The 55,360-nt window shown below is 59.8% G+C and carries 59 protein-coding genes (2 of these 59 only partly in view); 30 read left to right on the top strand and 29 right to left on the bottom strand.

Annotated elements, in window-relative coordinates:
- Together QMK54_RS00565 and QMK54_RS00560 are read right to left on the bottom strand one after the other, a co-directional pair.
- On the bottom strand, positions 1 to 247 hold the 5' end (the start) of the coding sequence (locus QMK54_RS00565) for a CaiB/BaiF CoA transferase family protein (protein ID WP_110659818.1). Its footprint begins 974 nt before the window's first position; only the first 247 of its 1,221 coding nucleotides appear in the window; it begins with the start codon at positions 245 to 247; its stop codon lies beyond the left edge, outside the window.
- Positions 248 to 260: 13 nt separating this feature from the next.
- The gene (locus QMK54_RS00560; protein WP_110659817.1) at positions 261 to 1,442 is read right to left on the bottom strand and encodes an acyl-CoA dehydrogenase; all 1,182 of its coding nucleotides are present in this window, start codon (positions 1,440 to 1,442) and stop codon (positions 261 to 263) included.
- A 157-nt stretch (positions 1,443 to 1,599) separates the two neighbouring features.
- Between QMK54_RS00560 and QMK54_RS00555 the strand changes: the two genes are divergently transcribed.
- The 11 genes from QMK54_RS00555 (at position 1,600) to QMK54_RS00505 (ending at position 11,755) form a co-directional block, all read left to right on the top strand.
- Positions 1,600 to 2,499 carry a LysR family transcriptional regulator gene (locus QMK54_RS00555; protein ID WP_110659816.1) on the top strand — a complete coding sequence of 300 codons (900 nt, stop codon included), beginning with the start codon at positions 1,600 to 1,602 and terminating at the stop codon, positions 2,497 to 2,499.
- Between the two features lie 435 nt (positions 2,500 to 2,934).
- Positions 2,935 to 4,056: a Re/Si-specific NAD(P)(+) transhydrogenase subunit alpha gene (locus QMK54_RS00550; protein ID WP_110659815.1), complete on the top strand. Its 1,122-nt coding sequence runs from the start codon at positions 2,935 to 2,937 to the stop codon at positions 4,054 to 4,056.
- 11 nt (positions 4,057 to 4,067) lie between these two features.
- Entirely contained in the window at positions 4,068 to 4,418 is a 351-nt protein-coding gene (locus tag QMK54_RS00545; RefSeq protein WP_053152987.1) for an NAD(P) transhydrogenase subunit alpha, read from the top strand.
- Positions 4,415 to 5,848 (top strand): NAD(P)(+) transhydrogenase (Re/Si-specific) subunit beta, encoded by a 1,434-nt coding sequence (locus tag QMK54_RS00540; protein WP_110659814.1) that lies wholly within the window; start codon positions 4,415 to 4,417, stop codon positions 5,846 to 5,848. Before QMK54_RS00545 ends, QMK54_RS00540 begins: the two co-directional genes overlap by 4 nt.
- 213 nt (positions 5,849 to 6,061) lie before the next feature.
- The gene (locus tag QMK54_RS00535; RefSeq protein WP_110659813.1) at positions 6,062 to 7,555 is read left to right on the top strand and encodes an acetyl-CoA hydrolase/transferase family protein; all 1,494 of its coding nucleotides are present in this window, start codon (positions 6,062 to 6,064) and stop codon (positions 7,553 to 7,555) included.
- Positions 7,556 to 7,875: 320 nt separating this feature from the next.
- Complete coding sequence (locus QMK54_RS00530; RefSeq protein WP_007969750.1) at positions 7,876 to 8,091, top strand: DUF1127 domain-containing protein; 216 nt, start codon at positions 7,876 to 7,878, stop codon at positions 8,089 to 8,091.
- Between the two features lie 257 nt (positions 8,092 to 8,348).
- Complete coding sequence (locus QMK54_RS00525) at positions 8,349 to 8,558, top strand: DUF1127 domain-containing protein (protein ID WP_110659812.1); 210 nt, start codon at positions 8,349 to 8,351, stop codon at positions 8,556 to 8,558.
- A gap of 145 nt (positions 8,559 to 8,703) precedes the next feature.
- Entirely contained in the window at positions 8,704 to 9,024 is a 321-nt protein-coding gene (locus QMK54_RS00520; protein ID WP_103397967.1) for a DUF2388 domain-containing protein, read from the top strand.
- 107 nt (positions 9,025 to 9,131) lie between these two features.
- Positions 9,132 to 9,449 (top strand): DUF2388 domain-containing protein, encoded by a 318-nt coding sequence (locus QMK54_RS00515; RefSeq protein WP_223594107.1) that lies wholly within the window; start codon positions 9,132 to 9,134, stop codon positions 9,447 to 9,449.
- A 27-nt stretch (positions 9,450 to 9,476) separates the two neighbouring features.
- The gene (locus QMK54_RS00510; protein WP_103397965.1) at positions 9,477 to 9,797 is read left to right on the top strand and encodes a DUF2388 domain-containing protein; all 321 of its coding nucleotides are present in this window, start codon (positions 9,477 to 9,479) and stop codon (positions 9,795 to 9,797) included.
- Positions 9,794 to 11,755: a DUF4105 domain-containing protein gene (locus tag QMK54_RS00505; RefSeq protein WP_110659809.1), complete on the top strand. Its 1,962-nt coding sequence runs from the start codon at positions 9,794 to 9,796 to the stop codon at positions 11,753 to 11,755. Before QMK54_RS00510 ends, QMK54_RS00505 begins: the two co-directional genes overlap by 4 nt.
- 125 nt (positions 11,756 to 11,880) lie before the next feature.
- Here QMK54_RS00505 and QMK54_RS00500 read toward each other — a convergent pair whose 3' ends face one another.
- The 3 genes from QMK54_RS00500 to trpB all read right to left on the bottom strand — a co-directional run bounded on the left by QMK54_RS00500 (position 11,881) and on the right by trpB (position 14,481).
- Complete coding sequence (locus tag QMK54_RS00500) at positions 11,881 to 12,312, bottom strand: anti-virulence regulator CigR family protein (RefSeq protein WP_110660976.1); 432 nt, start codon at positions 12,310 to 12,312, stop codon at positions 11,881 to 11,883.
- 121 nt (positions 12,313 to 12,433) lie between these two features.
- A complete protein-coding gene (gene trpA / locus QMK54_RS00495; RefSeq protein WP_090452353.1) occupies positions 12,434 to 13,246 on the bottom strand; it encodes a tryptophan synthase subunit alpha in 813 nt (270 codons plus the stop codon).
- Positions 13,246 to 14,481, bottom strand: a complete 1,236-nt coding sequence (gene trpB, locus QMK54_RS00490) for a tryptophan synthase subunit beta (RefSeq protein ID WP_110660975.1) — start codon at positions 14,479 to 14,481, stop codon at positions 13,246 to 13,248. Before trpB ends, trpA begins: the two co-directional genes overlap by 1 nt.
- Positions 14,482 to 14,605: 124 nt before the next feature.
- On the opposite strand from trpB, the gene QMK54_RS00485 reads away from it, so the two are divergent.
- Positions 14,606 to 15,499, top strand: a complete 894-nt coding sequence (locus QMK54_RS00485; protein ID WP_110660974.1) for a LysR family transcriptional regulator — start codon at positions 14,606 to 14,608, stop codon at positions 15,497 to 15,499.
- Here the strand turns inward: QMK54_RS00485 and QMK54_RS00480 are convergent.
- On the bottom strand, positions 15,496 to 15,819 hold the full coding sequence (locus tag QMK54_RS00480) for a DUF883 family protein (protein WP_104450433.1): 324 nt from the start codon (positions 15,817 to 15,819) through the stop codon (positions 15,496 to 15,498). The two genes, QMK54_RS00485 and QMK54_RS00480, sit on opposite strands and share 4 nt — an antisense overlap.
- Before the next feature lie 157 nt (positions 15,820 to 15,976).
- Between QMK54_RS00480 and QMK54_RS00475 the strand changes: the two genes are divergently transcribed.
- A complete protein-coding gene (locus QMK54_RS00475) occupies positions 15,977 to 16,192 on the top strand; it encodes a dodecin (protein ID WP_110660973.1) in 216 nt (71 codons plus the stop codon).
- Between the two features lie 121 nt (positions 16,193 to 16,313).
- Entirely contained in the window at positions 16,314 to 16,535 is a 222-nt protein-coding gene (locus QMK54_RS00470) for a DUF1161 domain-containing protein (protein ID WP_110660972.1), read from the top strand.
- 218 nt (positions 16,536 to 16,753) lie between these two features.
- On the opposite strand, the gene QMK54_RS00465 is transcribed toward QMK54_RS00470, so the two are convergent.
- Positions 16,754 to 17,755 (bottom strand): LLM class flavin-dependent oxidoreductase, encoded by a 1,002-nt coding sequence (locus QMK54_RS00465; RefSeq protein ID WP_320401849.1) that lies wholly within the window; start codon positions 17,753 to 17,755, stop codon positions 16,754 to 16,756.
- A 239-nt stretch (positions 17,756 to 17,994) separates the two neighbouring features.
- On the opposite strand from QMK54_RS00465, the gene QMK54_RS00460 reads away from it, so the two are divergent.
- Both QMK54_RS00460 and QMK54_RS00455 read left to right on the top strand, forming a co-directional pair.
- On the top strand, positions 17,995 to 18,426 hold the full coding sequence (locus QMK54_RS00460) for an OsmC family protein (RefSeq protein ID WP_223594101.1): 432 nt from the start codon (positions 17,995 to 17,997) through the stop codon (positions 18,424 to 18,426).
- A 179-nt stretch (positions 18,427 to 18,605) separates the two neighbouring features.
- Positions 18,606 to 18,839, top strand: a complete 234-nt coding sequence (locus tag QMK54_RS00455; RefSeq protein ID WP_110660969.1) for a DUF1161 domain-containing protein — start codon at positions 18,606 to 18,608, stop codon at positions 18,837 to 18,839.
- A 4-nt stretch (positions 18,840 to 18,843) separates the two neighbouring features.
- Here QMK54_RS00455 and QMK54_RS00450 read toward each other — a convergent pair whose 3' ends face one another.
- Positions 18,844 to 19,263 (bottom strand): hypothetical protein, encoded by a 420-nt coding sequence (locus QMK54_RS00450; RefSeq protein ID WP_110660968.1) that lies wholly within the window; start codon positions 19,261 to 19,263, stop codon positions 18,844 to 18,846.
- A 40-nt stretch (positions 19,264 to 19,303) separates the two neighbouring features.
- Positions 19,304 to 19,726 carry a hypothetical protein gene (locus QMK54_RS00445; RefSeq protein ID WP_320401848.1) on the bottom strand — a complete coding sequence of 141 codons (423 nt, stop codon included), beginning with the start codon at positions 19,724 to 19,726 and terminating at the stop codon, positions 19,304 to 19,306.
- A gap of 59 nt (positions 19,727 to 19,785) precedes the next feature.
- On the opposite strand from QMK54_RS00445, the gene QMK54_RS00440 reads away from it, so the two are divergent.
- Positions 19,786 to 20,883: an aminopeptidase gene (locus tag QMK54_RS00440; protein WP_223594097.1), complete on the top strand. Its 1,098-nt coding sequence runs from the start codon at positions 19,786 to 19,788 to the stop codon at positions 20,881 to 20,883.
- Here QMK54_RS00440 and QMK54_RS00435 read toward each other — a convergent pair.
- The 4 genes from QMK54_RS00435 to QMK54_RS00420 form a co-directional block, all read right to left on the bottom strand.
- Entirely contained in the window at positions 20,865 to 22,094 is a 1,230-nt protein-coding gene (locus tag QMK54_RS00435; RefSeq protein ID WP_223594096.1) for a nucleoside recognition domain-containing protein, read from the bottom strand. The genes QMK54_RS00440 and QMK54_RS00435 overlap by 19 nt on opposite strands.
- A gap of 204 nt (positions 22,095 to 22,298) precedes the next feature.
- Complete coding sequence (gene gltP, locus QMK54_RS00430; protein WP_110662245.1) at positions 22,299 to 23,630, bottom strand: glutamate/aspartate:proton symporter GltP; 1,332 nt, start codon at positions 23,628 to 23,630, stop codon at positions 22,299 to 22,301.
- Positions 23,631 to 24,469: 839 nt separating this feature from the next.
- The gene (locus QMK54_RS00425) at positions 24,470 to 24,634 is read right to left on the bottom strand and encodes a DUF1328 domain-containing protein (RefSeq protein WP_003177151.1); all 165 of its coding nucleotides are present in this window, start codon (positions 24,632 to 24,634) and stop codon (positions 24,470 to 24,472) included.
- Positions 24,635 to 24,705: 71 nt separating this feature from the next.
- Positions 24,706 to 24,993: a hypothetical protein gene (locus QMK54_RS00420; protein WP_110662244.1), complete on the bottom strand. Its 288-nt coding sequence runs from the start codon at positions 24,991 to 24,993 to the stop codon at positions 24,706 to 24,708.
- Positions 24,994 to 25,431: 438 nt separating this feature from the next.
- On the opposite strand from QMK54_RS00420, the gene algB reads away from it, so the two are divergent.
- Together algB and QMK54_RS00410 are read left to right on the top strand one after the other, a co-directional pair.
- On the top strand, positions 25,432 to 26,778 hold the full coding sequence (gene algB, locus QMK54_RS00415; RefSeq protein WP_223594094.1) for a sigma-54-dependent response regulator transcription factor AlgB: 1,347 nt from the start codon (positions 25,432 to 25,434) through the stop codon (positions 26,776 to 26,778).
- Between the two features lie 10 nt (positions 26,779 to 26,788).
- Positions 26,789 to 28,579 (top strand): KinB sensor domain-containing domain, encoded by a 1,791-nt coding sequence (locus tag QMK54_RS00410; protein WP_320401847.1) that lies wholly within the window; start codon positions 26,789 to 26,791, stop codon positions 28,577 to 28,579.
- Positions 28,580 to 28,586: 7 nt separating this feature from the next.
- On the opposite strand, the gene QMK54_RS00405 is transcribed toward QMK54_RS00410, so the two are convergent.
- From QMK54_RS00405 to QMK54_RS00375, 7 genes are all read right to left on the bottom strand, one after another.
- Positions 28,587 to 30,200, bottom strand: a complete 1,614-nt coding sequence (locus tag QMK54_RS00405; RefSeq protein ID WP_223594090.1) for an EAL domain-containing protein — start codon at positions 30,198 to 30,200, stop codon at positions 28,587 to 28,589.
- A gap of 76 nt (positions 30,201 to 30,276) precedes the next feature.
- Complete coding sequence (locus QMK54_RS00400; protein WP_223594089.1) at positions 30,277 to 31,056, bottom strand: N-acetylmuramoyl-L-alanine amidase; 780 nt, start codon at positions 31,054 to 31,056, stop codon at positions 30,277 to 30,279.
- Between the two features lie 92 nt (positions 31,057 to 31,148).
- Positions 31,149 to 33,152, bottom strand: coding sequence for a GGDEF domain-containing protein (locus QMK54_RS00395; RefSeq protein WP_223594088.1), 2,004 nt, complete (start codon positions 33,150 to 33,152; stop codon positions 31,149 to 31,151).
- On the bottom strand, positions 33,149 to 34,027 hold the full coding sequence (locus QMK54_RS00390; protein WP_103397944.1) for an endonuclease/exonuclease/phosphatase family protein: 879 nt from the start codon (positions 34,025 to 34,027) through the stop codon (positions 33,149 to 33,151). Before QMK54_RS00390 ends, QMK54_RS00395 begins: the two co-directional genes overlap by 4 nt.
- Before the next feature lie 14 nt (positions 34,028 to 34,041).
- Positions 34,042 to 34,683, bottom strand: a complete 642-nt coding sequence (locus tag QMK54_RS00385; protein ID WP_046042669.1) for a thiol:disulfide interchange protein DsbA/DsbL — start codon at positions 34,681 to 34,683, stop codon at positions 34,042 to 34,044.
- Positions 34,684 to 34,883: 200 nt separating this feature from the next.
- Positions 34,884 to 35,513: a c-type cytochrome gene (locus QMK54_RS00380; RefSeq protein WP_218431438.1), complete on the bottom strand. Its 630-nt coding sequence runs from the start codon at positions 35,511 to 35,513 to the stop codon at positions 34,884 to 34,886.
- A 45-nt stretch (positions 35,514 to 35,558) separates the two neighbouring features.
- On the bottom strand, positions 35,559 to 35,849 hold the full coding sequence (locus QMK54_RS00375) for a c-type cytochrome (protein WP_110658225.1): 291 nt from the start codon (positions 35,847 to 35,849) through the stop codon (positions 35,559 to 35,561).
- A gap of 191 nt (positions 35,850 to 36,040) precedes the next feature.
- Between QMK54_RS00375 and yihA the strand changes: the two genes are divergently transcribed.
- Positions 36,041 to 36,685: a ribosome biogenesis GTP-binding protein YihA/YsxC gene (gene yihA, locus QMK54_RS00370; RefSeq protein ID WP_110658223.1), complete on the top strand. Its 645-nt coding sequence runs from the start codon at positions 36,041 to 36,043 to the stop codon at positions 36,683 to 36,685.
- 404 nt (positions 36,686 to 37,089) lie between these two features.
- On the opposite strand, the gene polA is transcribed toward yihA, so the two are convergent.
- Complete coding sequence (gene polA, locus QMK54_RS00365; protein ID WP_320401846.1) at positions 37,090 to 39,894, bottom strand: DNA polymerase I; 2,805 nt, start codon at positions 39,892 to 39,894, stop codon at positions 37,090 to 37,092.
- A 74-nt stretch (positions 39,895 to 39,968) separates the two neighbouring features.
- Between polA and QMK54_RS00360 the strand changes: the two genes are divergently transcribed.
- Positions 39,969 to 40,256, top strand: a complete 288-nt coding sequence (locus QMK54_RS00360) for a DUF2782 domain-containing protein (RefSeq protein ID WP_223594082.1) — start codon at positions 39,969 to 39,971, stop codon at positions 40,254 to 40,256.
- Positions 40,257 to 40,316: 60 nt separating this feature from the next.
- Complete coding sequence (locus QMK54_RS00355) at positions 40,317 to 41,267, top strand: homoserine kinase (protein WP_110658217.1); 951 nt, start codon at positions 40,317 to 40,319, stop codon at positions 41,265 to 41,267.
- A 104-nt stretch (positions 41,268 to 41,371) separates the two neighbouring features.
- On the opposite strand, the gene znuA is transcribed toward QMK54_RS00355, so the two are convergent.
- Complete coding sequence (gene znuA / locus QMK54_RS00350) at positions 41,372 to 42,292, bottom strand: zinc ABC transporter substrate-binding protein ZnuA (RefSeq protein WP_181431997.1); 921 nt, start codon at positions 42,290 to 42,292, stop codon at positions 41,372 to 41,374.
- Positions 42,293 to 42,358: 66 nt separating this feature from the next.
- Between znuA and zur the strand changes: the two genes are divergently transcribed.
- Genes zur through QMK54_RS00330 form a run of 4 tightly spaced genes read left to right on the top strand, consistent with a single transcriptional unit; the run spans position 42,359 to position 45,161 of the window.
- Positions 42,359 to 42,841, top strand: coding sequence for a zinc uptake transcriptional repressor Zur (zur, locus tag QMK54_RS00345; RefSeq protein ID WP_008045818.1), 483 nt, complete (start codon positions 42,359 to 42,361; stop codon positions 42,839 to 42,841).
- Positions 42,841 to 43,626, top strand: a complete 786-nt coding sequence (gene znuC, locus QMK54_RS00340; protein WP_110658213.1) for a zinc ABC transporter ATP-binding protein ZnuC — start codon at positions 42,841 to 42,843, stop codon at positions 43,624 to 43,626. The genes zur and znuC overlap by 1 nt, the downstream gene beginning before the upstream one ends.
- Entirely contained in the window at positions 43,619 to 44,407 is a 789-nt protein-coding gene (gene znuB / locus QMK54_RS00335; protein WP_110658211.1) for a zinc ABC transporter permease subunit ZnuB, read from the top strand. The genes znuC and znuB overlap by 8 nt, the downstream gene beginning before the upstream one ends.
- Positions 44,408 to 44,444: 37 nt before the next feature.
- Positions 44,445 to 45,161 (top strand): PA5502 family lipoprotein, encoded by a 717-nt coding sequence (locus tag QMK54_RS00330; protein ID WP_110658209.1) that lies wholly within the window; start codon positions 44,445 to 44,447, stop codon positions 45,159 to 45,161.
- 107 nt (positions 45,162 to 45,268) lie between these two features.
- On the opposite strand, the gene katE is transcribed toward QMK54_RS00330, so the two are convergent.
- Positions 45,269 to 47,407, bottom strand: coding sequence for a catalase HPII (katE, locus tag QMK54_RS00325; RefSeq protein WP_320401845.1), 2,139 nt, complete (start codon positions 47,405 to 47,407; stop codon positions 45,269 to 45,271).
- 209 nt (positions 47,408 to 47,616) lie between these two features.
- Here katE and QMK54_RS00320 point away from each other — a divergent pair, with 209 nt between their 5' ends.
- Genes QMK54_RS00320 through QMK54_RS00310 form a run of 3 tightly spaced genes read left to right on the top strand, consistent with a single transcriptional unit; the run spans position 47,617 to position 50,132 of the window.
- Positions 47,617 to 48,624, top strand: a complete 1,008-nt coding sequence (locus QMK54_RS00320) for a methionine ABC transporter ATP-binding protein (protein ID WP_007969809.1) — start codon at positions 47,617 to 47,619, stop codon at positions 48,622 to 48,624.
- A complete protein-coding gene (locus QMK54_RS00315) occupies positions 48,624 to 49,298 on the top strand; it encodes a methionine ABC transporter permease (RefSeq protein ID WP_008002212.1) in 675 nt (224 codons plus the stop codon). The genes QMK54_RS00320 and QMK54_RS00315 overlap by 1 nt, the downstream gene beginning before the upstream one ends.
- A 60-nt stretch (positions 49,299 to 49,358) precedes the next feature.
- Positions 49,359 to 50,132 (top strand): MetQ/NlpA family ABC transporter substrate-binding protein, encoded by a 774-nt coding sequence (locus tag QMK54_RS00310; protein WP_110663143.1) that lies wholly within the window; start codon positions 49,359 to 49,361, stop codon positions 50,130 to 50,132.
- A 172-nt stretch (positions 50,133 to 50,304) separates the two neighbouring features.
- Here QMK54_RS00310 and QMK54_RS00305 read toward each other — a convergent pair whose 3' ends face one another.
- The 5 genes from QMK54_RS00305 to QMK54_RS00285 are packed head-to-tail and all read right to left on the bottom strand — an operon-like array spanning position 50,305 to position 54,207.
- Positions 50,305 to 50,940, bottom strand: a complete 636-nt coding sequence (locus tag QMK54_RS00305; protein ID WP_223596164.1) for an SCO family protein — start codon at positions 50,938 to 50,940, stop codon at positions 50,305 to 50,307.
- Entirely contained in the window at positions 50,937 to 51,836 is a 900-nt protein-coding gene (cyoE, locus tag QMK54_RS00300) for a heme o synthase (protein WP_110662261.1), read from the bottom strand. The genes QMK54_RS00305 and cyoE overlap by 4 nt, the downstream gene beginning before the upstream one ends.
- Positions 51,824 to 52,897, bottom strand: a complete 1,074-nt coding sequence (locus QMK54_RS00295; protein ID WP_320401844.1) for a COX15/CtaA family protein — start codon at positions 52,895 to 52,897, stop codon at positions 51,824 to 51,826. The genes cyoE and QMK54_RS00295 overlap by 13 nt, the downstream gene beginning before the upstream one ends.
- Positions 52,898 to 52,907: 10 nt before the next feature.
- Entirely contained in the window at positions 52,908 to 53,501 is a 594-nt protein-coding gene (locus tag QMK54_RS00290) for a hypothetical protein (protein ID WP_110662263.1), read from the bottom strand.
- The gene (locus QMK54_RS00285; protein WP_110662259.1) at positions 53,467 to 54,207 is read right to left on the bottom strand and encodes an SURF1 family protein; all 741 of its coding nucleotides are present in this window, start codon (positions 54,205 to 54,207) and stop codon (positions 53,467 to 53,469) included. The genes QMK54_RS00290 and QMK54_RS00285 overlap by 35 nt, the downstream gene beginning before the upstream one ends.
- Positions 54,208 to 54,278: 71 nt before the next feature.
- Between QMK54_RS00285 and QMK54_RS00280 the strand changes: the two genes are divergently transcribed.
- A complete protein-coding gene (locus QMK54_RS00280) occupies positions 54,279 to 54,482 on the top strand; it encodes a twin transmembrane helix small protein (protein ID WP_110662258.1) in 204 nt (67 codons plus the stop codon).
- A 66-nt stretch (positions 54,483 to 54,548) separates the two neighbouring features.
- Here QMK54_RS00280 and QMK54_RS00275 read toward each other — a convergent pair whose 3' ends face one another.
- Positions 54,549 to 55,360: the 3' portion of a cytochrome c oxidase subunit 3 gene (locus QMK54_RS00275; RefSeq protein ID WP_223596160.1), read on the bottom strand. The gene runs 76 nt beyond the window's last position; only the last 812 of its 888 coding nucleotides appear in the window; the start codon falls outside the window, past its right edge; the stop codon is at positions 54,549 to 54,551.

Raw genomic sequence — 55,360 nt, 5'->3', positions numbered from 1 at the left:
GGCGAGTGAAGTCGATGGTGACTGACTGCTTGTTGCGATTGGCCGACAAGTAGTAGGCGGCCTCGCTGGTGTTCTCGCCATAAGCGTCTTTAAGGAACGGCGGCCCCCAGGCGCGCGTGTCATCGCCGTTACCGGGGCGCTCGACCTTGATCACTTCGGCCCCAAGATCGGCCAGGATCTGCCCGGCCCAAGGCCCGGCCAGTACCCGCGATAAATCCAGTACCCGCAGATGCGAAAGCGCGCCCATGGACGTTCTCCTATTAATAGAACGCCTGGATGCCGGTTTGCGCGCGACCGAGGATCAGTGCGTGGACGTCGTGTGTACCTTCATAGGTATTCACCACTTCGAGGTTCACCAGGTGGCGAGCGACACCGAACTCATCGGAGATGCCGTTGCCGCCCAACATATCGCGAGCCATGCGCGCGATGTCCAGGGACTTGCCGCACGAGTTGCGCTTCATCATCGAAGTGATTTCGACCGCCGCAGTACCTTCATCCTTCATACGACCCAGACGCAGGCAACCTTGCAGCGCCATGGTAATTTCGGTCTGCATGTCGGCCAGCTTCTTCTGGATCAACTGAGTGGCGGCCAATGGACGACCGAACTGTTGACGATCCAGGGTGTACTGGCGAGCGGTGTGCCAGCAGAACTCGGCTGCACCCAGCGCCCCCCAGGAGATGCCGTAACGCGCCGAGTTGAGGCAAGTGAAAGGACCTTTGAGGCCGCGCACATCCGGGAAGATGTTCTCTTCCGGCACGAACACGTTGTCCATGACGACTTCACCGGTGATCGATGCCCGCAGGCCAACCTTGCCGTGAATCGCCGGAGCGCTCAGGCCTTTCCAGCCTTTCTCCAGAACGAAGCCGCGGATGTCGCCGGCATCGTCCTTGGCCCAGACCACGAACACATCGGCGATGGGGCTGTTGGTGATCCACATCTTGCTGCCAGTGAGGCTGTAGCCGCCTTCGACTTTGCGCGCACGACTGATCATCGCGCCCGGGTCGGAACCGTGGTTAGGCTCGGTCAGACCGAAGCAACCGATCCACTCGCCCGAGGCCAGTTTCGGCAGGTACTTCTGCTTCTGCGCTTCGGTGCCGAATTCATTGATTGGCACCATTACCAGCGAGGACTGCACGCTCATCATCGAGCGATAGCCGGAGTCGATACGTTCGACTTCACGGGCAATCAGGCCGTAGCTGACGTAGTTCAGGCCACTGCCACCGTACTGCTCGGGGATGGTTGCACCCAACAGACCCACTTCGCCCATTTCGCGGAAGATCGCCGGATCGGTCTTCTCATGGCGGAAAGCTTCAAGAATGCGCGGCGCAAGGCTCTGCTGAGCGAACTGCGCAGCCGTGTCGCGAATCATGCGCTCTTCTTCAGTGAGCTGTTGATCCAGCAGCAGGGGATCGATCCAGTTGAAGCTAGCTTTACCGCCCATGAGTGTGTCCTCTCGAATCGGGTCAAATAACGTGGACTGATCCTAGGCCCGGTTCGGCGTTACGGCAAACGAGGATTTCGCATACTGTTGTGCTATTTTCTCACTCCGAAACGTCGCAGAAGAGCTTTTATGCGATGTATTAGTGAGGTTGACGTACATGCGCAGGAAGATACCCAGTACCACCGCCCTGATCAGCTTCGAGGCAGCGGCGCGCCACGAGAGCTTTACCAAGGCCGCCCAGGAACTGTCGCTGACCCAAGGGGCGATATGCCGACAGATCGCCAGCCTTGAAGAGTTCCTCGGCATAGAACTGTTCCGACGCTCGCGGCGCGGAGTGAAGCTGACGGAGGCCGGGCTTTCCTACAGCCGTCGGGTCGCCACTCAGCTCGACGCGGTCGAGCGAGACACCTTGTCGGTCATGGGCCAGCAGGGCGCCAACGTGATCGAGTTGGCCGTAGTTCCGACCTTCGGCACCCAATGGCTGCTGCCGCGACTCAAGGACTTCCAGCAAAAGCATCCGGAAGTGACGGTCAACCTGACCAACCGCACGCGCCCGTTCCTGTTCGCCGACACTGATTTTGATGCCGCCATCTACTTCGGTGATGCGGATTGGTCGGGCACAGAGTCCCACAGGCTGATGGGTGAAAATCCGATGCCCGTTTGCAGCCCCAACCTGCTCGGAAACAAGACCAGTCTGACGCCCGGTGAAATCGCCGATTTACCTCTCCTGCAACAAACCACTCGCCCTTATGCCTGGCGCCAATGGTTCGACTCCCAACACCTGAACGTACCCAGAGACATGACAGGCCCACGCTACGAGCTATTCTCAATGCTCGCCCAAGCAGCCATGCACGACATGGGCATTGCCCTGATACCGCCGTTCCTGATTCAAAGGGAGCTCAAAGAAAAACGTCTGGTGATCGCCAACCCGCAAGCACTGTCCAGCATCAAGGCTTATTACCTGATGATTCCCGAGCGAAAGGTTGAATCCGCGTCTTTAAGGGCATTTCGTGACTGGCTGGTAAATCAGGCGCACAGCTACAGCCTAGAGGGATAAAGGCTCAACGCCATTACTTGACCTCGTAGTCAGCAAAAAATAAGCCCTACAGATATAAGTATTTGTCGCATAGCGACAAACTGTATCGAGAAGCCGTACAAACGTACCACAAGCGCCTGACCACGCGGCTTTGCGCCACTATTTCGAAGCGATGCCGCATCATTCATACGGCCGATGTGTAAATTCTTCAATTTCGGCCAGAATCCTTGTAAAGCACGGTCTGCAAGGGATTGAACCGGTTGGTTGCGACATTCGGTCACGGGGTGACTTGTAGTTAATTTTCCGTCACCCGTCATAATCCCTTGAAGGGCACAAAGTTCGCCTGCAAAATGCCGCGCCCCGCCCTGATTTGGCGGGATCGTGCTGATCGGCCGCCCCAGCCGCACCATCCGTAGTGCATGGGTTTACTCAATAAGATCACGCAGGAGATTTGACGTGCACATTGGTGTTCCTCTCGAAACCCAGACCGGTGAAACACGGGTTGCTGCAACCCCGGAAACCATCAAGAAGCTGATCGGCCAGGGCCATAAGGTCACTGTACAAAGCGGCGCCGGCATTAATGCCAGCGTTGTCGACAGTGCCTATGAAGCGGCAGGCGCAACCATTGGCAGCGCCAATGACGCGTTTGGCGCAGAGCTGGTTTTGAAGGTGGTCGCCCCCAGCGACAGCGAGCTGGCGCTGATTAAAAGCGGCACCGTTGTGGTGGGGATGCTCAACCCGTTCAGCAATGAAACCATCGCCAAAATGGCCGAGTGCGGCATTACCGCCTTCGCCCTGGAAGCCGCCCCCCGCACTTCCCGTGCGCAGAGCCTGGACGTGCTGTCGTCGCAAGCCAACATCGCCGGCTATAAAGCCGTGTTGCTGGCCGCGCACTACTACCCGCGCTTCATGCCGATGCTGATGACCGCTGCCGGTACCGTAAAGGCCGCTCGCGTGCTGATTCTCGGCGCTGGCGTGGCCGGTTTGCAGGCCATCGCTACGGCGAAACGCCTGGGTGCGGTGATCGAAGCGTCTGACGTGCGTCCTGCGGTAAAAGAGCAGATCGAATCCCTCGGCGCCAAGTTTGTCGACGTGCCTTACGAGACAGATGAAGAGCGTGAATGCGCCGTCGGTGTCGGCGGTTACGCCCGCCCGATGCCGGCCAGTTGGATGCAGCGTCAGGCCCTGGCCGTGCACGAGCGCGCCAAACAGGCTGACATCGTCATCACCACCGCGCTGATTCCCGGCCGCAAGGCACCGACGCTGCTCAGCGCGGAAACCGTGGCCCAGATGAAGCCGGGCTCGGTGGTCATCGACCTCGCGGCCGCCCAGGGCGGCAACTGCCCGCTGACCGTGGCCGATCAGGTGGTCGTCGAAAATGGCGTTACCATCGTTGGCCCGACCAACCTGGCCGGCGCCGTGGCGGCTGACGCTTCGGCGCTGTATGCCCGCAACCTGCTGGACTTCATGAAACTGTTGTTCGATAAAGAAGGACAACTGGTGATCAACCTTGAAGACGACATCGTCGCCGCGTGCCTGATGTGCCGCGACGGCCAGATCGTGCGCAAGAACGGCTGAGGATAAAAACAATGGAAGACATGCTGATCTCTCACGGTATCTACAACCTGATCATCTTCGTGCTGGCCATCTATGTTGGCTACCACGTGGTCTGGAACGTGACACCTGCACTGCACACGCCACTGATGGCGGTGACCAACGCCATTTCCGCCATTGTGATCGTCGGCGCCATGCTCGCCGCCGCCCTCACCGTGACCCCGTTGGGCAAGACCATGGGCACCCTGGCCGTGGCCCTGGCCGCCGTCAACGTGTTTGGTGGCTTCCTGGTGACCCGGCGCATGCTGGAAATGTTCAAGAAGAAAGCTGCCAAGGCTCCGGCTGCCAAGGCCGAAGCAGTCAAGGCTGAGGTGCAGCAAGCATGAGCATGAACCTGGTTACTTCCCTGTATTTGATCGCCTCGGTCTGCTTCATCCAGGCGCTAAAGGGCCTTTCGCACCCCACCACGTCGCGTCGCGGCAACCTGTTCGGCATGCTCGGCATGGGCCTGGCGATTCTCACCACGGTCGGCCTGATCTACAAGTTGGGTGCCGAACTTGCCCACGACGGTATCGTCTACGTGATCGTCGGCCTGCTGATCGGCGGCACCGCCGGTTCGATCATGGCCAAACGCGTTGAAATGACCAAGATGCCCGAACTGGTCGCCTTCATGCACAGCATGATCGGCCTGGCCGCGGTGTTCATCGCCATCGCGGCGGTCGTCGAGCCGCAGTCGCTGGGTATCGTTGCGCAACTGGGTGATGCGATCCCGGCCGGTAACCGCCTGGAACTGTTCCTCGGTGCCGCCATTGGTGCGATCACCTTCTCCGGTTCGGTCATCGCCTTCGGCAAGCTGTCGGGCAAGTACAAGTTCCGCCTGTTCCAGGGCGCACCGGTACAGTTCACCGGCCAACACAAACTGAACCTGTTGCTGGGCGTGGCCACACTGGCGCTGGGCATCACCTTCATGCTGACCGGCGACCTCAACGCCTTCGCCTTGATGCTGGCCCTGGCCTTCATCATGGGTGTGCTGATCATCATCCCGATCGGTGGCGCGGACATGCCAGTGGTCGTGTCGATGCTCAACAGCTACTCCGGCTGGGCCGCAGCGGGTATCGGCTTCTCGCTGAACAACTCGATGCTGATCATCGCCGGTTCGCTGGTAGGCTCAAGCGGTGCGATCCTCTCGTACATCATGTGCAAGGCGATGAACCGCTCCTTCTTTAATGTACTGCTCGGCGGTTTCGGCAATACAGCCGACGCAGGCCCTGCAGGCGCCAAGGAAGCCCGCCCGGTGAAATCCGGTTCGGCTGACGATGCGACCTTCCTGCTGACCAACGCCGACACCGTGATCATCGTTCCGGGCTATGGCCTGGCGGTCGCACGGGCGCAGCATGCGCTGAAGGAACTGACCGAGAAGCTGACCCATCGCGGCGTCACCGTGAAGTACGCGATCCACCCGGTGGCCGGTCGTATGCCGGGCCATATGAACGTATTGCTGGCCGAGGCCGAAGTGCCTTACGACCAGGTGTTCGAGATGGAAGACATCAACTCCGAGTTCGGCCAGGCCGACGTGGTGCTGGTGTTGGGTGCCAACGACGTGGTCAACCCGGCCGCGAAGAACGATCCGAAATCGCCGATTGCCGGCATGCCGATCCTCGAAGCGTTCAAGGCCAAGACCATCATCGTCAACAAGCGCTCGATGGCCAGCGGCTATGCCGGGCTGGACAACGAACTGTTCTACCTGGACAAAACCATGATGGTGTTCGGTGACGCTAAAAAGGTCATCGAGGACATGGTCAAAGCCGTCGACTAACCCTCTGCGGCACACAGAACGCCCCGACTCGTCGGGGCGTTTTTGTTTGCGAAAATCGTCGGACAAACTATTCTTTTGTTACCGATCCGGTAACGGTGTTTTGCTTGAAAGGCCCGGAATAGACGCCTCGATTGCGACCTTGGTAGCGGGACAGAAGCCGGCGCAATTCACTAGACTGCACGTCCTGCTACCTGTTGCCCGAGATAACAATCCATGTACCGTGACCGTATTCGCCTGCCTTCGTTGTTGGACAAAGTGATGAGCGCTGCCGACGCCGCCGCCATGATTGAAGACGGCATGACCGTCGGCATGAGTGGTTTTACTCGCGCTGGCGAAGCCAAGGCCGTTCCCCAGGCGCTGGCCGAACGCGCCAAGGTCACGCCGCTGAAGATCAGCCTGATGACTGGCGCAAGCCTGGGCAACGACCTCGACAAGCAGCTGACCGAAGCTGGCGTGCTGTCGCGACGCATGCCGTTTCAGGTCGACAGCACCCTGCGCAAGGCGATCAACGCCGGTGAAGTCATGTTCATCGACCAGCACTTGTCGGAAACCGTGGAGCAATTGCGCAACCAGCAATTGAAACTGCCGGACATTGCCGTGATTGAAGCCGTCGCGATCACCGAGCAAGGGCATATCGTGCCAACCACCTCGGTAGGCAACTCGGCCAGCTTCGCGATTTTCGCCAAGCACGTGATCGTCGAGATCAACATGGCGCACAACCCGAACCTCGAAGGTTTGCACGACATCTACATTCCGACCTATCGTCCAACCCGAACCCCGATTCCATTGGTCAAGGTGGATGACCGCATCGGCAGCACCGCCATCCCGATTCCAGCGGAAAAAATCGTCGCCATCGTGGTCACCAACCAGGCTGACTCCCCCTCCACGGTGCTGGCACCGGACGCCGAGACCCAGGCCATTGCCGACCACCTGATCGACTTCTTCAAGCAGGAAGTGGCAGCCGGGCGCATGACCAACAAGCTCGGCCCGCTGCAAGCCGGTATCGGTACCATCGCCAACTCGGTGATGTGTGGCCTGATCGACTCGCCGTTCGAAGACCTGACGATGTATTCCGAGGTGCTGCAAGACTCGACCTTCGACCTGATCGACGCTGGCAAGCTGAGCTTTGCTTCCGGCAGCTCGATCACCCTGTCGAGCCGGCGTAATGCCGATGTGTTCGGCAATCTGGAGCGCTACAAGGACAAGCTGGTTCTGCGCCCGCAGGAGATTTCCAACCACCCTGAAGTCGTGCGTCGCCTGGGCATCATCGGCATCAACACCGCCCTGGAGTTCGACATCTATGGCAACGTCAACTCCACTCACGTCTGCGGCACGCGGATGATGAACGGCATCGGTGGCTCGGGCGACTTCGCGCGCAACGCGCACCTGTCCGTGTTCGTGACCAAGTCGATCGCCAAGGGCGGTGCGATCTCCAGCGTGGTGCCGATGGTCAGCCATGTTGACCACACCGAACATGACGTCGACATCCTCGTGACCGAAGTGGGCCTGGCAGACTTGCGAGGCCTGGCGCCGCGGGAGCGCGCCCGGATCATCATCGACAAGTGCGTGCACCCGGATTACCGCCAGGCGCTGAATGATTACTTCACTGCCGCATGCGCCATCGGCGGACACACCCCACACATCCTGCGTGACGCCCTCAGCTGGCACATAAACCTGGAAGAAACCGGGCAAATGCTGAAGAAGTAATTGGTACAGAAAGCAGCTGGCGCAAACACAGTTTCGTCAGCTTGCTCTTGCCCTTCTCGCGATATGAAAAAAACTGTACTGCTGTACTGGTCATTTCCTACGGGAAACTCCCACCAAATCGAGCCAAAACTGCATTTTTGCACTTAAATAGTGCAGACAAGTACAGTTGCCTCAATTTCGACCAGTACACCCCCTATAAACAGTTAACTGAGCTCTCACAATACAGATGAACTGTATCTACAGAGGCTAGGCAAACAAGAGGATCATGGGCACCAGTTAAACCACTACCTAATCCCGCCACAAGCGGAAGGATGACCACCATGGAACGTACACTCAGTTCCGATCTGTTCTTCGAAGACACTGCTGCAAAAACCCAGGCTTCCCTGCCTCTGCGCGTTATCGCCAACCTGATGCTGTGGCAGCGCCGCATCACCAGCCGCCATCAATTGGCTCGCTTGGATTCGCGTCTGCTGGCTGACGCCGGGATTAGCGAAGCACAACGCTACGAAGAGCTGAGCAAGCCGTTCTGGCGCTAAGTTAGCGTCGCTGGCTCTGACCTTAAGGTCCACCGCCAGCAACCCGAATTGAAAAAACAAAACCCGTCGTGGGAAACCACGACGGGTTTTGTCGTTTTGGCCTGTCGATTCTGCACTTACAGTAGGGGAATCTCGATACCAGTACAGTTTGCACAATATGCAAACTGGATGAGTACAATATCACTGCAGTGTGTCTGTAACAGATATTCGGCGGGTGTCAGCATGGAGCTCTTCACTTATCGGACAGGGACCGTGCCATGAAAAACCTACAGGATTGTTCCATTCCTTCAGCTCAAGCGAGACCTTGCCTGCGCTGGCTTCGAGGGCTGCCGAAGGGACTCTTCGCTGGCCTGGAAAGGGCGAGAACGCGACGCTTGCTGGCTCAACTCGATGATCGTCAGCTAGCGGATCTGGGTATCAGCCACGCCGACCGTAGCAATGAATTGGACAAACCGTTCTGGCGCTGACTTCCTGCTTGCAGGGTCGGGACTGTTCGAACTGACACATACAGGCCTAATATCACTCCAGAACGTGGCGAACGCCGAGTGCCTGGCGTCTGACTTTGCAGACACTGCGCCATATTTCAATTGGTCTACCCAAAGGAGTTACCCCATGTCCCGACTTCGCCTGCTTAGCGCTGCGGCCCTGTTTGCCGTGGCTGCCAGTGCCCAAGCCACCAGCTTCATCGTGACCACGGATGCGGTTGTCAACGCGCTCAAAGCCACGTCTGATGCGACCACCAACATCGTCTCGTCGTCGTTCAAGGATGACAAGATCGTCCTCGCCGCCCGTGACGACGCCGCCAGCTTCGTCGCTACCGAAGGCTCCATCCGCGGTGTGAAGCTGGAAAGCGCCCTCGACCACATTCGCCACAAGGCGCCGCAACTGAGTGCAACAGACGCACAGCTGGCCCAGGCGATCCTGACGATCTAATCGGCTATACAGACATGGGGCACGCCAGGCGTGTCCCAATGTTTCAGCGCTGGCTCTAGACCGGCCCTTGCGCTAGCCTTGGGACTCATTTTCAACTGTCGAGTCTCATGCGTTTTCCTTCCAGCCTCTTGATCACTCCAGTCTTTCTCGCCCTTGGTTACTGCGGATCGGCCCACGCTTTTGACGCCTTCAACCTGTCCACCCAAGGCACCGTTGCCAGTGGTTACGCCACAAGCCTCGTGACCTCCGCCCCCTTCGACCATAAACTACTGCTCGCCGCCCATGATGACGCCGCGGCATTCATTGCCAGTGACGGCCAGTTGCGAGGCGCACGGCTGGAGTCGGCCCTGCGGTATCTGCGCCGAACCCACGCAAAACTTCATGCCAGCGACCTTGAACTGGCACAAGCAATTCTCGTCCAATAGTTATCCCTGTTTCTCTGGAGTCGTTCCATGCGTAATCCGCTGATTGCCGCCACCTTAGGCCTGCTGCTGTTGGCTGATGTGACCCAGGCACATACTCTGGTTGCCACCAGTAACATTCTGATCCGTGCTACCCAGCGCACCCTCGATTTCACGTCCGACACCACCACGTCCATCCGCGACTCGAAAATCGTGCGCGAAGCTCAGGACGACGCCGCCAGTTTCGTTGCCAGCAATGGCGACATTCGTGGCGCTCACCTGGAATCCGCTTTCGACTTGCTGCGCACCCGCGTGCCGGAAGCCCGCGACGCCAGTGATCAGGATCTCGCCGAAGCCATCCTCGCACTGTGAGGCGTCCAGGCGCCTGGCTGCTGGCCGGAGCCCTGTTGCTGCTTGGCAACACGGCCCACGCAGGCCTTCAATTACAGCTCAAGACCGAAGGTCTGACTCCCGCGCAACAGCAAGCCAGCCAGGCCCTGCTCGATGAAGCCATGCAGGCGCTGCCGCCACGCTTCATCGAGCAGTTGGACCGACGTATCGTCGTCGGCTGGACCGATGACATGCCGCGCAATGCCTACGGCCAGGCATCATTGGTGTCCGAGCTCGATCTGAACCGCAACCTGCTCGCCGGACTCACCGATGGCAGCGCCGCGAGCAAAAAAACCCATCGCCCCCATGGCACCGTTCGCCGGGAAATGCTGGCCACTGTGTTGCACGAACTGACTCACATCTACGACCGCTCGCGCCTGTGGCAGGATGCCGAGCGCAAGCTGATTCAGAGCTGCACCCGGCGCAGCAACAGCTCGGGGCTGGTGGGCATTCCCGATCAATGTCGGGGCCAGTCCGATCGGCGGTTTACCCTCAGTGACGATCCGCGCCTGCTCGACCTCGCCGGCTGGCAACAATACGTAGGCCGTCGCGGTGAACGCGAACAGCACAATCGCCAGATTGCCCGTAGTCCGGATATCTACGAGACCAGCAGCCCAAAGGAATTCGTCGCGGTCAACATGGAGTACTTCCTCCTCGACCCGAGCTACGCTTGCCGTCGCCCTGCGCTGTACCGCTACTACAAGGAACATTTCGGCTGGGCGCCCGCCGCCAAGGACTCCTGCAGCAAGACCTTCGCTTTCCTGAATGCCGGCAACGACTTCGCCAAGACACCTTTGGCCCAGATCGATCCGGAACGGGTCTATGCTGTCGACTACCTGCTCGCCGAGGCCAACCAGAACCTGTTCAGCCGCTGGGGCCACAGCATGTTGCGCCTGGTGATCTGCGCACCGGGCCGTCCCCGTGGCCCGGATTGTCGTCTGGACCTGGACCAGCACCTGGTGCTGTCGTACCGCGCCTTCGTCGGCGACGTACAACTGTCGAGCTGGGATGGTCTGGTCGGCAAGTACCCGTCGCGGCTGTTTATCCTGCCGCTGTCCCAGGTCATCGACGAATACACCAAGACCGAGCTGCGCAGCCTCGCCTCCGTACCGCTGAACCTCTCGCGCACAGAGATCGAGGAGATGGTGGGACGTGCCGCCGAGATGCACTGGAGTTACGACGGCAACTACTTCTTCCTGTCCAACAACTGCGCGGTGGAAGAACTGAAACTGCTGCGCGGCGGGACCAACAACCCGCAATTGGTTGGACTCGACAACATCATGCCCAACGGTTTGCTGGAAGTGCTCAAGGGCCGAGGCCTGGCGGATACCAGCGTGCTGGATGATCCCAAGGAAGCGCTGCGACTGGGCTACCGCTTCGACTCCTTCCGCGATCGCTATCAGGCCATGTTTGAAGTGCTGAAAAAGCACTTGCCGGTCAAACAGGAAAACGTTGAAGACTGGCTCGACTTGAAAGCCGCGGAGCGTCGGCAATGGTTCGACCAGGCCGATTTGCGCACCAGTGCGGCATTGCTTCTGCTGGAACAAGCGAGCTTCCGTCGGCAGTTGCTGCTGGCTCAGGATGAAGTCAAACAGCGTTACCTGGGCGCCCGAGAGCTGAAGAATGGCGGCATGGACAAGGCCAACGAGACGCTCAAGGACATTCTCGCCAACAGTGGCTTCCTCAGCCGTCCGGCGGAACTGCTGGGCACCAACGGTTATGGCTTGCCGCAGGCGAGCGAGTGGAAGCATCTGGAAGCGGAAAGCAGCCAGCGCCAGCAACAGCTCCTGGCGCTGTCCGGGGATCTGGACAAGGAAGTGAGGGCGTTGCTCGATCCGAGCCGTGCCGCCGAAATGGCCGCCAACGAGGCCAACATGAAACAGATTGGTGAGCACCTGCGCAAACTGCACAAGGCCGCCGGCGGGTTAGAGCTGCCCTGATCTATAACCCGTGGGCTTGCTCGCGAAAGCGGTGTATCAGTCAACATCGATGTTGAAGCTGATGGCCTATTCGCGAGCAAGCCCGCTCCCACAGGGATTCAGTGTTCAGCCCACTGACTGGCCCGTCAGTACAGAACCCCCTGCAGGACCTCATAGACAATCCCGGTTCCCGCCGCGATCAGCACAACGTCCGCGCCCGCACGGCGCCATTCGTAGCCCGGGTAATACGGCAACCGGCTCAACGCACGGTTATCCAGCCGTTCGCCGTAATAGCCACGAGGCAACGGCCTGCCACGCACCACGATGACACCCGGTGGTGGCGGTGCGCCGCGGACGAAATAACCGTGATTGTCGTGGATCGTCTGGCGAACAGGAGCGAAGTCCCGTGGTGGAGGCCCGCCACGATGGTTGTCCTGTGGCCCCCGGTGATCATCGCCGTGATAGTCACCATGGTTATCGTAATGGCCGTGATCGTCGTGTTGATCGGCATTGGCATGCAGGGTCGCGCCGAGCAGCAGCACACCGACGCTGGCAATCAGGCGTTTCGACATTTTCATCTGGTCTTTCCTCACAACACACACAGCAAAAAGGGCTTCAGAACGTAGTCCTGAAGCCCTCGGTCTTGCTGTTTAGTCTGTGCCGCGAGGCTCTAATTCCTCTGTATCAGGAACTTTACCTTCAGCTGACGCGGGCTTTACGCACGCCATCGGCCAACGCCGAGCACAGGCTCAGCACGCCATCCACGGCTTGTTCCGGGGAGGTCGCATTGGCGATGTGATCGATCAACGCCGAGCCCACCACAACACCATCGGCCAGACGCGCGATGGACGCCGCCTGTTCCGGAGTGCGGATACCAAAACCGATGCTGATCGGCAGGTCGGTATGGCGACGCAGACGGGCGACTGCTTCCTCGACGTGTTCCAGCGTGGCGGCGCCGGCGCCGGTCACACCGGCCACCGAGACGTAGTAGACGAAGCCGGAGCTGCCGTTGAGGACGGTTGGCAGGCGCACGTCGTCGGTGGTTGGCGTGGTCAGGCGAATGAAGTCCAGGCCCGCTGCCTGCGCCGGATCGCACAGCTCGCCGTTATGTTCAGGCGGCAGGTCGACCACGATCAGGCCATCAACACCGGCCTCCTTGGCTTCGGCGATGAAGCGCGGCACACCGTACATGTGGATCGGGTTGAAGTACCCCATCAGCACCAGCGGCGTTTCGTTGTTGTCCTGGCGGAACTCGCGAACCATTTGCAGGGTTTTCGCCAGGTTCTGCTTGGCACCCAGCGCACGGATGTTGGCGAGCTGGATGGCCGGGCCGTCAGCCATCGGGTCGGTGAAGGGCATGCCCAGTTCGATCACGTCGGCACCAGCCGCCGGCAAGCCCTTGAGGATTGCCAGGGACGTGTCGTAGCCAGGGTCACCGGCGGTCACGAAGGTCACCAGGGCGGCGCGGTTCTGTTCCTTGAGTTCGGCAAAACGCGTTTGCAGGCGGCTCATCAGTGTTTCTCCTGCTTTGCTGGCTCTTGTAGAGAGTTTTCCATGTGGTGCATCACGGTCTGCATGTCTTTGTCGCCACGGCCGGACAGGTTGACCACCATCAGGTGATCTTTTGGCAGGCTCGGTGCGCGCTTGAACACCTCAGCCAGGGCATGGGCGCTTTCCAGGGCAGGGATGATCCCTTCCAGGCGGCAGCACTGGTGGAACGCGGCGAGGGCTTCGTCGTCGGTCACCGAGGTGTACTGAACACGGCCGATGTCATGCAACCAGGCGTGTTCCGGGCCGATGCCCGGGTAGTCCAGGCCAGCGGAGATCGAGTGGGCGTCGATGATCTGGCCATCGTCGTCCTGCAGCAGGAAGGTGCGGTTGCCGTGCAGCACGCCTGGAACGCCGCCATTCAGGCTGGCCGCATGCTTGCCGGTCTCGATGCCGTAGCCGGCGGCTTCAACGCCGATGATCTCGACACTCTTGTCGTCGAGGAACGGGTGGAACAGGCCCATGGCGTTGGAACCACCGCCAATGCACGCCACCAGGCTGTCTGGCAGACGACCTTCCTGGGCTTGCAGCTGTTCACGGGTTTCCTTGCCGATCACGGCCTGGAAGTCGCGGACCATCGCCGGGTAAGGGTGCGGACCGGCCACGGTGCCGATCAGGTAGAAGGTGCTGTCGACGTTGGTTACCCAGTCACGCAGGGCTTCGTTCATCGCGTCTTTCAGCGTGCCGGTGCCGGCTACCACCGGGATTACCTCGGCGCCCAGCAACTTCATGCGGAACACGTTGGCCTGCTGACGTTCGATGTCAGTGGTGCCCATGTAGATCACGCAATCCAGACCGAAACGCGCAGCGACGGTGGCCGTGGCCACACCGTGCATGCCGGCGCCAGTCTCGGCGATGATGCGTTTCTTGCCCATGCGCCGCGCCAGCAGGATCTGGCCGATGCAGTTGTTGATCTTGTGCGCGCCGGTGTGGTTCAGCTCTTCGCGCTTGAGGTAGATCTTCGCGCCGCCACAGAACTCGGTCAGACGCTCGGCGAAGTACAGCGGGCTTGGACGTCCGACGTAGTCGCGCTGGAAGTAGGCCAGTTCTTCCTTGAATGCAGGATCTTCCTTGGCCAGTTCATATTCGCGGGCCAGGTCGAGGATCAACGGCATCAGGGTTTCGGCAACGTAGCGGCCACCGAACGCGCCAAACAGGCCGTTGGCGTCAGGGCCGTTGCGCAGATTAGTCTGGGTCATGGGGCGCTCCAGTTGAATGCATGAAGTAGTGCGTAAAGAGAGAGTGGGGTTCACTCTACCCCTGACGCCCCGAGCTGAAAACCGATAAGATCGCCACAACCTGTCAGGAAAACTCACAGATCAAATGAGCCATGACCTTCCTCCGCTGAACGCGCTTCGCGCCTTCGAAGCCACTGCCCGCTTGAACAGCGTCAGTCAGGCCGCCGAGCAGCTCCACGTCACCCATGGCGCGGTCAGCCGGCAATTGAAAGTGCTGGAGGAGCACCTGGGGGTTAGCCTGTTCATCAAGGACGGGCGCGGCCTGAAACTCACAGATGCCGGGTTGCGGCTGCGTGACGCCAGCAGCGAGGCCTTCGAGCGCCTGCGCAACGTTTGCGCCGAACTCACACAAAGCACGGCCGATGCACCATTCGTGCTCGGTTGTTCGGGAAGCCTGCTGGCGCGATGGTTTATCCCGCGACTGGGGAGGCTCAACGCTGACCTGCCGGACTTGCGCCTGCACCTGTCAGCCGGAGAAGGTGACCTCGATCCAAGAAGGCCGGGGCTGGATGCCTTGCTGGTTTTCGCCGAACCACCCTGGCCCGCGGACATGCAGGTTTTTGAGCTGGCCAGCGAGCGCATCGGTCCGGTCCTGAGCCCGCGGTTCGCCGGCTATGAACGGCTCAAGGACGCACCGGACGCTGCACTGCTGAGCGAACCCTTGCTGCACACCACCTCGCGCCCGCAAGCCTGGCCAAGCTGGGCGCAACCTCGCGGCCTCGACGCCAGGGCGTTGAAGTACGGCCAGGGGTTCGAACATTTGTATTATTTGCTCGAAGCCGCCGTCGCGGGCCTGGGTGTGGCGATTGCGCCCGAACCCCTGGTGACGGAAGACTTGAAGGCTGGCCGCCTGGTTGCACCCTGGGGCTTCAGTGAAACCCCGGCACAACTGGCGTTGTGGCTACCCAAGCGCGCCGCGGACGGGCGCGCCCGGCAACTGGCGCAGTGGCTCAAGAACGAGCTGCGGCGAGCGGATTAATCACGCTTGCACAACAGATAAGCGGCCAGCAGGCCCAATGCGCCCACGGCGACACCGGCTGTTGTCCAGGGGTGTTCCTGGGCGTAGTCCCGGGTGGCAATCCCGGTTTCGCGGGTTTTGACCTTGACCTCTTCATAGGCATCGGCAAGCAGATGGCGCGAGTGCTTCAAGGCATTCTCGGCGTTGCTTTTCAGGGTCTTGAGGGTTTTACGCGACTCGTCCGAAGCGTCGTCCTTCAGGTTTTCCAAAGACTTGAGCAGACTCTCGATCTCCGCTTCCATGCTTTGCAATGAGGCTTTGCGTAACGAAGTGTTGGCCATGGTGGCTCTCCTGCATAAGTGATGAGTGGCGTGTGATGGTTGGGACTTCGTGGGTTCGAGAAAGTGCAGAAAATCTGAACTTCGCACTGAGGACGGCCAACAGAAGAAATCGGAAAAATCACTGCTAGGCTGTAATTCATACGCCAAGGAGAACGCCATGTCTGACCATCACACCTACAAGAAAGTCGAGCTGATCGGCTCGTCCACCAGCAGTATCGAAGATGCGATCAACAACGCGCTGGCCGAAGCCAGCAAAAGCATCAAGCACATGGAATGGTTTGAAGTGACCGAGACCCGCGGGCACATCAGGGACGGCAAGGCTGCGCACTTTCAAGTTACCTTGAAAGTAGGATTCCGGATTGCCAGCAGCTGACTTTGCGCTAGTCTTCTGAACTTGCACGCCGGCCAAATGCCATAGGGAATGGCAAAACGCTGCATGAGTGCGTCCGGCTGATGGCTGGTTACCCCTATGATCCGACCAGGGAATGCAACCGATGAAGAAGTTTATGTTGGCGGTAGGTTTGTTGAGCATTGCGGGGAGCGCATTGGCGGGTGGCAAGCCATGCGAAGAGTTGAAAGCCGAAATCGCAGCGAAACTTGATGCGAAGGGCGTTTCCGGTTATTCGCTGGAGATTGTCAATAAAGGTGCCGCTGCCGGCGGGAAAGTCGTTGGTAAATGCGAAGCGGGCGCCAAAGTGATCGTCTATAAAAAATAGGCTGATTCTCGCCTGAATGAAAAAGCCGACGCTCTGGCGCCGGCTTTTTCATGCCTTTCACTGGTTTGGAGGCCCCCTCATCGTCGACTCGGGCACGACCCCTGGTAGGAGCTGGCTTGCCAGCGATGGTCGTTAACGATAACGCGTATGATCTGGATAAACGCGGCGCACTTGAGCCCATCGCCGGCAAGCCGGCTCCTACAGTTTCCCGTGAAGTATCAGCCTCGCATGACCTGCGCCAGCAGCTCGTAGGAATGCACGCGATCCGAATGTTCGTACAGGTCACAGGTGAAAATCAGCTCGTCTGCCTGGGTCTGTTCGATCAGGACCTCGAGCTTGGCGCGGATTTTCTGCGGGCTGCCGATCATGGCCAGGCCAAGAAAATCATGCACGGCCTCTTTCTCATGGGGCAGCCACAGGCCGTCCATGGTCTTCACTGGCGGACGCTGTACCAGGCTTTGGCCACGCATCAGGGCGAGAATCCGCTGGAATACCGAAGTTGCCAGGTAATCGGCCTGCTCATCGGTATCGGCTGCCACCAATGGCACACCGAGCATCACGTAGGGTTTGTCCAAAACGGCTGACGGCTTGAAGTGATTGCGGTAGACCCGAATCGCTTCATGCATGAAGCGCGGCGCGAAATGCGAAGCGAAGGCGTAGGGCAAACCGCGTTCGCCCGCCAGCTGTGCGCTGAACAGGCTCGACCCCAACAACCAGACCGGCACATTGGTCCCGGTTCCCGGCATGGCGATGATGCGTTGATCCGGGGTCCGTGGCCCGAGGTAGCGCACCAGTTCCGCCACATCTTCCGGGAAGTCGTCGGCGCTGCCGGAGCGTTCACGGCGCAACGCACGTGCGGTCATTTGATCGGAACCGGGCGCGCGCCCCAGGCCCAGGTCGATCCGGCCCGGATAGAGGCTTTCCAGGGTGCCGAACTGTTCGGCGATCACCAGCGGTGCGTGGTTGGGCAACATCACCCCGCCCGAACCGACTCGAATGGTCGACGTACCACCGGCCAGGTAACCGAGCAGCACAGAAGTCGCGGAGCTGGCGATGCCGTCCATGTTGTGGTGTTCAGCCACCCAGAAGCGGTTGTAACCGAACTTCTCGACGTGCTGCGCCAGGTCCAGCGAGTTGCGCAGCGACAGGGCCGCGCTGCCGTTCTCGCGCACAGGCACCAGATCGAGGGTCGAGAACTTGATATCGGACAGTCGTTTCATAAACCTGCTTCTCCAATTGAGGGCGCAGGTTTGTTCTTGCGAACGCAAACCTGCCAAATCCAAAAGCCTGTTCATGCAATGTGGGCATATACCCGAGATTCAATAGCCAGGTAAAAAATCCCGCGAAAAAAGCAGATTGATCGGACGAGGTGAACTTTGCCCCGCCGTCTATCCTCACAACCCTGACAATCAAAAACCACGAAGGCGCGACGATTCGCGTCGCTCTTGAGGAGACAGGCATGGCTATCGTGAAGAAAGCATCGGCCCATTGGGAAGGTGATCTGAAAACGGGTATCGGCTCGATTTCCACAGAAACCGGCGTACTCCGGGAAGCGCCCTACGGTTTCAAGGCACGCTTCGAAGGCGGCCGGGGCACCAACCCCGAAGAGTTGATCGGCGCGGCCCACGCCGGCTGTTTCTCAATGGCGTTTTCGATGATTCTCGGTGATGCCGGCCTGAAGGCCGATAGCATCGATACCCAGGCAGAAGTCACTCTGGATCAAGTGGACGGCGGCTTTGCGATCACCGCAGTGAAATTGATCCTGAAAGCGAAAATCCCCGGGGCAACCCAGGCGAAGTTCGAAGAACTCAGCAACAAGGCCAAAGAGGGTTGTCCGGTATCCAAGGTGCTGAATGCGAAGATCAGCCTGGAGGCAACATTGGTCAGCTAGATTTTCGTTGAAAACAAAAGATCGCAGCCCTGCGCAACCTGCCGGATCACTCGGTAAAGGTTTCTCAAGACTGCGATCTTTTTTGCGTCGCGACAGACTTGCCCGCTAAAACTGTGGTCGAATAAATGACAGCAGCGAAAACCCATGACTGTATGTGCTGCTTCAAAGGAGCTTCAACCATGAAACGTTTTGCCCTGGCGGTTATCTGTTGCGCACTGGCCACTTCGGCCCTCGCGGCACCAAAACCCTGCGAAGAACTCAAGGCCGAGATCGAAGCCAAGATCCAGGCCCGTGGCGTCAGCGCCTACACACTTGAAATCGTCAGCAATGACGAAGTGCATGACCAGAACATGGTCGTTGGCTCGTGCGAAAACGGCACCAAGAAGATCATCTACCAGAAGAACGATCGCTGATACCTCACATCAGGCAGTAGGATTCCCGATCTTCCGCGAGGATCTCGCGCTTGGCGTTGTACAGCCGGGCACCGGGGACCATTGCAATGGAACGGCCTTCGAGCACATATCGCTGGCCGGCTTCGAAATGATCGTAATTGATGGTCAGGTAGCACAGCCGTTCAGAGGGGCCGCTCATCATGCCCAATCCGCCACCGGGTACTTCAAAGTCGAAACGGACGATCAGCTCGTGGCTACCGGGCGTGACTTCGAAAAAACGCCCGTCACGCAGGCGTTGTTTATCCAGTCGTTCGGCCATCAACAATTTGTCGTTAGGGAAGGGCGTAGAGAATTCGACCCAGGCCATTTGTGGATTAGGTGTCGGCATCGGGCTCTGGCAGCCCGCGACAACACCGGCGGCGAGTAACAGCATCAACCTGCGCATGATGGATGTCCCAAGGGATGTGCATCCAGCATAACGCCGATCAGGTGTGTTGACAGCCCGCGGGCGTGCCTTGGCCAATCACTTTGCGCTGTTGATCGTAGAGTTTCGCCCAAGGCCGAAAACCGATGTTCCCCGCCTGAAGCTCATAACGCTCGCCCGCGTTGAAGTCGTTGAATTTCACGTTCAACTGGCAATCGCGCCACAACGGCTCGGCGTCAGGGCCGATGTTGGTGGGCTGGACCGAGAACTGGTAACGGACCGTCAACTCATGGCCTCCGGGTTGGACCTGGAAATAGCGTTTATCGTCGATGGCCTTGTCATCGACCTCCAGTGCCTGCAACGCGGTATCTTCTTGCTTCGAGTCCAGGTCGATCCAGGCTTGCGCAGGATCATGGCGGGGTAATCCGAAACCGGCACAGCCGGTCAGCAACAGCAGGCTTGCTGTCAGTATCATCGTGCGCATAGCGGAGCTCCAGTCTGGCGGGATAGTCTTGTGGAAAGACTCTCCAAGGAAGAATTATTGTGATCAGGCCGCTTCCTAGCCTTGGGTTACTTGATCGCGTTTTTCGCGTTTTGTTTCCGGGTGTGTTGTTTTTGTTGCTCAACGGTTGCGCCAGCGTCAGCTACTACAACCAACTGGCCAGTGGCCAACTGCAGTTGCTGCGGGCGAGGGAGCCGGTTTCCAGCGTGGTTGCCGACCCGACGCGCGACCAAAACCTGCGCACACACCTTGAGCAATCGCAAAAGGCCCGAGCGTTCGCCAGCCAGCAATTGCGCCTGCCGGATAACCAGAGTTACCGCTTGTACGCGGACATTGGCCGCCCCTTCGTGGTCTGGAATGTTTTCGTCACGCCAGAGTTTTCCCTCAAGCCCGTAAACCACTGCTTCCCCATTGCCGGTTGCGTGGCCTACCGCGGTTACTACAGCCAGAGCGCAGCCCGCGGCGAAGCGGCATTGCAACGCTTGCAGGGGATGGACGTGTCGATTGGCGGAGTCGAGGCCTATTCGACACTCGGCTGGTTCAACGACCCGATCATCAGTTCGATGATGGGCTGGGGGGATGAGCGACTGGCCACATTGATCTTTCACGAGCTGGCCCATCAGCGTTTCTATGTGAAGGACGACACGGAGTTCAACGAATCCTTCGCCACCTTCGTCGAGCAGGAAGGTACTCGCCAATGGCGCGCCTACCGCCACCTGCCACCGGATAACAATGCGCCAGCGCGCCAGCGCGACCAGTTCACCGAGCTGGTGCTGGAAACCCGTGCCCGCCTGGAAAAGCTCTACGCCTTGCCATTGCCAACCGAGCAAATGCGCCAGCGCAAAGTGGCCGAATTCGAGCGCTTGCGCAGCGACTATCGGCAGATGCGCGACCGTCAGTGGGCGGGAGACAAACGCTACGACGCCTGGATCCATGCCCCCATGAACAATGCCCGGCTATTGCCGTTTGGCTTGTACGATCAATGGGTGCCGGCATTTTCCGTGCTGTTCCAGCAGATGGATGGCAACTGGCCGCAGTTTTACGCGGCCGTGGAGAAACTTGGCGCATTACCCATGGACCAGCGCAAATCAGCACTGAAAGCGTTGGCTGATGGCGCCGATCAACCAAAGAACCAGTAGCAAACCCCGATTGCCCCCAGTACCCCGGCAAACTCCGCCAGCAATGCACAACCGACTGCATGGCGAGCGCGCTGGATGCCCACGGCACCGAAGTACACCGCCAGGACATAGAACGTCGTTTCGGTACTGCCCTGGACCGTCGCCGCCACCAGCGCCGGGAAGCTGTCCACGCCAGAGGTCTTCATGGTTTCAATCAGCATTGCCCGGGCGGCGCTACCCGAGAAAGGCTTGACCATCGCCGTCGGCAGCGCATCGACGAAGCGCGTGTCCCAACCGGCCCACGCCACCAGATGACGAATCCCGTCCAGACCGAAATCCAGCGCCCCGGAGGCTCGCAGAACGCCCACCGCGCAGAGCATCGCCACCAGATAGGGCAGCAGATTTTTGGCGACGTCGAAACCCTCTTTGGCGCCTTCGACGAAGGCCTCGTAGACCTTCACCTTGCGCAGCGCGCCGATCAGTAAAAACAGCATGATCAGGCCAAACAGCGTCAGGTTGCCGAGGATCGATGACAGCCCGGCCAGCGCGGTCGCCGAAAGGGTCGCCAGCAATGCCATGAAACCACCGAGGACGAGGGCGCCGGGGATCAGGTAGGCCAGCACCACGGGGTCCCAGATGCGCAGGCGCTGCATGAACGCCACCGACAGGAAGCCGACAATGGTCGAGCAACTGGTCGCCAGCAGGATCGGCAGGAACACCAGCGTCGGGTCCGGCGCGCCTTGCTGGGCACGATACATGAAGATCGTCACCGGCAGCAGGGTCAGCGAGGAGGCGTTGAGCACCAGGAACAGGATCTGTGCGTTGCTGGCGATGGTCGCGCTGGGATTGAGTTCCTGCAGCGCCTTCATGGCCTTGAGGCCGATCGGCGTGGCGGCGTTGTCCAGACCGAGGCCGTTGGCGGCGAAGTTCAGGGTGATCAGGCCGATGGCCGGATGACCCGCCGGGACTTCTGGCATCAGGCGCAGAAACAGTGGCCCCAGGGCCTTGGCCAACCATTCGACGATCCCGGCTTTCTCGGCAATGCGCAGAAAACCCAGCCAGAGGGTGAGGGTGCCGAACAGCAGCACCATGACTTCGACCGACAGCTTGGCCATGGCGAAAATGCTCTCCACCATCGCCGCGAATATCCCGGCGTTACCACCGATCAGCCACTGCGCCAGCGCCGAAACGGCAGCCACGATGAAAAAGCCAAGCCACAGGCCATTGAGCATCAGTCAAATCCCCCAAAAGATCCGCGAATGATAGCGGGGTGGCCAGAAACGACAAACCCCGGATTTCTCCGGGGTTTGTTTGTTACTGCCTGCACAATTCCTATGTGGGAGCGGGCTTGCTCGCGAATGCGGTGTGTCATTCAGCATCGAACCGGCTGACATGACGCCTTCGCGAGCAAGCCCGCTCCCACAAGGGGTAATGCATCAGCTCTTGGAAACTTCACCCGCCGGCAGTTTTTCCTTGCTGCGCCAGTGCGGCAGGGAGTTCCAGTAGCGCTGGCCCTTGGCGTCGTCGTACATGCCTTCCCAACGAGCGATAACCAGGACAGCCAGGGCGTTACCGATCACATTCAGTGCGGTACGGGCCATGTCCATGACGCGGTCGACACCGGCGATGAACGCCAGGCCTTCCAGTGGAATACCGACGCTGCCGAGGGTGGCCAGCAGTACCACGAAGGAGACGCCCGGTACGCCGGCGATGCCTTTGGAGGTGACCATCAGGGTCAGCACCAGCAGCAGTTGCTGGCTGATCGACAGGTCGATGCCATACAGCTGGGCAATAAAGATTGCCGCGATGCTTTGATACAGGGTCGAACCGTCGAGGTTGAACGAGTAACCGGTTGGCACCACAAAGCTGCAAATAGCTTTCGGCGCACCGTAGGCTTCCATTTTCTCGATCACGCGCGGCAGCACGGTTTCGGAACTGGCGGTGGAGTAGGCCAGTACCAGCTCATCCTTGAAGATGCGCATCAGCTTGATCACCGAGAAGCCGAACAGGCGAGCGATCAGGCCCAGGACCACGAAAGCGAAGAAGGCGATGGCGACGTAAACCAGGATCACCAGTTTGGCCAACGGTATCAGCGACGCGAAGCCGAAGTTGGCCACGGTCACCGCGATCAGTGCGAACACGCCGATCGGGGCGTAGTTCATGATCATGTGAGTGACCTTGAACATGCTTTCCGATACGCCCTGGAACATCTTCACCAGCGGCTCGCGCAGGTCCGCCTGCAGGCTCGACAAACCGAGACCGAACAGTACAGAGAAGAAGATGATCGGCAGCATTTCGCCGCGAACCATGGCCGCGAAGATGTTCGACGGGATCAGGTTGAGGATGGTTTCGATGAACGCGTGTTCATGCTGAACCTCGGCCGCCGTGGCCTGGTACTTGGAAATGTCCACAGTACCCAGGGTGCTCATGTCGATGCCGGCACCCGGATGGAACAGGTTGGCCAGCAGCAGACCGACCACGATAGCGATGGTGGTGACGATCTCGAAGTAAATGATGGTCTTGAGGCCGATGCGCCCAAGCTTCTTGGCGTCACCGACGCCTGCAATGCCGACGATCAGGGAGGAGATGACGATCGGGATCACGATCATCTTGATCAGACGGATAAAGATATCGCCTGCCGGTTGCAGGACGTTGCTGATCCACCAGGCTTTTTCGGCACTGAAATGGTTGAGCAGCGCACCGATTGCAATCCCCAATACCAGACCGATGAGGATCTGCCAGGCGAGGCTAAGCTTTGCCTTCTTCATATCTTTACCCTTACTTGCGTTTGACTCAGGGAGATGCGCGAACTGGAACGCTTATGGCGAAAAAGTCTAGTGCATCTGCCCCCGTATAAGGTGCCCCGGAGCGCTTGGTTATGGCTCTCTGGCAGGCGAAAAAAGGCGCAACTATTCCGATGCAAGGAAGCGCCGTCTAATGCCGTAAACGCCTACCCTATGCCGAATCGGCATGAGGTTTTTTTAGCGAAACGCGCGTCCCAACCGGTTCGAATACGACATTTCGGCAGGCATAAGTGCCGTGAACCGGCCATCACAGAGCAGATTGAATGTTTTTTGAGCAGTGGCCGAGCGTTGATTTTTCAGCAAAATCGCGCAGGACGAAGCGAAAAATAGCGGCCAAAGAAAGGTGATTTTTCTCGATATACGGTCACTGGTGAAACACCAGGAAAAGCATTTTTCGGCATAACAAGGGTAAGGAAGCGAGAACACTGATGAAACCGAGGCGAGTGCTCTATTTCAATGTGTTGCGTAATCAAGCCCTTCGCAAGCCCGTCGAGCCATGGCGGTCCGGCGAACTTGCGCAGCGGCTTTTCCTGACCCGGCCCTCACGCAGGTACTCCCTGTACCCGTAGGTCACTCCGCCCCTGAATCAGGCAGAACGTCCCGACCCCTTGGTCATGCGCCAGCCCTCCTCAGGTGACGCAGGTGGAAAGAGGCGGTGTGGCCTCCTTCATGTACAAATTCAAATGTTCTATCAACAAGTCCTGCATACAGTGATCAGGCTTGTCGGGGAAACGCTGTCCGGCATGCCTGGCACTACCGCCCAACAGCAGGGCGGCTGCCAGTGTCTTGAAAACCCTCTCCTGTCAGCCTCGACCGCGACGGCCGAAGAAGAAGGAGGCAATGAACATCACCAGGAACACGACAAACAGAATCTTGGCGATACCCGTGGCGGTGCCCGCGATACCACCGAAGCCCAGAACAGCGGCGATGATGGCGATAATCAGGAATGTGATTGCCCAGCTCAACATGGTGATTCTCCTTACGCTTCTGTTTAGAGGTGCTGCGTTTCCCGGCGCATCGGCTGCGGCGGAATTTTTGCCTAGAACACCCAACGCTCTTGATGACGTGTCTCACCCACAGGCCCGGCCTGGTCGACATCCAACATGCGCATTGGGGTGCTATCGGCCTGACCGCTGCTGACAGCGCTGAAATGGGTTTGGGTTGGATGCAAAATCAACGGGCCTGACGCTTCTGGCTGCTGACTCTGCTCCCAGCGCAGAAACTGTTGGCCGCCGATCAGAGTGATCAATAGCGCCAGCACAGCAAACAGTCCTTGCTGGATATGTACAGGCGAGAGGTGCAGGTGGGCGGCACGTTGACGGTTCATCCTGGAGCTCCTACCACTCGGGTCGGTATTCGATAGCGGGCGTTTGTTTTTGAATGCCCTGGTCAACTAGACAATTGCAGCCTGCATGCCAGCTTTTATTCGAATTAATAACCTTGAATATCAATGACTTATGATCATCAAAAGAATCACTTCGCACGCATCCTGCACGATGCCTCTTGTGCGATCGTGCGTATTGCACGATTGATTTGAAGGAAGACGTAAATTTTTTGAATTGAGAGGAGGGCGCGGATGTCAGAAATACACGCTAGCCGCTGTCGGAAACCGGCCATCTATTAAAAGGCCGGCTAAATCAGGTGGCTAACCGATACATAGGATGAAAGCTACCCTGCCATGACAGGAATGGCTCAGAATCAATCATGCAACTTGCCCGATTTCTCCGGGACTAAATAAAGATTATTCATTAAGGAGCGTAGGAAAATGGAATCAGCCACTGAGCATCAAGGCCGCATTCTGCTGGTGGACGATGAGTCAGCCATCCTGCGTACTTTCCGATACTGCCTTGAAGACGAAGGCTACAGCGTGGCCACCGCCACCAGTGCCGCGCAGGCAGAAGCCCTATTGCAGCGGCAGGTCTTCGACCTGTGCTTCCTCGATTTGCGCCTGGGCGAAGACAACGGCCTCGATGTGCTGGCCCAGATGCGCATCCAGGCACCCTGGATGCGGGTGGTGATCGTCACGGCGCATTCTGCTGTCGACACGGCGGTTGATGCGATTCAGGCCGGTGCCGCCGACTATCTGGTCAAACCGTGCAGCCCCGATCAATTGCGCCTGGCAACCGCCAAGCAACTGGAAGTGCGACAACTGTCGGCGCGACTGGAAGCCCTGGAAGGTGAAGTGCGCAAGCCCAAGGATGGCCTGGACTCCCACAGCCCGGCCATGAAAGTGGTACTCGAAACCGCCCGCCAGGTTGCCACGACTGATGCCAACATCCTGATTCTTGGTGAGTCCGGTACCGGCAAGGGCGAGCTGTCCCAGGCCATCCACGGCTGGAGCAAGCGCGCCAAAAAATCCTGCGTCACAATCAACTGCCCGTCGCTGACCGCCGAACTCATGGAAAGCGAGCTTTTCGGCCACAGCCGCGGCGCCTTCACCGGTGCCAGCGAAAGTACCCTGGGGCGGGTCAACCAGGCTGATGGCGGCACGCTATTTCTCGACGAGATCGGCGACTTTCCCCTGACTTTGCAGCCGAAGTTGCTGCGTTTCATTCAGGACAAGGAATATGAGCGCGTCGGTGATGCGGTGACCCGCCGCGCCGATGTGCGCATCCTCGCGGCCACCAACCTCAACCTTGAGGACATGGTCCGCGACGGTCGTTTCCGTGAAGACCTGCTCTATCGCCTGAACGTCATTACCTTGCACCTGCCACCGCTACGCGAACGCCGCGAAGATATTCTCAACCTCGCCGATCGCTTCCTGGCGCGCTTCGTCAAGGAATACGCCCGTCCGGCACGCGCTTTCAGTGACGAAGCCCGGGAAGCGCTGCTGTGCTATCGCTGGCCAGGCAACATCCGCGAGCTGCGCAACGTGATCGAGCGCGCGAGCATCATCTGTCCGCAGGAGCGGGTCGAGATCAGTCATCTGGGCATGGCCGAAACCCCGGTCAACAATGCACCGCGCATCGGCGCGGCATTGAGCCTGGATGAACTTGAAAAAGCCCATATCGGCGCGGTCCTCGCCACTGCCGACACGCTGGACCAAGCGGCCAAAACCCTGGGTATCGACGCCTCGACGCTGTACCGCAAGCGCAAGCAGTACAACTTGTGAGCAATGGCCGATGAAACTGGCGATGAATTTGCGGACCCGGCTTTTCCTGAGCATCTCCGCACTGATCACCGTCGCATTGCTCGGGCTCTTGCTCGGGCTGGTCAGCGTGATGCAGATGGCCGGCAGCCAGGAAATACTCATCCGCAGCAACTTCGTCACTCTGGACCTTGGTCTCAAGCTGCGTCAGACCCTGGGTGATCAACTGATCATCATGCTCAGTGACAAGCCTGACTCCGCCGCTTTTGCTGCCTCCAAGCAGCATTACTTCGAATTGCTCGAACAAGGCATTGCCCAGGAACCGGCGGAAACGGGTAGCGAATACGGTTTCAGAAAAGCCAAGGCCGACTACGAGCGCTTTATCCAGGCTTATGAAACGTCCCCGGACCCGTCGAAGGTACTCAGCAGCAACGACAACCTGACGGAAAAATTCAATTCGCTGCGCAATGGCCTGATTGCCGAGCACAAACGAGCACTGGACAACATCAACGATACCGAGCGCCAAGCCCGGGAGCGCGCCCTGTTGATTGCCGGGTTACTTGGCCTGGTTGGGCTGGCGGTGCTGATCATCGGCTTCGTGACCGCACAGGCCATTGCCCGGCGGTTCGGCGAGCCCATCGAGGCCTTGGCCAAGGCGGCGGACAACATTGGCCAAGGCAACTTCGATGTCACCCTGCCGATCTCTTCGGCGGTGGAGCTGAACCAGCTGACCCGGCGTTTCGGCATCATGGCCCAGGCGCTGCGTGAACATCAGGCCACCAACGTCGATGAGTTGCTGGCCGGCCAGCAACGATTGCAGGCCGTGCTCGACAGCATCGACGACGGACTGCTGATGATCGACCGCCAGGGCCAACTGGAACACCTTAACCCGGTAGCCCAGCGTCAGTTGGGCTGGGAGTCCGATCGGCTGGGCCAAGGCCTGGGCACGGCACTGGAGCGCCCCGAACTCGATGAGCAACTGCAACTGGTGCTGCGCGGCGGCACGCTGGAGCGGGCGCCGGAAGACTTGAGCATCGAAATCGACGGCGAATCGCGACTGCTGACCTATAGCCTGACCCCGGTCAGCCATACCCAGGGCCATATCCTCGGTGCCGTGATGGTGCTGCATGACGTCACGGAACAGCGTGCCTTCGAACGGGTACGCAGTGAGTTTGTATTACGCGCCTCCCATGAATTGCGCACGCCAGTCACCGGCATGCACATGGCCTTCGGATTGTTCCGCGAGCGCGCGCACTTCGCCCCGGACTCCCGGGAAGCCGACCTGCTCGATACCGTGAATGAAGAGATGCAGCGACTGATGCAGTTGATCAACGACCTGCTGAACTTCTCCCGATACCAGAACGGTTTGCAGAAACTCACCCTGGCGCCGTGTTCCATCGAGGCATTGCTGGAACAGGCTCGGTCACGCTTTGCCACATCGGCCGAAGAGAAGGAAATCAGTCTGCTGGTGGAAGTGCAGGGGCCTTTGCCGCGATTGCAGGCCGACCAGCCACAACTGGACCGGGTACTCGATAACTTGCTCGACAACGCCTTGCGTCACACCGGTTCCGGCGGGCGGATACGCCTGCACGCCCGGCGCCACGGCGACCGGGTCATCATCAGTGTCGAGGACAACGGCGAGGGCATTGCCTACGGTCAGCAGGGGCGGATCTTCGAGCCGTTCGTCCAGGTCGGACGCAAGAAGGGCGGAGCCGGACTCGGTCTGGCCTTGTGCAAGGAAATCGTGCAATTGCATGGCGGGCGGATGGGCGTCTATTCACGGCCGGGGCAGGGTACTCAGTTCTACATGGCGCTGACCGTTTAGCTCGCGCTCACGCCTCGTCATCCAGGCGCCGGCCGGCCAGGCGTCGCCCGCGGGTTATCAATTCGATGAACTGAACCGCGCTCAATGCATGGGCGAACAGCCAGCCCTGGCCGAACTTCACGCCTTCACTGCTCAGGAATTCGGCCTGGGCTTCATGTTCAATGCCCTCGGCAATCACCTTCAGGTGCAGCGACTGGGCCATGTGAATGATGTGTGGGGCCACACCGCTGCTGGCGGCGTCATGGCCCAATGCATCAATGAACGCCTTGTCGATTTTCAGGCAATCCACTGGCAGGGTCTGCAAATAGGCGAGGCTGCAATAGCCGGTGCCAAAGTCATCGATCAATACCTGGTGCCCGACATCTCGCAGCGATTGCAGGTTTTCCCTGGCCACCACCACATCGACCAGCCCGCGCTCGGTGACCTCAAAGGCAATTTGCCGCGCAGCGACGCGGTGCAGGGTCAGCAGCCGCGCCATCACCTGGCCGATTCGCGGCACCGTCACATCGCACGCCGCGAGATTGACCGAGATGTACAGTTGCGGGTTGGCACGCAGCAACTGGCCGAGTTGCTCGAGCAGGCGTTGCAGGACAAAGTCCGTCATCTGGCGAATCTGCCCGGTGTTCTCCGCCATCGGAATGAACAGGTCGGGACTGGTCAGGGTACCGTCCGGCCTGCGCCATCGCAGCAGCGCTTCAGCCCCGACACAGTTGCGGCTATCGAGGTCGAAGATCGGTTGATACAGCACCTGCAACTCGCCACGGCTAATTGCGCCGGTCAATTCGGCGTCCAGTGACTGCCGCTGGCACACCAGCAGATACACCAGGAACCCAACGCATATACCCAGCGCGAGGCTGGCCGGCACCAGCCACCACCACACCACCGGGATATGCATGCCGGTACGCGGGCTGATCAACACCAATTGATATTCCGGGTTATCGGTGGGCATGCGGTATATCAGGCGTGTCTGGGTGATCTGTAGCTCATCACGGCTGCTCTGTGGCCAGGCTTCGACCGGCGGCCATATCTGAGAAGCACCCAGCACCGGAATCGCGCGCGTACCATGATCAAGGACTACCAAAAGGCTGCTGCCCGGCGACAGGTCGACCATGTCGGTCAAATGCCCGCGAGAGGTCGCGACCCGGAAATTCCCGCGCCCGAGCATCAACGCGGCGCGGTTTTCATCGGGTTCGGTGGTGGTGTTGAGCCAATAGCTGTAAGTCGGGCCTTTGATGTCTGGCGATCGACTCAGCGACAGCCCTTCCTGGCGAGGGCGATTGGAGCAGATTCGCGAGGAATCCATGTAGGCGGCTTCGTAGACGAAACGATAATTGAACGTGACCTGTTGCAAGGTTGCGATCATTTCAGCATCGCAGCCGCGCAATGGTTGTGCTTCAAGGTCGTCGAGGCTTTCACGCAGTTGCCCGAAGAGCTGTTCCAGGCGGGCGAGGAAGCGTTCACCCTGGGCATTCATTTCTTCGCTTTCGTTTTGTTCGACCTGGTGTACGGCGACGAACAGACTTCCGGTCATCAACAACGTAGCGCTCAAGACAGCAGCCAGCAGCCCCAAGAACCAGGGGCGATGGAACCAACTGTGGAAGGTCTCTCGAGCAGCATTCATTGCGTAATATCCGAAGGATTACCAATGAGTTATAGCTGCTGATTGGAAAAAAGCCCTGACCGTCGGGCGGCCGTCATTATTTTGTCTGGTTCAACACCAGAAGCAGCGCTGCAGTTTGTGCATCCGGAGTGCCATCGAAGCGCGCCGGGCGGAAATGCATCTGGAATGCCGCTATCACATGGCGTGTCGCGACATCGAGCTCGCCGGTTTGTGGCGAGGCATAACCCAGATGGGCCAATTGCGCCTGAAACCAGCTGATGCTCGGCAACTGTTCGGCGAACTGCACCTGCTGTCGCGCCACCGCCTGTTCGTTCGGCCAGATACCCAGGCCTTCGGCAGCCAGGCGCTTCCAGGGGAACAGCGGCCCCGGGTCCAGCTTGCGCAACGGCGCAATATCGCTATGACCGATGATGTCGCGAGGCTTGATGCCCTGACGCTTGCTGATGTCCTTGAGCAGGACGATCAAGGACTGGACCTGATCTTCGCTGTAGGGATACCACACGCGCCCGGCTGGAGTGTCCTTGAAACCAGGGTTGACGATTTCGATACCGATGGAACTGGAGTTCAGCCAGGTCCGGCCATTCCATTCGCTCTCTCCGGCGTGCCAGGCCCGCTGGTTTTCATCCATCAGCTTGTAGATGGTGGCGCCCTTGTCATCACCGATCAGGTAATGGCTGCTGACTTCGCCGCGGGTCAGCAGTTGCAACGAACGCTCCAGCGAAGCATTGGTGTAATGCACCACCACGAACTGCACACGGCTGTCGTAATTGGCTGAAGGATGGCTGGTGTCAAAACGCGGACCGCTGGCGCAGCCGGCCAGCAGGATCAGTGACACGATCAGGGCAAAATATTTCATAGCGAAAGCAGTACGCATAAGACAGTAATGCAACAGTGTAACGTAATGCCTGGCGGGCTGGCTGCATTCAAACAAAATGGAACAATTGACGATCAGCCCGGTTCGACCCGGTTGCGTCCGGCATTTTTTGCGCGGTACAACGCCTGATCGGCTCTTTTAAGCACTTGATCGCCGTGCTCACCCGGCCTGAACGCAGACATTCCGATCGACACGGTGATGGTCACCGGTTCTCCCTTGAAGTGAAACGGACAGGCCTCAATGGAGGCACGCAAGCTTTCCAGCAATTTCAGCCCCGCCGACGGCACCGTGGATGGCATTAACAGCACAAACTCTTCACCGCCAAACCGGGCAATGAAATCCGTTCCGCGCAGACGCTTGCGCAATACGCTGGCAATGATCTTCAGCACTTTGTCGCCGGCCAGGTGCCCGTAGTTATCGTTGATGCGCTTGAAATGATCGAGGTCGAGCATGGCCAGCAGCAGCGTATTGCCATGTTGCTGCCATTGTTTGACTTCATGATCCAGGCGCTCGCTCCAGGCCGCGCGGTTGGGCAGGCCGGTCAACGGGTCGACCAATGCCTTCTGCCGTTGCTCTTCAAGGTGCTCGCGATAGCCCTGGGCCTCCTGCTCCATATGGGCGACCCGTTCGGCCAGGCTGTAAAGGCGCGCAGCGACCTCTTGCTCGCGCTCATCGCGCTGTTTCTGGTGCTGGTCCATGGTGCCCAGCAAACCTTCGAGATGGTTTTCCAGAACGTGCTTGAGATCTTCCAGGTCCGCGGCTTCCTGCATGCTGCTTTGCAGACCATCGACCTGTTCGCGGATCTGCGTGTCCATCTGCCGCGCAGCCGAGCGGTTGTCGGCGTGCCCTGCGGTAGCGGCCTGCAAGTTGCTCTGGAATGATTCGAGGCGCTCGTTCAGTCGTTGCAGATAGGCTTCGAACTCATGCTGACCACTGTCGGTGATAGCCAGCATCAAGGTGGCGAAGTCGTCGAGAATCGGCAGCAATTCGTACCAATTCAGACCGTTTTTCAGACGATCGCGCATCGATTCGGCTTGCGGGCGATGACGCTCGGGCAATGTCAGGTCTTCGAGCAGCCCCAGCAGTGTGTCTTCGATGTGGCTGGCCACCGAGCTGTAGGAGGGCTCGGGGGAATCCGGGAGTGCATAGAGAATGTCGTGTTCGGGTTGCGGCTGGTCGACGACGGCCACGTCCTCCGTCGGAGTCGCAGGCAAGCTATCCGGCGATGCTTGCGCGGTCAGCTCGTCGGGGTTTGCTTGCGACTCAAGAGGCGCTTCGATGGTGTCCAGGGCCGGCTTGTCGGTCGATTCGATTTCTGCGGCGGCTGCATTGGCTGGTTGGGGCTCCGCAGCCGCAGGTGCGAATGCCACGACTGCCGGAGCAGGCGATGCGACGGCAGGCTCGGACTTGTCTTCAACTCGCTCAACTGTAGGCGCCTCGCAGACTACCGGCTCAACCACGACCTGGGCCGGCTCGATAATCGCCGCCCGGCTCTCGGCTACAGGGGCAGCCGGCGCGGGGGTAGTAGCCGTTGCTGCCAGCGCCTCCTCTGCTTCGCGAGCGCCAAACAATCGCTGGAGCAAGCCTGGCCGACCGGGCTCCGCCGGAGTCTCCAGCTGGCTCAGGGCCTTGCCTTGCAAACCACTCAGCTCGCTGAGCAACAACGGTATCTCACGCGCCTGGCTGACCCGCGCATCCAGTTGCTTGGCGAAATTCTTGAGGGGCCGGCTCACATCCCGTGGCAGCGGCAATGTTTGCAGTTGAGTGACCAGTGCAGATAGGGCGGCACTGGTCTGGTTGACCCGGGTTTCCCGACGTTGCTCGGAGTCGAGCACGGCTTTTTCCAGGCGTGGAATCAGCGCGGCCAGGCCGGCGTCCATGTCGTCGGTACGCACGACCTCGCGCATTTCCTTCATGCATTGGTCAACGGCGCGGTCAGTCCCTTCCGCCGCCAGGGTGCTGCGCACCAGCCCACGGCGCAGCAAGTCGAGCCGCGCGTCCCAGCGACGTTCGAGCTTTTCCTGTTGTTCAATGCTTTTGAGGTATTTTTCTTTCCAGCGCTGTACTTCGTCGCTCATTCATGGGATCCGCGAGGGGCAGGACTCAACGCGGGCAATGCATCGGCCGTGAGCGAACCCGGCAGACGAATCTCCACCGCGACCGGCAGGTGATCGGAAATGGGCTGCGCCAGCACCTCGACCTTTTCCAGGGTCAGGCTCGGGCTCAGCAGGATATGGTCCAGGCAGCGCTGTGGGCGCCAGCTGGGGAACGTTGCTTCCAGTTGCGGCGCAAGCAGGCCGAGGTCACGCAACGGGGAGTGTTGCAGCAGGTCACTGGCATGGGTGTTCATGTCGCCCATCAGCACCTGATGTTTGTAACCGCCAATCAACTCGCGGATGTAAGCCAGTTGCAGGCTGCGCGCCCGAGCGCCCAGCGCCAGGTGCATCATGACCACCACCAACGCTTCCGGGCCTTCGCCGAACCGTACCAAGATGGCCCCGCGCCCCTTTGGCCCCGGCAACGGATGATCTTCAATGGCCCACGGACGCAATCGGCTGAGCACGCCATTGCTGTGCTGGGCCAGGCGACCAAGATTGCGGTTGAGTTGTTGATACCAGTAGGGAAAGGCGCCGAGCTGGGCCAGGTGTTCGACCTGATTGACGTAGCCTGAGCGCAGGCTGCCGCCATCGGCTTCCTGCAGGGCAACCAGATCGAAGTCGCCGAGCAGGTTGCCGATTTTCTGCAGATTGTCGGCACGCCCGGTGTGCGGCAGCAGATGCTGCCAGCCCCGGGTCAGGTAATGCCGATAGCGCTCGGTACTGATGCCGACCTGGATATTGAAACTGAGCAAGCGCAGACGACTGTCTGCGGGCAGGCCCGTGGACTCCAGATGATGCTCGTTGACCCGCGGATCATGCAGGCCAACGATGCGTTCAGTACCCCATCGGCGCATGGCAGTGACTGCCCTTAGTTGGCGGCAGCCTTGTTAGCCGCTCGCTCTTTGTCGATCAGTTTGTCGGCCAGTTGCAGGGCCTGTTCGGCACCGCCAGCAGAGCCCACGTCAAAGCGGTATTTGCCGTTGACGATCATGGTTGGAACGCCGGAGATTTCATACTTCTTGGCCAGTTCACGAGCCTTGACGATCTGACCCTTGATAGCGAAAGAGTCGAAAGTCGCGAGGAATTTGTCCTTGTCCACGCCTTGGGTAGCGAGGAAGTCGGCCATGTCGTTCTTGTCGGTCAGTTTCTTGTGTTCTTTTTGAATCGCATTGAACACTGCGGCGTGAACATTGTGCTCGACGCCCATGGCTTCAAGGGTCAGGAACATCTGGCCGTGAGCGTCCCACGGGCCACCGAACATGGCTGGAATACGTACGAAGTTCACGTCCGAAGGCAGCTTCTCGACCCACGGATTGATCACTGGCTCGAAGGCGAAGCAATGCGGGCAGCCGTACCAGAACAGCTCTACCACTTCGATCTTGCCAGGCACGGCGACCGGAACCGGGTTGCTCAGTTCGACATAAGGTGCGGCGGGGGCTTCAGCGGCCTGGGCAGTCATGCCGAACAGGCTGGCAGCGGCAAAAACGGCGCTGATGATCAGATTACGCATGCTTCACTCCTGGACAAATTTTTTCGCCTCGCGCGACCTGTTATCAGACAGGTCCTGGCGGGCTTGAGTTCTGTAGTGTAACGGCAGCGGCCACAAAAAAGGGCGGCCAAAGCCACCCTTTTTATACTGGTTGCAACGGATTAATCGAGCGTTAACGTTGCAGGTGATAAGCACCCCGTTCAACACCCGATCCGCCAGCCTTAGTGCAGGCCTTGAATGTAGCTGGACACTGCGGCGATGTCTTCGTCGCTCAGCTTCTTGGCAATGGTCTGCATGGTTTTGGCATCGCCGTCGTTGTTGCGGCCGCCTTCTTCCTTGCGGAAGTCGGTCAGTTGCTTGGCGATGTATTGAGCGTGCTGGCCGCCGAGGTGCGGGAAACCGGCAGCCGCGTTACCTGCGCCATTTGGCGAATGGCAACCGGTGCAGGCAGGCATACCCTTGGCCAGGTCACCGCCACGGAACAGGGCTTCACCGCGAGCGACGACTTTAGGATCGGCGGCACCGACACTGCCTTTCTGGCTGGCGAAGTAGGCGGCGATGTCCGCCAGGTCCTGATCGCTCAGGTTGGTCAGCAGGCCGGTCATTTCCAGAACGGTGCGCTTGCCCGACTTGATGTCGTGCAATTGTTTGGTCAGGTAGCGTTCACCCTGACCCGCCAGTTTTGGAAAGTTTGGCGCCATGCTGTTGCCATCCGGGCCGTGGCAAGCGCCACATACGGCGGCTTTGGCCTGGCCGGCCTTTGCATCACCCGGTTGTACTGCCTCACCTGCAGCATGGGCCATGCCGGAGATGCCCACGGTCAACAGCAGACTCACGATCAATTTCTTCATCAGCTAATCCAACTACGGCTAAGGGTTAAGAGTTATGGACCGGGCTTACTCGCTCATCCAAAGGATGATGACTTGGTAATCCTCGGCACTGCAGTCCATGCACAAACCACGCGGCGGCATCGCCTTGAAACCCTGGGTCACGTGTTGCACCAGCGTCTCCATACCTTTCGCCAACCTCGGCGTCCAAGCTTCCTGATCGCCCTTTTTCGGCGCCGTTGGGAGTTGGCCAGAATGACAGGCACCACAAACACGGTTGTACACAGCTTCCGGATCCTGTGTAGCCTGAGCGCTGTAAAGCGGCATCAAGACACCGGCAGCTAGCAGCCATTTCGTCATAAAACGACCTTTTCAGGGTTGAGAGCGTGCTGCGTTCTAGTGCGCAATCAAGGTCTGTCGCTCTCGTGAACTTCATCCTACGCTGGGACAAAGCGCACACAAAATCTGCGGCATTATATACTGGCGTCACTGAAACGGAAGCGACACTGCTTGCCACACCCATTCCTGGCGCCGCCCACATCGGAAATCCCATGCAACTCAAGAATCCCATCCTCGGTCTGTGCCAACAGTCCACCTTCATGCTCAGCGCCGCCAAAGTCGACCAATGTCCGGATGACGAGGGCTTCGAAGTCGCCTTCGCCGGGCGTTCCAACGCCGGCAAGTCGAGTGCGTTGAACACCCTGACCCACGCCAGCCTGGCGCGAACCTCGAAAACCCCGGGTCGCACGCAACTGTTGAATTTCTTCAAGCTAGACGATGAACGCCGTCTGGTCGACCTTCCGGGCTACGGTTATGCAAAAGTACCGATCCCGCTCAAGCAACACTGGCAGCGTCACCTGGAGGCGTACCTGGGTGGACGCGAGAGTTTGAAAGGTCTGATCCTGATGATGGACATCCGCCATCCGATGACCGATTTCGACCTGCTGATGCTTGACTGGGCCGTGGCTGCCGGCATGCCGATGCACATTCTGCTGACCAAGGCGGACAAGCTGACCTATGGCGCGGCCAAGAACACGCTGCTCAAGGTTCAGGCAGAAATTCGCAAGGGCTGGGGCGATAGCGTGTCGATCCAGCTGTTCTCGGCCCCCAAGCGCATGGGCCTGGAAGATGCCTACACCGTGCTGGCAGGCTGGATGGAGCTGGCGGACAAGGGTGCCGAGGTAGCAGCCCAGTAAGCAGCGAAAGCTGCCTGGGACGCCCCGGGCAGCTTTCTGTGGGCAAAAAAAACCCCGGACTTCATATGGGGAGGGAGAAGTTCCGGGGTTCAAGTTCTAGACCGCTAGGGCGGGGTCCAGATATCTGCCAACACTTAACACAACATAGGAGCATCGAAGGGCTTCACCAGCCATTCAGTTACTCTGAGTGGTGGCTGCAAGATTAGTTCAGATTTTTTTCAAATCGCTTTGGAATAAATCTAATAGCCTTCCGGACTAAGCTGCTTGCTCCCTTCCGCCGCGGCACTATGCCGCAGCAGAACACGACAATTTTCTGTAGGAGCGAGCTTGCTCGCGATGGAATATCAGTCGAAATCGATGCATCTGACACTCCATCGCGAGCAAGCTCGCTCCCACAAGAAGGCTCAGTGAGCCTCATCCCAGTTATTTCCAACACCCACTTCGACCAGCAACGGAACATCCAGTTTCGCCGCCTCGCTCATGTGCACGCGAATTTCATCGCGAACCTTGTCGACCAAATCTTCACGCACCTCAAGCACCAGTTCATCGTGCACCTGCAAGATGACTTTGGCGTCCAGGCCAGAGGCGGTCAGCCAATTATCCACCGCAACCATGGCTTTCTTGATGATGTCCGCAGCAGTGCCTTGCATCGGCGCGTTGATTGCCGTTCGCTCGGCGGCGGCGCGCTCTTGCGGCTTGTTGGAGTTGATGTCCGGCAGGTAAAGGCGACGGCCGAAGAACGTCTCGACATAACCTTGCTCGGCGGCTTGGGCACGCGTGCGGTCCATGTACTGGCGAACGCCGGGGTAGCGGGCGAAGTAGGTATCGATATAGGCCTTGGCAGTCTTGGTGTCGACGCCGATGTCCTTGCCGAGCTTCTGCGCACCCATGCCGTAGATCAGGCCGAAGTTTATCGCCTTGGCACTGCGGCGCTGGTTGGAGGTGACGTCGGCCAGTTCGACCTTGAACACTTCGGCGGCGGTCGCGGTGTGCACGTCCAGATTGTGGCGGAAGGCATTCATCAGCCCTTCATCCCGTGACAGGTGCGCCATGATTCGCAGTTCGATCTGCGAGTAGTCCGCCGCCAGCAATTTGTAACCGACCGGGGCCACGAAGGCCTGGCGGATGCGACGCCCTTCGGCGGTGCGCACCGGAATGTTCTGCAGATTCGGATCGCTGGAGGACAGCCGCCCGGTGGACGCTACCGCCTGGTGATACGAGGTATGGATCCGCCCGGTACGCGGGTTGATCTGCTCCGGCAGACGGTCGGTGTAGGTGCTTTTCAGCTTGCTCATGGAGCGGTATTCCATGAGCACTTTCGGCAGTCGATAATCGTCTTCCGCCAGCTTGGCCAGCACTTCTTCGGCGGTGGATGGCTGACCCTTGGCGGTTTTCTTCAATACCGGCAGGCCGAGCTTCTCGTAAAGAATCACGCCCAGTTGCTTGGGCGAACCGAGGTTGAACTCCTCGCCGGCAATCTCGAAGGCTTCACGCTCCAGCGCCACCATCTTGTCGCCCAGTTCGATGCTTTGCACGCCCAGCAAGGCGGCATCGACGAAGGCGCCCTGGCGCTCGATACGCGCCAATACCGGCACCAACGGGATTTCAATGTCGGTCAGCACGCTGGCCAGGCTCGGAATAGCCGAGAGCTTTTCGAACAGGGTCTGGTGCAGGCGCAAGGTGATATCCGCATCTTCGGCGGCATAAGGCCCGGCCTGCTCCAGGGCGATCTGGTCGAACGTCAGCTGTTTCACGCCTTTGCCGGCGATGTCCTGGAAGCTCACCGTGGTGTGATCCAGATACTTCTGTGCCAGGCTGTCCATGTCATGGCGCGTGGCCGTGGAGTTGAGCACGTAGGACTCGAGCATGGTGTCGAAGGCAATGCCGCGCACGGTGATGCCGTTGGCCTGATCGCCACCGATGGCACAGTTGGCCAGGATGTTCATGTCGAACTTGGCGTGCTGGCCGACCTTGAGCTTGTTTGGGTCTTCCAGAATTGGCTTGAGCGCACGCAGAACCGTGTCGCGATCCAGTTGCTGCGGCACGCCGATGTAGGAATGGGTCAATGGGATGTAGGCCGCCTCATTGGCCTGAACCGCGAATGACACGCCCACCAGTTGCGCTTGCTGCGCGTCGATGCCGGTGGTTTCAGTGTCGAAGGCAAACAGCTTGGCGTTGTTCAGTTTTTCCAGCCAGGCATCGAACCGCGCCTGATCGAGGATGGTTTCATAGGCGGCTTCAGCAGCGACGGCCGGTACTTCAGGCTCTGGTTCGCTGAACAGATCGGCGGCCGGTGCAGGCTCGGCGGCAGCGCTCAGTTCCAGGCGCTTGGCGTCGCGATCAAGGTCGTTCAGCCAGCTCTTGAATTCCAGCAGGGTGTACAGCTCGTAGAGTTTGGCCGGGTCCTCAGGACCCATTTGCAAGTCGTCGAGCCCAACGTCCAGCGGCACGTCGACCTTGATGGTCGCCAGTTGATAGGAAAGGAAAGCCATTTCCTTGTGCTCTTCGAGCTTGGCCGGCAGGGTCTTGGCGCCGCGGATCGGCAAAGTCGGCACGATGTCGAGCTGTGCATAGAGCTCGGTCAGGCCGCCGTTCACACCGACCAGCAGGCCAGAAGCTGTCTTCGGGCCGATACCCGGAACGCCCGGAATGTTGTCGGAAGAATCGCCCATGAGCGCCAGATAATCGATGATCTGCTCCGGAGCGACGCCGAATTTCTCCTTCACGCCCTCCACGTCCATGCTGCTACCGGTCATGGTATTGACCAAGGTAATGTGACCGTCGACCAGTTGCGCCATGTCCTTGTCGCCGGTGGAGATGATCACCGGACGATCCGCTGCCGCGCTGCTGCGGGCCAGGGTGCCGATCACGTCATCGGCCTCGACACCTTCGACGCACAGCAGCGGGAAGCCCAGGGCGATCACGCTCTGGTGCAGCGGCTCGATCTGCACGCGCATGTCGTCAGGCATGCTCGGTCGGTTGGCTTTGTATTCGGCGTACATGTCATCGCGAAAAGTCCCACCCTTGGCGTCGAACACCACGGCGAACGGACTATGCGGATATTGCTTGCGCAGGCTCTTGAGCATGTTCAATACGCCCTTGACCGCACCGGTCGGCAGGCCTTTGGACGTGGTCAGCGGCGGCAGCGCGTGAAAGGCGCGATACAGGTAAGAAGAACCGTCCACCAGGACGAGGGGGGCTTGGCTCATGAGCAGGATCAACCTTTTCGGCGGGTCCGGCGCTAGAATAGCGGGACCGTTGACGACAAAGGGACAAGGTTATCATGCGCACACTAAATCGCCTGTTGCTGGCTGGCTTGTTTGCAATCACACCACTGGCCGTCATGGCGGCGGACGATGCGCCGACACCCGAGCCGGAAGTCACGATCCACACGGAAGGGGACAAGGTCATTCAGGAATACCGCCAAAACGGCTTCCTGTATGCGATCAAAGTCACGCCCAAAGGCGGCAAGCCGTATTTTCTGGTGCGCGCGGATGGCTCGGAGGGAAACTTCATCCGCTCCGACTACCCGGATATGCTGATTCCGGCGTGGGAAATTTTTAAGTGGTAAGTCGTCCCTAACTTTAATCGGCGCTGGCTCAACAGCGGCGCCCGTATTGGCAGTTTAAACATGTCTGTGTTCACCCCCCTGGCTCGGCCCGAGCTGGAAGCTTTTCTTGCCCCTTATGGCCTCGGCCGCCTGCTTGATTTCCAGGGGATTGCCGCCGGTAGCGAAAACACCAATTTCTTTATCAGCCTGGAACAGGGCGAGTTTGTCCTGACCCTGGTCGAGCGCGGTCCGGTTCAGGAAATGCCGTTCTTCATCGAACTGCTCGACGTGCTGCACGGCGCCGACCTGCCGGTGCCTTACGCCATTCGCACCACCGACGGCGTGGCCCTGCGCGAACTCGCGGGCAAACCTGCGTTGCTGCAACCGCGTCTGGCCGGCAAGCACATCAAGCAAGCCAACGCGCAACATTGCGCGCAGGTCGGTGAGTTGCTCGGCCACCTGCACCTGGCGACCCAGGCCAACATGATCAAGCGCAAAACCGATCGCGGCCTGGACTGGATGCTGGAAGAGGGCACGCAGTTTTTGTCGCACCTCGGTGCCGAACAGAAAGACCTGCTGCAACGGGCGCTGGAAGAAATCACCCGGCAGAAAGAAAAAATCCTGGCACTGCCACGAGCGAATATTCACGCCGATCTGTTCCGCGACAACGCGATGTTCGAAGGCACGCACCTGACCGGGCTGATCGACTTCTACAACGCCTGCTCCGGGCCGATGCTCTACGACGTGGCGATTGCCTTGAACGACTGGTGCTCGGACGACGATGGCGTGATCGATGGACCGCGAGCGCGGGCCTTGCTGGGCGCTTATGCGGCCTTGCGACCGTTCACCGCCGCCGAAGCCGAGTTGTGGCCGACCATGCTGCGGGTGGCTTGCGTACGGTTCTGGTTGTCACGCTTGATCGCGGCGGAGTCGTTCGCCGGGCAGGACGTGTTGATTCACGATCCGATGGAGTTCCAGCTGCGCCTGGCGCAGCGGCAGACAGTCAGCACTCTGCTGCCTTTCGCCCTTTAACTCTAAATTGTGCAGCACATTTGTAGGAGCCGGCTTGCCGGCGATGACGCTCTTCAGGACGCCATCGCTGGCAAGCCAGCTCCTACAAATACCGTGCGCGGCAATTACAAAGACTCCAGGCACCCTGCCAGATCATTCCCCAGCTTCTCCAGCACCTGCTCATAGCCCTGAGCAGTCGCCGGTGTGTACCCGCCCAGCGCATCCAGCTCAGCCAGTTTTACCGGCAAACCCGCCACCAGGGTTTCCGCCAGGCGTGGACGCAGCGGTGGCTCGCTGAACACGCAAGTCTTGCCGACTTCCTGCAAGCGCGCACGCATCGCCGCGACATGCTGGGCACCGGGTTGTACTTCGGCCGCGACGCTGAACACACCCACGTGCTTGAGGCCGTAGGCGTCTTCGAAGTAGTCGAAAGCTTCGTGGAACACGAAGTAAGGCTTGCCCTGAACATCGGCAAGGCGCTTCTTCAGGCGCGCATCCAATGCATCCAGCCGCTCGTCGAAGGCTTTCAGGTTGCTCTGGTAGCGCGTGGCATTGTCAGGATCGGCGGCACTCAGGTCAGCCGCGATTTTCGTGGCGATGACCCGGGCGTTGATCGGCGACAGCCACAGGTGCGCATCCAGGCTGCCCGGACGGTGATCGTGGTCGTGGTCGTCGGCTTCTTCGGCGTGAGAGTGGCTATCTTCGGCGAAACGGCGCAGTTTCATCCCTGGCAAATCCTGCACGGCGACGCTGGGCAACGCACGACCATTGAGCACGCGCGGCAGGAAACCTTCCATGTCCGGGCCAATCCAGTACAACAGGTCCACCGATTGCACCTTGCGTACGTCGGAAGGGCGCAGCGCATAGTTATGTGGCGAGGCACCCGGCGGCAGCAAGACCTCGGGAATCGCCACGCCATCCTGCACCGCCGCGGCGATCAACTGCAGTGGCTTGATGCTGGTAAGGACTTTGACTTCGGCCTGCGCCGGACCGATCAGCAGAAAAGTTGCGATAAATGCAACAAAGATAGAAAAAAGTCGGGACACGATGACCACTCGAAGAGGCGAGAACGGGTAACATAATAACGTCTCTCACAAAACTCGTCGCCGCTCATGCTAAAAACACCGATTGCCAGCCGCCCCCACGACCACTCGCATTGCGTTCACAGCGCTTTGTCCGAGGCCGATGCCCTGTGCGCGCGTCAAGGCCTGCGCCTGACCGCATTGCGCCGGCGAGTGCTGGAACTGGTGTGGCAAAGCCACAAGCCCCTGGGTGCCTACGACATTCTCGCGGTCCTCAGCGAGCAGGACGGTCGCCGCGCTGCGCCGCCGACGGTGTACCGCGCGCTGGATTTCCTGCTGGAAAACGGCCTGGTCCATCGAATCTCCTCGCTCAACGCCTTCATCGGCTGCAATCACCCGGAACATGCTCACCAGGGTCAGTTCCTGATCTGCCGTGTGTGCCACGCCGCGATTGAACTTGAGCAAAAATCCATCAGCGACGCGATCATCGCCAGCGCCAGGGATGTCGGGTTTGTCGTCGAAGGCCAGACCGTCGAAGTGGTCGGTCTCTGCTCGGGTTGCCAGGGGGCTTGATGAGCAATGCGCTGATCCGTCTTGAGCAGGTTGCCGTCACGTTCGCCGGGCAACCGGTGCTGGACAACATCGAGCTGAGCGTCGAGCCGGGGCAGATCGTTACCCTGATCGGCCCCAACGGCGCCGGCAAGACAACCCTGGTGCGTGCCGTGCTCGGCCTGTTGAAACCGGACAGCGGCAGCGTCTGGCGCAAGCCGAAACTGCGGGTCGGCTACATGCCGCAAAAACTCCACGTCGATCCAACCCTGCCGTTGTCGGTCCTGCGATTCCTGCGCCTGGTGCCGGGCGTGGACCGTGCGATGGCCTTGTCGGCACTCAAGGAAGTCGGCGCCGAACAGGTGATCGACAGCCCGGTGCAAAGTGTTTCCGGCGGCGAAATGCAACGCGTGTTGCTGGCCCGGGCCTTGCTGCGCGAACCGGAGCTGCTGGTGCTCGACGAGCCGGTACAGGGTGTCGACGTGGCCGGCCAGGCCGAGCTGTACAGCCTGATCACCCGCCTGCGCGACCGTCATGGTTGCGGCGTGCTGATGGTCTCCCACGATTTGCATCTGGTGATGAGCACCACGGACCAGGTGGTTTGCCTCAATCGTCACGTCTGCTGCTCCGGCCATCCCGAGCAGGTCAGCGGCGATCCGGCATTCGTCGAGTTGTTCGGAAAGAACGCACAAAGCCTGGCGATTTATCACCACCATCACGACCACGCCCACGACTTGCATGGCTCGGTGGTCAAGGCGCCCGCGTCGGGCCAACCCCATGTTCACGGAGATAGCTGCAAGCATGGCTGATTTTCTGCTCTACGCCCTGCTTGCAGGCCTGGCCCTGGCCATTGTCGCAGGCCCGCTGGGATCTTTCGTGGTCTGGCGGCGCATGGCCTATTTCGGCGACACCCTGTCCCACGCGGCATTGCTCGGCGTGGCCCTGGGCTTTCTGCTGGATGTCAGCCCGACTGTTGCTGTCACCGTTGGCTGCTTGCTGTTGGCAGTGATGCTAGTGACCTTGCAACAACGTCAGCCATTGGCATCCGACACGCTTTTGGGAATTCTCGCACCCAGCACGCTCTCTCTGGGCCTGGTGGTACTAAGCTTCATGCACGAAGTGCGGATCGACCTGATGGCCTATCTGTTCGGTGACCTGCTGGCGATCAGCCCGACCGATCTGGCCTGGATCCTTGGCGGAAGCACTGCGGTACTGGTCTTGCTGGTTGCGTTGTGGCGCCCATTGCTGGCGATCACGGTACATGAAGAACTGGCCAGGGTCGAAGGCCTGCCCGTGGCGGGATTGCGCCTGGCCCTGATGCTGTTGATCGCGGTGGTGATTGCCGTGGCGATGAAAATCGTCGGTGTGTTGCTGATCACTTCGTTGCTGATCATCCCGGCCGCTGCGGCACAACGTCACGCCCGCTCGCCGGAGCAGATGGCACTGGGCGCAAGCCTGCTGGGCATACTCGCCGTGTGTGGCGGGCTAGCACTGTCCTGGTTCAAGGACACCCCCGCCGGCCCATCGATTGTGGTCACAGCCGCCGCGCTGTTTCTGCTGAGTTTTGTTCTGCCCCGTCGAGGGGTGTAGACTTGCTCGTTTTTTGCGCAAATAGAGAGTCGCAGGAATGAAGTCGTTCGCCTCCCGTTATCTGCTCCTTGTCGCATTTTCTTTGCTGCTGGGCGCCTGCCAAAGCACGCCACCGGCGGCCACAGAGGCCGCCGATGCGCGGGCCACGGCCATCGTACAACTGGAACAAAACATCGCCAGCGATGAACTGGCCACGGCCGAAGACCAATTGGCCGCCTTGCAAGCCGAATCGCCCAACGATGCATCCCTTGAGCAATACCAGCGGCAACTGGCCGAAGCCTATCTGCGCCGCAGCCAGATCGTGCTGCAAAAGGGTGACGTGGATGCCGCCGCGACCGCCCTCAGTCGTGCCCGCGCATTGATGCCCAAGGCTCCGGCACTGACCGGCGGCGTCAACGGCTCGATCGCCCAGGCGCGCAAGGCCGAGCTGGAAAAAGCCGAAGCCGCCCTCAAGGCTGCCGAAGCCAAGCCAAAAGCCAAGGTCATCGATCTAACGGCTGAAAGCACCACGGTCGCACTGAACATCAACGATATGGGCAAATTGCGTCGCCAACTGGATGCCATCGCCGCCGATGTGGTGAATTTTCAGTGCGATGTAAGCATTCAGGCTCCGCGTACCGATGATTACCCTTGGCTGGCGAACTTGCTGACCAAACGGGTCAAGAAGCTCGATCCTGAGTTTGACCTGAAGCTTGATCGGCAGATTTTGCGCAGTGTTCCGGCGCAGATGGTTTTGAGTCCGCGTAAACCTTAAAAAGCTTCGCGAGCAAGCCCGCTCCCACAGGGGGGCCTGCGACAGTCACCGATCCAATGTGGGAGCGGGCTTGCTCGCGAAGGCGTCCTCACTGGCAATACCTGCTCTCAAGCCGGAATCGCCCTGGCCTTCGCCTCCCTGGCCCAAACCCGATGCTGCCCGATCGCCAGCAAAAACGGCTTGATCAACTTCGCATCCGCCCCCACGACCAGCCCCGCATCAACCTCCAGCTTCAACACATCCAGTAACTGCTTCGCCTCGCCCTGCAACGCGATGGCCTTCAGATGCTTGTACGCCTCCAGCAGGTAGTGCAGCGCCACCCCGTCAGTGCTCAGCGCCTTGACCGACGCAGCCCCGCCGGGCACGAACAGCGCATCGAAGGCCACAGACGGCGAGCCTTCCATCGAAGCATCGACCGCCAGGGTTTTGCCATCGGCGGTTTTCACTGGCGCCGAAGTAGGCCCTAACAGCTTCGCGTGGACACCCTCGGCTTTCAGTGCTTTCTTCATGGCATCGATCGAGGCTTTATCGACACCGTTTGCCACCAATATCGCCACTTTTCGCGTCTTGATGTTCTCCGGCAATAAATTCGCCTGGCTCAGCGCAGGCGAATGATCGGGCGAGGTTTTGCGCACCTCCACGGTTCCTCTAGCTGGCGCCGGTAATCCGAGGTTCTGCGCAACACGCCTGGCCAGTTCCAGATCGATATTGGCGAGTATTTCGTTCACTTCCCGGACGCGGATCGCCTCGCGCTCAACCTTGCCCAGCTCAAAGCTGTAGGCCGAGATAATGTGCTCCCGTTCATGCTCACTCATGCTGTGGAAAAACAAACGCGCCTGGGAGAAGTGGTCAGCGAACGATTCGCTGCGCTGGCGAATCTTGTTGGCGTCGATGCGCTCCGGATAGCTCTCGAAACCACCATCCCGAGCAGAGGCCGGCGTTTCCTGTGGCCAGCCGCCATCGATGGAATTCGGCTCGTAAGACGCACGCCCCTTGTCGATAGTGGTTCGGTGCTGCGCATCCCGCTGACCGTTATGGAACGGTGACACCGGCCGGTTGATCGGGATCTCGTGAAAGTTCGGCCCGCCGAGTCGGCTGATTTGCGTGTCGGTGTAGGAAAACAATCGACCTTGCAGCAGGGGGTCGTTGGAGAAGTCGATCCCGGGGACGATATGCCCGGGGCAGAAGGCAACCTGCTCGGTTTCGGCGAAGAAGTTGTCCGGGTTGCGGTTCAGCACCATTTTGCCCAGCGGCGTGATGGGTACCAGCTCCTCTGGAATGAGCTTGGTCGGGTCAAGGATGTCGAAATCAAAGGCATGTTCGTTTTCTTCTTCGATCACCTGCACCCCCAACTCCCACTCCGGGTAATCGCCGATCTCAATCGACTCCCACAGATCACGACGGTGGAAGTCGGCATCTTTTCCCGCAAGCTTCTGCGCTTCATCCCACACCAGCGAACAAGTGCCGGCGGTTGGCCGCCAGTGGAATTTGACGAAGCGCGACTTTCCTTCGGCGTTGATCAGCCGAAAGGTGTGCACGCCGAAGCCTTGCATGCTGCGCAGGCTTTTCGGGATCGCCCGGTCGGACATCGCCCACATCACCATGTGCGCCGACTCCGGCACCAGCGAGACGAAGTCCCAGAAGGTGTCATGGGCCGAGCCACCGGTAGGGATCTCGTTATGCGGCTCGGGTTTGACCGCGTGCACGAAGTCAGGAAACTTGATGGCGTCCTGGATGAAGAACACCGGCATGTTGTTGCCCACCAGGTCGAAATTGCCTTCGTCGGTGAAGAACTTCACGGCGAACCCTCGTACGTCGCGCACGGTATCGCCTGACCCACGCGGCCCCTGCACCGTGGAAAAACGCACGAACACCGGGGTTTTCTTCGCTGGATCCTGCAGGAAACCGGCCTTGGTCAGCACCGAGTGATTTTCATAGCTCTGGAAAAAACCATGGGCGCCAGTCCCGCGAGCATGGACGATGCGCTCGGGAATACGCTCGTGGTCAAAATGCGTGATCTTTTCACGCATGATGAAATCTTCCAGCAACGACGGCCCACGGGCTCCGGCCTTCAGGGTGTTCTGGTTGTCCGCCACCTTTACACCCTGATTGGTGCGCAAGGCCTGATCAGTGGCATCGCTACGAAATGTTTCCAGGCTCTCGAGCTTGGCGTTGGTGTTGTGGCGGTCCGGGGTGGCGGTCCCGGCCAGGGCGCTCTGGGTGGCGGCAGGCTTCTTGGTACTCATCAGGCGTGAACTCCTTGGGCGTATTCCAGTGACCTAAGTAGTGACTGGCGAGCTTCTACAGCCGTTCCTTTTTTCTGACCTTTGATCGCGTTATTGCCAAATGACAGGACAAATGCGAAATAAATGCTAAGAACCTCTATACGGACAGGCTAAAATGCGCGCCCGGCTAACCGCTGACCCTTTTCTAACGCGCCCACAAGGTTCGCTACGTGATCGAGTTTCAAAACGTCCACAAAACCTACCGCGTCGCCGGTAAGGAAATCCCCGCCCTGCATCCGACCAGTCTGACGATTGAGAACGGGCAGGTTTTCGGCTTGATCGGTCATTCCGGCGCAGGAAAAAGTACCCTGCTGCGTCTGATCAATCGCCTGGAAAACGCCAGTGGCGGCAAGATCACCGTCGACGGTGAAGAAGTCACCGCGCTCGACGCCAATGGCCTGCGCCGCTTCCGTCAGCAGGTCGGGATGATTTTCCAGCACTTCAACCTGCTGGCCTCCAAGACTGTCGCCGACAACGTTGCACTGCCACTGACTCTGGCCGGCGAGCTGTCGCGCAGCGAGATCGACTCGCGCGTGGCCGAATTGCTGGCGCGGGTCGGCTTGTCCGACCACGCGAAAAAGTACCCGGCGCAACTGTCCGGCGGGCAAAAGCAGCGTGTCGGCATTGCCCGCGCCCTGGCGACCAAACCGAAAATCCTGCTGTGTGATGAAGCCACCAGCGCCCTCGACCCGCAAACCACCGCATCGGTGCTGCAATTGCTGGCCGAGATCAACCGCGAGCTGAAACTGACCATCGTGTTGATCACCCACGAGATGGACGTGATCCGCCGGGTCTGCGATCAGGTCGCCGTGATGGACGCCGGCGTGATCGTCGAGCAAGGCTCGGTGGCCGAGGTGTTCCTGCATCCGAAACACCCGACCACCAAACGCTTCGTGCAGGAAGACGAGCAGATCGACGAAAGCGAACAGCGTGACGACTTCGCTCACGTACCAGGGCGCATTGTGCGCCTGACCTTCCAGGGCGAAGCGACCTACGCGCCTCTGCTGGGCACTGTCGCCCGCGAAACCGGTGTGGACTACAGCATCCTGGCCGGTCGTATCGACCGCATCAAAGACATTCCCTACGGGCAACTGACCCTGGCCGTGACCGGTGGTGACATGGAAGCGGCCTTTGCCCGCTTCACCGCAGCCGACGTCCACATGGAGGTGCTGCGCTAATGGAAGCCCTGACAAGTTTCTTCGCCAACATCGACTGGTTCGAAATCTGGCTGGCCACCGGCGACACCCTGCTGATGCTCGGCGGTTCGCTGTTGTTCACCGTACTGCTCGGCCTGCCGCTGGGCGTGCTGCTGTTCCTGTGCAGCCCGCGCCAGTTGCTGGAAGCCAAAGGCGTCTACGCGATGTTGTCGCTGGTGGTGAACATTCTGCGTTCGCTGCCGTTCATCATCCTGTTGATCGTGATGATTCCGTTCACCGTGTTGATCACCGGCACGTCCCTCGGTGTCGCCGGTGCGATCCCGCCACTGGTGGTGGGTGCCACGCCATTCTTCGCCCGCCTGGTGGAAACCGCCCTGCGTGAAGTCGATCGCGGCATCATCGAAGCGACCCAGGCCATGGGCGCGACCACGCGACAGATCATCACCAATGCCTTGCTGCCGGAGGCTCGTCCGGGCATCTTCGCAGCGATTACGGTGACAGCCATTACACTGGTGTCCTACACGGCGATGGCCGGTGTGGTGGGCGCCGGTGGTCTCGGTGACCTGGCGATCCGTTTCGGTTACCAGCGCTTCCAGACCGATGTGATGGTGGTGACCGTGGTGTTGCTGCTGGTACTGGTCCAGGTGCTGCAAACCGTTGGCGACAAACTGGTCGTCCACTTTTCCCGTAAGTAAGACATGAGCCGGCCATTCGCTGGCAGGCGCCAAACGGGCGCCTCACAAGGAGTTAGCTGAATGAAAAAACTACTCGTCGCCTTCGCTGCTGTTGCCGCATTCTCGGCCCACGCGGCCGACACCCTGACCGTCGCGGCCACCCCGGTTCCGCACGCCGAGATCCTCGAATTCGTGAAGCCGACCCTGGCCAAAGAAGGCGTGGACCTGAAGGTCAAGGTCTTCACCGACTACATCCAGCCGAACGTGCAGGTCGCGGAAAAGCGCCTGGACGCCAACTTCTTCCAGCACCAGCCGTACCTGGATGAGTTCAACAAGGCCAAGGGCACCAACCTGGTTTCCGTGGCCGGCGTACACCTGGAACCCCTGGGCGCTTACTCCAGCAAGTACAAGACCCTCGCTGAACTGCCAGGCGGTGCCAACGTGGTGATCCCGAACGACGCCACCAACGGCGGCCGTGCGCTGTTGCTGATGGCCAAGGCCGGGCTGATCAAGCTGAAGGATTCGAACAACATCCTGTCGACCGTCAAGGACATCACCGAGAACACCAAGGACCTGAAAATCCGTGAACTGGAAGCCGCGACCATCCCGCGCGTGCTGACCCAGGTCGACCTGGCGCTGATCAACACCAACTACGCGCTGGAAGCCAAGCTTGATCCGGCCAAAGACGCGCTGTTCATCGAAGGCAGCGACTCGCCGTACGTGAACATCCTGGTGGCTCGCCCGGATGACAAGGACAGCGAAGCGATGAAGAAACTGGTAGCTGCCCTGCACAGCCCGGAAGTGAAGGCCTTCATTCTCGAGAAGTACAAAGGCGCGGTAGTGCCGGCGTTCTGATCGACTGAAGCAATGAAAAAGGGCGCATCTAATGCGCCCCTTTTTTTGCCTGAAACACAGCCCCCCTGTGGGAGCGGGCTTGCTCGCGAAGACGGTGTGTCAGCCACTATCCATTTCGGCTGAGCCACCGCTTTCGCGAGCAAGCCCGCTCCCACAGGGTTTGGTGGTGTTTTCAGTCGCGCTTGAGCATCACCGGCAACTGCGCCACCAGCTTCGCATTGTTCAACGGCGCGCGGATGAAGCCGCGCTGGGTGCCGTCCGGTCCGATCACCGCGAGGTTGCCGCTGTGGTCGACGGTGTAGTTCGGCTTGCTGGTGTCTGCCGGGATGAACGGAATGCTTACCGCGTTGGAGATTTTTTCCAGCTCATTGATCGACGCCGGGGTCAGGCCGATGAACTGCGGGTCGAAGTAGCTCAGGTACTGCTTGAGCTGTTTGGGCGTATCGCGATTGGGGTCGACGCTGACCAGCACGATTTGCAGTTTATCCACAGCCTCGGGTGGCAATTCGCTCTTGATCTGCCGCAGTTGGGCGAGAGTGGTCGGGCAGACATCCGGGCAGAAGGTGTAGCCGAAAAACAGCAGGCTCCACTTGCCTTTCAATTCATTGATCGTGACCGGCTGACCGTCCTGATTGGTCATCGTCACGTCCGGGAGGTTACGGCTCTGCGGCAGCAAAATGATGCCGGCGTCGATCAGTGCCGTCGGGTCGCCCTGGTTTTTCCCGGACAACACCTTGTTGACGGTCAGGCCCAGGATCAGTGCGACCAGGGCGACGAGAATGAAGACGGTTTTCTGGGTTCGAGTCATAGGTTCAACAATAAGTAGTGGTCTACGAGCAGGGCGATAAACAGCAGGAACAAGTAGTAAATAGAGTACTTGAACGTGTTGATCGCCGCGTGCGGCCGAGTGCCACGGTACAACACCACGGCCCAATGCAGAAACCTCGCGCCCAGCCCGAGCGCGCACACCAGGTACAGCGTACCGCTCATGTGGATGACATAGGGCATCAGGCTGACGGCGAGCAACGCGAAGGTATAAAGCAGGATATGCACCTTGGTGTAGTGCTCGCCATGGGTAACCGGCAGCATCGGGATGTCGGCCTTGGCGTATTCCTCCTTGCGATGGATCGCCAGCGCCCAGAAGTGCGGCGGGGTCCAGGCGAAGATGATCAGCACCAGCAGCAGCGGTTCGGCGCTGACGTGACCGGTGGCGGCGGTCCAGCCAAGCAATGGCGGGGCCGCACCGGCCAGACCACCGATGACGATGTTCTGCGGGGTCGCGCGCTTGAGGAATCCGGTGTAGATCACCGCGTAACCAAGCAATGAGGCGAGGGTCAGCCACGCGGTCAGCGGGTTGGTGAACGCCAGCAGCATGGCTTGCCCAAGCGCCGCCAACAGCAGCGCGAACGTCAGCGCGGCGGTCGGCGAAACCCGGCCTTCGGCGAGCGGCCGTTTGTGGGTGCGCGCCATCACCGCGTCAATGCGCCGGTCCACCACATGATTGACCGCCGCCGCGCCACCGGCACACAGGGCGATGCCCAGGTTGCCGAAAATCAGTACCGTCCACGGCACGCCGGCACGGGTCGCGAGGAACATCCCCACCAGTGAAGTGATGAGCATCAGCACCACTACCTTGGGTTTGGTCAGCTCCAGGTAGTCACGCCAGATCGCCTGACTGGGACGTTCGCCGATCAGAATCGCCATGGCATCTCTCCTTTTATTGTTATGGGCCCGGCTGAGTGTTTACGCGGGCTGAAACGCCAGCGCGTTGGCTGCTTGACCCGAACCAGACTGGTTCGGGCGTGGTAATTGACCAGCACCATGGTCAGCAACAACGCCGCGCCGCCCGCGTTATGCGCGACGGCCACCGGCAGCGGCAGATGGAACAGCACGTTGCTGATACCCAGGGTGATTTGCGCGCCAAGGGCAATCAGCACCATGCCCGCCAGGCGCGTCATGCCGACCACCTTCAATTGCCAGGCCAGGCCGAGCAACACCAGGGTGACCAGCAGCGCACCGATGCGGTGGGTCAGGTGGATAGCCGTACGGGCATCGCTGTCCAGTTGCCCGCCCAGGTAATTCGGGCCGATGTGTTGGGTCAGGTGAAAACCGTTGGCGAAGTCGGCCGGTGGCAACCACTGACCGTGACAGGTCGGAAAGTCGATACAGGCTACGGCGGCGTAATTGGAACTGACCCAGCCACCGAGGGCGATTTGCCCGATCACCAACAACAGCCCCGCCGTCGCCCAGTGCTGCAAACGTCGTGGCACGGTCAGCGCCGGCAGTACGCCGGACAGGCGCAAGGTCAGGAGAAACAACAGGCTCAAGGTCGCGAAACCACCCAGCAGATGCCCGGTGACCACCTGCGGCCAGAGCTTGAGCGTGACCGTCCACATGCCGAACGCGGCTTGGCCAAAAACCACCGCCAACAGAAACAATGGCAACTTCACCGGTTGCCCCGGATGGCGGCGATGCAACCACGCGCGAGCGGCCAGCACCGCGATCAACACCCCCAGCGTGCCGGCGAAGTAGCGGTGGATCATCTCGTTCCAGCCCTTGTGGACCTCGACCGGAGTGTCCGGGAAGTGCAATTCGGCATGGGCCAGCTGGGCTTCGCTTTTCGGTACGCTGATGAAGCCGTAGCAGCCCGGCCAGTCCGGGCAGCCGAGACCAGCATGGGTCAGACGGGTGTACGCGCCGAGCAACACCACAATCAGCGCCAGCAAGGTGGCAAACAACGCGAGGCGAAATCCAGGTTTGGCCATGACGATGCCCTTATCCGATATTCGACAGTTTCAGCAGGTGACGCAGGTCGTTGAGCAGGTCCTTGCCCTTGACCGAGGGGTCGTAGCGCAGCACCAGATTGCCGTGAGGGTCGATGATCCAAAGGTGCGGCGCGTCATTGCTCTGAGCGCCTTTGATGTAGGCCGGCAAGTCCAGTGAATAGCGTTGCAACTGCGGGTACTCGCGTTGAAGTTTAGTCTCGTAATCGGGGTTCAGCGTCTGCGCGGCGGCCAATGCATGGCTGGCGCGGGAAGCATCGCGCCCCAGGCCGATCTGGACCTGCCGCGCCAGATACACCAGTTGCTGGCAGTCCACCGCGCAATCCTTGGGCGCCGTCACCAGGATCTGCCAGCGATCCTCCTGCGCCTGTACGCCGATGTCCGCGCGGGTCTGGCCGTTGCCGATCAATTCGCCGTGATAACTGCGGCCCTCGGGCACCCAGAAATTCAGCTTGTACATGCCGGTGGCGAGGATCATCGGACCGATCACCCCGAGCAGGATCAGCAGCAGCTGCAAGCGGCCCTTGCGCCGGTTCACCGACGGTTTCGCCTCAGACATGCTGGGTGGATTCATGGCCGCTCCCATGGTGTTTCTCCTTTGCGTTGTGCCAGCCGAGATAGAGATAAAGACCGAACAGGGCGATCGCCATGGCGAACCACTGCACGGCATAAGCGATGTGTTTTTCCGGACCCATGGCGACTACTGGCCAGTCGGCCTGATAGGTGGCCGTGCCGGTTTCGGCGCGTAGTTCGTAGGCAAAGCCTTCGCGGTTCAGCGTCCTCCAGAGGCTGGCCGGTTCGACGGCCGTAATCAGCTTCGGCCATGTCGACGTCGTCGGATCTGCGTGTAATTGGAACGTCGCGCCGGGAGAAACGTAGACCCACGCGTCGAGGCTGACTGCCTCGGCAGGGGTTGTGAATTGTGGGGGTGTGCGGCGTTCCGGCCATGGCAGCCAGCCGCGATTGACCAACAGCCAAAGCCCGGTGGCCTGATCATGAAACGGTTGCAACAACTCGACGCCGACCCGGCCGTTGCGCTGGCTATTGTCCAGCAGCAGGCTGTGTTCGGCATCGAACTGGCCATGCAAACGTACCCGGCGGAAGGCCGGATCGGTGATGCTCTGCAGCTCGGTGCTGGCCATCGGCTCGGCGGCGCGGCGTTCGGCATAGTTTTGCAGCAGCGCGCTTTTCTCCGCGCCCCGGCTCAATTGCCAGAACCCCAGGGACACCAGCAGCGGCAGCAACAGCCCCACTACCAGCGTTGGCACGATACCCGGCCGAAAGCACTTCATGGCATCGCCAGAAAGTCGGTCATCGCGATAGCTATACTCAAGTGCATCGCTTGTTCCCCCGGAGTCCCACCATGCTCAAAGCAGCCATCGTCCTGATGCTGATTGCCACGGTTGTCAGCCTGTTCAGCGGCCTGTTTTTTCTGGTCAAGGACGACAGCCACTCAAACCGCCTCGTCATTGCCTTGAGTGTACGTGTCACTCTGGCCGCCATTACCCTGGGTCTGATCACCTGGGGTTTTTTCAGCGGCCAGCTGGTTTCTCATGCCCCCTGGTAGCTTGCTCGTGAAGGTGTGTCAGTTACCCCGATTTCGACTGATAGACCTTCGCGAGCTAGGTCGCTCCTACAGCACGTAGACGAAAACGAACAACCCGATCCACACCACATCCACGAAGTGCCAGTACCAGCTCGCCGCTTCGAAGCCGAACTGGTGCTCGCTGTCGAAGTGCCCGCGCATGACCCGCATCAGCATCACGAACAGGATGATGGTGCCGATGGTCACGTGGGCGCCGTGGAACCCGGTGAGCATGAAGAACGTCGCGCCGTAGATGCCCGAACCCAGGGTCAGGCCCAGCTCGTGGTAGGCGTGCATGTACTCTTCGGCCTGGAAGGTGAGGAACGCACAGCCCAGCAGTACGGTGAGCGCCAGCCACAGCTTGAGTGCACCGCGATGGCCCTTTTTCAAGGCATGGTGAGCGATGGTCACGGTCACGCTGGAGCTCACCAGCAACACGGTGTTGAGCAGCGGCAGGCCCCAGGGGCTAATGACTTCCTTGGGCGACGGAAACAATTTCGAGTCCGGGTTATTCAGCAGCGGCCAGACGAATTCGAAGTTCGGCCACAGCATGTGCGCGATGCCTTTTGTGCCCTCACCACCGAGCGCCGGACCAGAGACGTGACGTACATAAAACAGTGCGCCAAAAAAGGCGATGAAGAACATCACCTCCGAGAAAATGAACCAGCTCATGCCCCAGCGGAACGAGCGATCCATCTGTGCGCTGTACAAGCCGCCACGACTTTCCTTGATCACCGTACCGAACCAGCCGAACAGCATGTAGGCCACCATCAGCCCGCCGATGAAAAAAATCAGCGGCCCGTGGGATTCCGGGCGCGCCGCTTTCAGATCGTTGAACCAGGTGGCCAGGCCGTAGACGG

Origin of the sequence: Pseudomonas sp. P5_109 (assembly GCF_034009455.1) — a bacterium.
Lineage (GTDB): Bacteria > Pseudomonadota > Gammaproteobacteria > Pseudomonadales > Pseudomonadaceae > Aquipseudomonas.
The sequence above is the reverse complement of the archived record's forward strand: the minus strand, read 5'-3'. Positions and strand labels throughout refer to the sequence as shown.

Coding starts and splice junctions, on each gene's coding strand:
- QMK54_RS00455 (WP_110660969.1), top strand. CDS start 18,606: ATGAAACGTTTTGCCCTGGCGGTTATCTGTTGCGCACTGGCCACTTCG.
- QMK54_RS00460 (WP_223594101.1), top strand. CDS start 17,995: ATGGCTATCGTGAAGAAAGCATCGGCCCATTGGGAAGGTGATCTGAAA.
- QMK54_RS00310 (WP_110663143.1), top strand. CDS start 49,359: ATGAAAAAACTACTCGTCGCCTTCGCTGCTGTTGCCGCATTCTCGGCC.
- QMK54_RS00555 (WP_110659816.1), top strand. CDS start 1,600: ATGCGCAGGAAGATACCCAGTACCACCGCCCTGATCAGCTTCGAGGCA.
- QMK54_RS00540 (WP_110659814.1), top strand. CDS start 4,415: ATGAGCATGAACCTGGTTACTTCCCTGTATTTGATCGCCTCGGTCTGC.
- QMK54_RS00425 (WP_003177151.1), bottom strand. CDS start 24,634: ATGTTGAGCTGGGCAATCACATTCCTGATTATCGCCATCATCGCCGCT.
- QMK54_RS00510 (WP_103397965.1), top strand. CDS start 9,477: ATGCGTAATCCGCTGATTGCCGCCACCTTAGGCCTGCTGCTGTTGGCT.
- znuB (WP_110658211.1), top strand. CDS start 43,619: ATGGCTGATTTTCTGCTCTACGCCCTGCTTGCAGGCCTGGCCCTGGCC.
- QMK54_RS00435 (WP_223594096.1), bottom strand. CDS start 22,094: ATGCTCAATGGCCTGTGGCTTGGCTTTTTCATCGTGGCTGCCGTTTCG.
- QMK54_RS00420 (WP_110662244.1), bottom strand. CDS start 24,993: ATGAACCGTCAACGTGCCGCCCACCTGCACCTCTCGCCTGTACATATC.
- znuC (WP_110658213.1), top strand. CDS start 42,841: ATGAGCAATGCGCTGATCCGTCTTGAGCAGGTTGCCGTCACGTTCGCC.
- QMK54_RS00405 (WP_223594090.1), bottom strand. CDS start 30,200: ATGAATGCTGCTCGAGAGACCTTCCACAGTTGGTTCCATCGCCCCTGG.
- QMK54_RS00395 (WP_223594088.1), bottom strand. CDS start 33,152: ATGAGCGACGAAGTACAGCGCTGGAAAGAAAAATACCTCAAAAGCATT.
- algB (WP_223594094.1), top strand. CDS start 25,432: ATGGAATCAGCCACTGAGCATCAAGGCCGCATTCTGCTGGTGGACGAT.
- QMK54_RS00315 (WP_008002212.1), top strand. CDS start 48,624: ATGGAAGCCCTGACAAGTTTCTTCGCCAACATCGACTGGTTCGAAATC.
- QMK54_RS00360 (WP_223594082.1), top strand. CDS start 39,969: ATGCGCACACTAAATCGCCTGTTGCTGGCTGGCTTGTTTGCAATCACA.
- cyoE (WP_110662261.1), bottom strand. CDS start 51,836: ATGGCGATTCTGATCGGCGAACGTCCCAGTCAGGCGATCTGGCGTGAC.
- QMK54_RS00290 (WP_110662263.1), bottom strand. CDS start 53,501: ATGGGAGCGGCCATGAATCCACCCAGCATGTCTGAGGCGAAACCGTCG.
- QMK54_RS00470 (WP_110660972.1), top strand. CDS start 16,314: ATGAAGAAGTTTATGTTGGCGGTAGGTTTGTTGAGCATTGCGGGGAGC.
- QMK54_RS00385 (WP_046042669.1), bottom strand. CDS start 34,683: ATGCGTAATCTGATCATCAGCGCCGTTTTTGCCGCTGCCAGCCTGTTC.
- polA (WP_320401846.1), bottom strand. CDS start 39,894: ATGAGCCAAGCCCCCCTCGTCCTGGTGGACGGTTCTTCTTACCTGTAT.
- QMK54_RS00545 (WP_053152987.1), top strand. CDS start 4,068: ATGGAAGACATGCTGATCTCTCACGGTATCTACAACCTGATCATCTTC.
- zur (WP_008045818.1), top strand. CDS start 42,359: ATGCTAAAAACACCGATTGCCAGCCGCCCCCACGACCACTCGCATTGC.
- QMK54_RS00380 (WP_218431438.1), bottom strand. CDS start 35,513: ATGAAGAAATTGATCGTGAGTCTGCTGTTGACCGTGGGCATCTCCGGC.
- QMK54_RS00475 (WP_110660973.1), top strand. CDS start 15,977: ATGTCTGACCATCACACCTACAAGAAAGTCGAGCTGATCGGCTCGTCC.
- QMK54_RS00500 (WP_110660976.1), bottom strand. CDS start 12,312: ATGAAAATGTCGAAACGCCTGATTGCCAGCGTCGGTGTGCTGCTGCTC.
- QMK54_RS00355 (WP_110658217.1), top strand. CDS start 40,317: ATGTCTGTGTTCACCCCCCTGGCTCGGCCCGAGCTGGAAGCTTTTCTT.
- gltP (WP_110662245.1), bottom strand. CDS start 23,630: ATGAAGAAGGCAAAGCTTAGCCTCGCCTGGCAGATCCTCATCGGTCTG.
- QMK54_RS00390 (WP_103397944.1), bottom strand. CDS start 34,027: ATGCGCCGATGGGGTACTGAACGCATCGTTGGCCTGCATGATCCGCGG.
- QMK54_RS00535 (WP_110659813.1), top strand. CDS start 6,062: ATGTACCGTGACCGTATTCGCCTGCCTTCGTTGTTGGACAAAGTGATG.
- QMK54_RS00530 (WP_007969750.1), top strand. CDS start 7,876: ATGGAACGTACACTCAGTTCCGATCTGTTCTTCGAAGACACTGCTGCA.
- QMK54_RS00285 (WP_110662259.1), bottom strand. CDS start 54,207: ATGAAGTGCTTTCGGCCGGGTATCGTGCCAACGCTGGTAGTGGGGCTG.
- trpB (WP_110660975.1), bottom strand. CDS start 14,481: ATGACCCAGACTAATCTGCGCAACGGCCCTGACGCCAACGGCCTGTTT.
- QMK54_RS00295 (WP_320401844.1), bottom strand. CDS start 52,897: ATGGCCAAACCTGGATTTCGCCTCGCGTTGTTTGCCACCTTGCTGGCG.
- QMK54_RS00515 (WP_223594107.1), top strand. CDS start 9,132: ATGCGTTTTCCTTCCAGCCTCTTGATCACTCCAGTCTTTCTCGCCCTT.
- QMK54_RS00330 (WP_110658209.1), top strand. CDS start 44,445: ATGAAGTCGTTCGCCTCCCGTTATCTGCTCCTTGTCGCATTTTCTTTG.
- QMK54_RS00480 (WP_104450433.1), bottom strand. CDS start 15,819: ATGGCCAACACTTCGTTACGCAAAGCCTCATTGCAAAGCATGGAAGCG.
- QMK54_RS00560 (WP_110659817.1), bottom strand. CDS start 1,442: ATGGGCGGTAAAGCTAGCTTCAACTGGATCGATCCCCTGCTGCTGGAT.
- yihA (WP_110658223.1), top strand. CDS start 36,041: ATGCAACTCAAGAATCCCATCCTCGGTCTGTGCCAACAGTCCACCTTC.
- QMK54_RS00485 (WP_110660974.1), top strand. CDS start 14,606: ATGAGCCATGACCTTCCTCCGCTGAACGCGCTTCGCGCCTTCGAAGCC.
- QMK54_RS00375 (WP_110658225.1), bottom strand. CDS start 35,849: ATGACGAAATGGCTGCTAGCTGCCGGTGTCTTGATGCCGCTTTACAGC.
- QMK54_RS00445 (WP_320401848.1), bottom strand. CDS start 19,726: ATGCGCACGATGATACTGACAGCAAGCCTGCTGTTGCTGACCGGCTGT.
- QMK54_RS00400 (WP_223594089.1), bottom strand. CDS start 31,056: ATGAAATATTTTGCCCTGATCGTGTCACTGATCCTGCTGGCCGGCTGC.
- QMK54_RS00520 (WP_103397967.1), top strand. CDS start 8,704: ATGTCCCGACTTCGCCTGCTTAGCGCTGCGGCCCTGTTTGCCGTGGCT.
- trpA (WP_090452353.1), bottom strand. CDS start 13,246: ATGAGCCGCCTGCAAACGCGTTTTGCCGAACTCAAGGAACAGAACCGC.
- QMK54_RS00305 (WP_223596164.1), bottom strand. CDS start 50,940: ATGACTCGAACCCAGAAAACCGTCTTCATTCTCGTCGCCCTGGTCGCA.
- katE (WP_320401845.1), bottom strand. CDS start 47,407: ATGAGTACCAAGAAGCCTGCCGCCACCCAGAGCGCCCTGGCCGGGACC.
- QMK54_RS00450 (WP_110660968.1), bottom strand. CDS start 19,263: ATGCGCAGGTTGATGCTGTTACTCGCCGCCGGTGTTGTCGCGGGCTGC.
- QMK54_RS00525 (WP_110659812.1), top strand. CDS start 8,349: ATGAAAAACCTACAGGATTGTTCCATTCCTTCAGCTCAAGCGAGACCT.
- QMK54_RS00465 (WP_320401849.1), bottom strand. CDS start 17,755: ATGAAACGACTGTCCGATATCAAGTTCTCGACCCTCGATCTGGTGCCT.
- QMK54_RS00280 (WP_110662258.1), top strand. CDS start 54,279: ATGCTCAAAGCAGCCATCGTCCTGATGCTGATTGCCACGGTTGTCAGC.
- QMK54_RS00410 (WP_320401847.1), top strand. CDS start 26,789: ATGAAACTGGCGATGAATTTGCGGACCCGGCTTTTCCTGAGCATCTCC.